46 protein-coding genes (1 of these 46 running past the window's edge) are annotated in these 57,671 nt (G+C 72.9%); 31 read left to right on the top strand and 15 right to left on the bottom strand.

All coding sequences use genetic code 11. The annotated features are described in order from the left end of the window. The 9 genes from ACWEVP_RS33750 to ACWEVP_RS33710 all read left to right on the top strand — a co-directional run. Positions 1-138, top strand: partial view of an FAD binding domain-containing protein gene (locus tag ACWEVP_RS33750; protein ID WP_452066621.1) — the 3' portion only. 732 nt of this gene lie to the left of the window's left edge; 138 of the gene's 870 nt are visible here — the last part of the coding sequence; the start codon falls outside the window, past its left edge; its stop codon occupies positions 136-138. Beyond that, entirely contained in the window at positions 129-599 is a 471-nt protein-coding gene (locus ACWEVP_RS33745; RefSeq protein ID WP_452066620.1) for a (2Fe-2S)-binding protein, read from the top strand. The genes ACWEVP_RS33750 and ACWEVP_RS33745 overlap by 10 nt, the downstream gene beginning before the upstream one ends. Further along, positions 596-2,887: a xanthine dehydrogenase subunit D gene (gene pucD, locus ACWEVP_RS33740; RefSeq protein ID WP_452066619.1), complete on the top strand. Its 2,292-nt coding sequence runs from the start codon at positions 596-598 to the stop codon at positions 2,885-2,887. The genes ACWEVP_RS33745 and pucD overlap by 4 nt, the downstream gene beginning before the upstream one ends. A 1-nt stretch (position 2,888) precedes the next feature. Further along, positions 2,889-3,371 carry a nucleoside deaminase gene (locus ACWEVP_RS33735; RefSeq protein ID WP_452066618.1) on the top strand — a complete coding sequence of 161 codons (483 nt, stop codon included), beginning with the start codon at positions 2,889-2,891 and terminating at the stop codon, positions 3,369-3,371. Positions 3,372-3,480: 109 nt separating this feature from the next. Beyond that, complete coding sequence (locus tag ACWEVP_RS33730) at positions 3,481-4,926, top strand: NCS2 family permease (RefSeq protein WP_452066617.1); 1,446 nt, start codon at positions 3,481-3,483, stop codon at positions 4,924-4,926. An 11-nt stretch (positions 4,927-4,937) separates the two neighbouring features. Continuing rightward, on the top strand, positions 4,938-5,315 hold the full coding sequence (locus ACWEVP_RS33725; protein WP_452066616.1) for an allophanate hydrolase-related protein: 378 nt from the start codon (positions 4,938-4,940) through the stop codon (positions 5,313-5,315). After that, positions 5,312-6,406, top strand: coding sequence for a glycerate kinase (locus ACWEVP_RS33720; protein WP_452066615.1), 1,095 nt, complete (start codon positions 5,312-5,314; stop codon positions 6,404-6,406). Before ACWEVP_RS33725 ends, ACWEVP_RS33720 begins: the two co-directional genes overlap by 4 nt. Before the next feature lie 27 nt (positions 6,407-6,433). Next, a complete protein-coding gene (locus tag ACWEVP_RS33715; protein ID WP_452066614.1) occupies positions 6,434-7,129 on the top strand; it encodes a TetR/AcrR family transcriptional regulator in 696 nt (231 codons plus the stop codon). Positions 7,130-7,479: 350 nt separating this feature from the next. Further along, a complete protein-coding gene (locus tag ACWEVP_RS33710) occupies positions 7,480-9,702 on the top strand; it encodes a glycoside hydrolase family 15 protein (protein WP_452066613.1) in 2,223 nt (740 codons plus the stop codon). A 46-nt stretch (positions 9,703-9,748) separates the two neighbouring features. Here the strand turns inward: ACWEVP_RS33710 and ACWEVP_RS33705 are convergent, their stop codons facing one another. Together ACWEVP_RS33705 and ACWEVP_RS33700 are read right to left on the bottom strand one after the other, a co-directional pair. Next, complete coding sequence (locus tag ACWEVP_RS33705; protein WP_452066612.1) at positions 9,749-10,618, bottom strand: hypothetical protein; 870 nt, start codon at positions 10,616-10,618, stop codon at positions 9,749-9,751. After that, entirely contained in the window at positions 10,615-11,616 is a 1,002-nt protein-coding gene (locus tag ACWEVP_RS33700; protein ID WP_452066611.1) for an SPFH domain-containing protein, read from the bottom strand. Before ACWEVP_RS33700 ends, ACWEVP_RS33705 begins: the two co-directional genes overlap by 4 nt. An 84-nt stretch (positions 11,617-11,700) precedes the next feature. On the opposite strand from ACWEVP_RS33700, the gene ACWEVP_RS33695 reads away from it, so the two are divergent. Genes ACWEVP_RS33695 through ACWEVP_RS33685 form a run of 3 tightly spaced genes read left to right on the top strand, consistent with a single transcriptional unit; the run spans position 11,701 to position 12,702 of the window. After that, positions 11,701-12,378 carry an NUDIX hydrolase gene (locus tag ACWEVP_RS33695; RefSeq protein WP_452066610.1) on the top strand — a complete coding sequence of 226 codons (678 nt, stop codon included), beginning with the start codon at positions 11,701-11,703 and terminating at the stop codon, positions 12,376-12,378. A 36-nt stretch (positions 12,379-12,414) separates the two neighbouring features. Then, on the top strand, positions 12,415-12,540 hold the full coding sequence (locus ACWEVP_RS33690; RefSeq protein WP_452066609.1) for a hypothetical protein: 126 nt from the start codon (positions 12,415-12,417) through the stop codon (positions 12,538-12,540). Between the two features lie 36 nt (positions 12,541-12,576). Further along, positions 12,577-12,702 carry a hypothetical protein gene (locus tag ACWEVP_RS33685; RefSeq protein WP_452066608.1) on the top strand — a complete coding sequence of 42 codons (126 nt, stop codon included), beginning with the start codon at positions 12,577-12,579 and terminating at the stop codon, positions 12,700-12,702. Positions 12,703-12,705: 3 nt separating this feature from the next. Here the strand turns inward: ACWEVP_RS33685 and ACWEVP_RS33680 are convergent, their stop codons facing one another. Genes ACWEVP_RS33680 through ACWEVP_RS33665 form a run of 4 tightly spaced genes read right to left on the bottom strand, consistent with a single transcriptional unit; the run spans position 12,706 to position 16,952 of the window. Next, positions 12,706-14,460 (bottom strand): FtsX-like permease family protein, encoded by a 1,755-nt coding sequence (locus tag ACWEVP_RS33680; protein ID WP_452066607.1) that lies wholly within the window; start codon positions 14,458-14,460, stop codon positions 12,706-12,708. Between the two features lie 3 nt (positions 14,461-14,463). Further along, a complete protein-coding gene (locus tag ACWEVP_RS33675) occupies positions 14,464-15,264 on the bottom strand; it encodes an ABC transporter ATP-binding protein (RefSeq protein ID WP_452066606.1) in 801 nt (266 codons plus the stop codon). Continuing rightward, positions 15,261-15,791, bottom strand: coding sequence for a PadR family transcriptional regulator (locus ACWEVP_RS33670; protein WP_452066605.1), 531 nt, complete (start codon positions 15,789-15,791; stop codon positions 15,261-15,263). The genes ACWEVP_RS33675 and ACWEVP_RS33670 overlap by 4 nt, the downstream gene beginning before the upstream one ends. A gap of 33 nt (positions 15,792-15,824) precedes the next feature. Next, positions 15,825-16,952, bottom strand: coding sequence for an FAD-dependent monooxygenase (locus ACWEVP_RS33665; RefSeq protein WP_452066604.1), 1,128 nt, complete (start codon positions 16,950-16,952; stop codon positions 15,825-15,827). Between the two features lie 88 nt (positions 16,953-17,040). Here ACWEVP_RS33665 and ACWEVP_RS33660 point away from each other — a divergent pair, with 88 nt between their 5' ends. Further along, positions 17,041-17,736, top strand: a complete 696-nt coding sequence (locus tag ACWEVP_RS33660) for a TetR family transcriptional regulator (RefSeq protein ID WP_452066603.1) — start codon at positions 17,041-17,043, stop codon at positions 17,734-17,736. Positions 17,737-17,755: 19 nt separating this feature from the next. On the opposite strand, the gene ACWEVP_RS33655 is transcribed toward ACWEVP_RS33660, so the two are convergent. The 4 genes from ACWEVP_RS33655 to ACWEVP_RS33640 all read right to left on the bottom strand — a co-directional run bounded on the left by ACWEVP_RS33655 (position 17,756) and on the right by ACWEVP_RS33640 (position 23,278). Further along, positions 17,756-18,349 (bottom strand): hypothetical protein, encoded by a 594-nt coding sequence (locus ACWEVP_RS33655; RefSeq protein ID WP_452066602.1) that lies wholly within the window; start codon positions 18,347-18,349, stop codon positions 17,756-17,758. A 62-nt stretch (positions 18,350-18,411) separates the two neighbouring features. Then, on the bottom strand, positions 18,412-21,258 hold the full coding sequence (locus ACWEVP_RS33650) for a glycoside hydrolase family 2 TIM barrel-domain containing protein (RefSeq protein ID WP_452066601.1): 2,847 nt from the start codon (positions 21,256-21,258) through the stop codon (positions 18,412-18,414). An 80-nt stretch (positions 21,259-21,338) separates the two neighbouring features. Continuing rightward, a complete protein-coding gene (locus ACWEVP_RS33645) occupies positions 21,339-22,343 on the bottom strand; it encodes a LacI family DNA-binding transcriptional regulator (protein WP_452066600.1) in 1,005 nt (334 codons plus the stop codon). 29 nt (positions 22,344-22,372) lie between these two features. Then, positions 22,373-23,278, bottom strand: a complete 906-nt coding sequence (locus ACWEVP_RS33640; protein ID WP_452066599.1) for a glutaminase — start codon at positions 23,276-23,278, stop codon at positions 22,373-22,375. Positions 23,279-23,437: 159 nt separating this feature from the next. Here ACWEVP_RS33640 and ACWEVP_RS33635 point away from each other — a divergent pair, with 159 nt between their 5' ends. Continuing rightward, positions 23,438-24,832: an amino acid permease gene (locus tag ACWEVP_RS33635; RefSeq protein WP_452066598.1), complete on the top strand. Its 1,395-nt coding sequence runs from the start codon at positions 23,438-23,440 to the stop codon at positions 24,830-24,832. Here the strand turns inward: ACWEVP_RS33635 and ACWEVP_RS33630 are convergent. Together ACWEVP_RS33630 and ACWEVP_RS33625 are read right to left on the bottom strand one after the other, a co-directional pair. Beyond that, positions 24,820-25,437 carry a helix-turn-helix transcriptional regulator gene (locus ACWEVP_RS33630; protein ID WP_452066597.1) on the bottom strand — a complete coding sequence of 206 codons (618 nt, stop codon included), beginning with the start codon at positions 25,435-25,437 and terminating at the stop codon, positions 24,820-24,822. The two genes, ACWEVP_RS33635 and ACWEVP_RS33630, sit on opposite strands and share 13 nt — an antisense overlap. Then, positions 25,434-26,543 (bottom strand): threonine synthase, encoded by a 1,110-nt coding sequence (locus ACWEVP_RS33625; RefSeq protein WP_452066596.1) that lies wholly within the window; start codon positions 26,541-26,543, stop codon positions 25,434-25,436. The genes ACWEVP_RS33630 and ACWEVP_RS33625 overlap by 4 nt, the downstream gene beginning before the upstream one ends. Positions 26,544-27,299: 756 nt before the next feature. Between ACWEVP_RS33625 and ACWEVP_RS33620 the strand changes: the two genes are divergently transcribed. The 8 genes from ACWEVP_RS33620 (at position 27,300) to ACWEVP_RS33585 (ending at position 44,114) form a co-directional block, all read left to right on the top strand. Then, complete coding sequence (locus ACWEVP_RS33620; RefSeq protein WP_452066595.1) at positions 27,300-34,073, top strand: SDR family NAD(P)-dependent oxidoreductase; 6,774 nt, start codon at positions 27,300-27,302, stop codon at positions 34,071-34,073. 26 nt (positions 34,074-34,099) lie between these two features. Continuing rightward, on the top strand, positions 34,100-38,353 hold the full coding sequence (locus ACWEVP_RS33615) for a beta-ketoacyl synthase N-terminal-like domain-containing protein (RefSeq protein ID WP_452066773.1): 4,254 nt from the start codon (positions 34,100-34,102) through the stop codon (positions 38,351-38,353). Further along, complete coding sequence (locus ACWEVP_RS33610; protein ID WP_452066594.1) at positions 38,350-38,655, top strand: acyl carrier protein; 306 nt, start codon at positions 38,350-38,352, stop codon at positions 38,653-38,655. Before ACWEVP_RS33615 ends, ACWEVP_RS33610 begins: the two co-directional genes overlap by 4 nt. Beyond that, positions 38,652-39,458 (top strand): alpha/beta fold hydrolase, encoded by an 807-nt coding sequence (locus tag ACWEVP_RS33605; RefSeq protein ID WP_452066593.1) that lies wholly within the window; start codon positions 38,652-38,654, stop codon positions 39,456-39,458. Before ACWEVP_RS33610 ends, ACWEVP_RS33605 begins: the two co-directional genes overlap by 4 nt. Next, positions 39,458-40,627, top strand: a complete 1,170-nt coding sequence (locus ACWEVP_RS33600) for a glycosyltransferase (RefSeq protein WP_452066592.1) — start codon at positions 39,458-39,460, stop codon at positions 40,625-40,627. Before ACWEVP_RS33605 ends, ACWEVP_RS33600 begins: the two co-directional genes overlap by 1 nt. A gap of 44 nt (positions 40,628-40,671) precedes the next feature. Further along, entirely contained in the window at positions 40,672-41,139 is a 468-nt protein-coding gene (locus ACWEVP_RS33595) for a GNAT family N-acetyltransferase (RefSeq protein WP_452066591.1), read from the top strand. Positions 41,140-41,167: 28 nt separating this feature from the next. After that, complete coding sequence (locus ACWEVP_RS33590) at positions 41,168-42,004, top strand: SDR family NAD(P)-dependent oxidoreductase (RefSeq protein WP_452066590.1); 837 nt, start codon at positions 41,168-41,170, stop codon at positions 42,002-42,004. An 82-nt stretch (positions 42,005-42,086) separates the two neighbouring features. Further along, positions 42,087-44,114, top strand: a complete 2,028-nt coding sequence (locus ACWEVP_RS33585) for a DHA2 family efflux MFS transporter permease subunit (protein WP_452066589.1) — start codon at positions 42,087-42,089, stop codon at positions 44,112-44,114. Positions 44,115-44,121: 7 nt separating this feature from the next. On the opposite strand, the gene ACWEVP_RS33580 is transcribed toward ACWEVP_RS33585, so the two are convergent. After that, positions 44,122-44,958 carry a PHP domain-containing protein gene (locus ACWEVP_RS33580; protein ID WP_452066588.1) on the bottom strand — a complete coding sequence of 279 codons (837 nt, stop codon included), beginning with the start codon at positions 44,956-44,958 and terminating at the stop codon, positions 44,122-44,124. Positions 44,959-44,998: 40 nt separating this feature from the next. Between ACWEVP_RS33580 and ligD the strand changes: the two genes are divergently transcribed. Both ligD and ACWEVP_RS33570 read left to right on the top strand, forming a co-directional pair. After that, on the top strand, positions 44,999-45,946 hold the full coding sequence (ligD, locus tag ACWEVP_RS33575) for a non-homologous end-joining DNA ligase (protein WP_452066587.1): 948 nt from the start codon (positions 44,999-45,001) through the stop codon (positions 45,944-45,946). A gap of 44 nt (positions 45,947-45,990) precedes the next feature. Further along, the gene (locus ACWEVP_RS33570) at positions 45,991-46,401 is read left to right on the top strand and encodes a hypothetical protein (RefSeq protein ID WP_452066586.1); all 411 of its coding nucleotides are present in this window, start codon (positions 45,991-45,993) and stop codon (positions 46,399-46,401) included. Here the strand turns inward: ACWEVP_RS33570 and ACWEVP_RS33565 are convergent. Further along, positions 46,332-47,528, bottom strand: a complete 1,197-nt coding sequence (locus ACWEVP_RS33565; protein WP_452066585.1) for a thiolase family protein — start codon at positions 47,526-47,528, stop codon at positions 46,332-46,334. The two genes, ACWEVP_RS33570 and ACWEVP_RS33565, sit on opposite strands and share 70 nt — an antisense overlap. Positions 47,529-47,658: 130 nt before the next feature. Here ACWEVP_RS33565 and ACWEVP_RS33560 point away from each other — a divergent pair, with 130 nt between their 5' ends. From ACWEVP_RS33560 to ACWEVP_RS33540, 5 genes are all read left to right on the top strand, one after another. Beyond that, entirely contained in the window at positions 47,659-48,099 is a 441-nt protein-coding gene (locus tag ACWEVP_RS33560; protein WP_452066584.1) for a winged helix-turn-helix transcriptional regulator, read from the top strand. Between the two features lie 316 nt (positions 48,100-48,415). Further along, on the top strand, positions 48,416-52,009 hold the full coding sequence (locus tag ACWEVP_RS33555) for a discoidin domain-containing protein (RefSeq protein ID WP_452066583.1): 3,594 nt from the start codon (positions 48,416-48,418) through the stop codon (positions 52,007-52,009). Between the two features lie 57 nt (positions 52,010-52,066). Then, positions 52,067-52,828: an SDR family oxidoreductase gene (locus ACWEVP_RS33550; RefSeq protein ID WP_452066582.1), complete on the top strand. Its 762-nt coding sequence runs from the start codon at positions 52,067-52,069 to the stop codon at positions 52,826-52,828. 203 nt (positions 52,829-53,031) lie between these two features. After that, positions 53,032-55,227: a glycosyl hydrolase family 95 catalytic domain-containing protein gene (locus tag ACWEVP_RS33545; RefSeq protein WP_452066581.1), complete on the top strand. Its 2,196-nt coding sequence runs from the start codon at positions 53,032-53,034 to the stop codon at positions 55,225-55,227. A gap of 59 nt (positions 55,228-55,286) precedes the next feature. After that, on the top strand, positions 55,287-55,655 hold the full coding sequence (locus tag ACWEVP_RS33540; RefSeq protein WP_452066580.1) for a DoxX family protein: 369 nt from the start codon (positions 55,287-55,289) through the stop codon (positions 55,653-55,655). Positions 55,656-55,719: 64 nt separating this feature from the next. Here the strand turns inward: ACWEVP_RS33540 and ACWEVP_RS33535 are convergent, their stop codons facing one another. Continuing rightward, positions 55,720-55,896, bottom strand: coding sequence for a hypothetical protein (locus ACWEVP_RS33535; protein WP_452066579.1), 177 nt, complete (start codon positions 55,894-55,896; stop codon positions 55,720-55,722). Between the two features lie 109 nt (positions 55,897-56,005). Between ACWEVP_RS33535 and ACWEVP_RS33530 the strand changes: the two genes are divergently transcribed. Together ACWEVP_RS33530 and ACWEVP_RS33525 are read left to right on the top strand one after the other, a co-directional pair. Beyond that, positions 56,006-56,761 carry an HpcH/HpaI aldolase/citrate lyase family protein gene (locus ACWEVP_RS33530; protein WP_452066578.1) on the top strand — a complete coding sequence of 252 codons (756 nt, stop codon included), beginning with the start codon at positions 56,006-56,008 and terminating at the stop codon, positions 56,759-56,761. 55 nt (positions 56,762-56,816) lie between these two features. Continuing rightward, positions 56,817-57,575 (top strand): DinB family protein, encoded by a 759-nt coding sequence (locus ACWEVP_RS33525; RefSeq protein ID WP_452066577.1) that lies wholly within the window; start codon positions 56,817-56,819, stop codon positions 57,573-57,575. Positions 57,576-57,671 lie beyond the last annotated feature (96 nt).

Here is a 57,671-nt window from a genome sequence, read left to right as displayed (position 1 = left end):
GTCGCCGCGGCGGCCGCGCCGATCGACGACGTCCGCGGCAGCGCCGCCTACCGGCGCCACGCCCTGGGGGTCATGGCGCGAAGGACGCTGACCTGGGCCTGGACCGAATACTGCGGAGGGAGCCCGAAATGCGCGTGAACGTCACCGTCAACGGCGAGCAGCGCCGCGCCGACAACGTCTGGGAAGGCGAGAGCCTGCTCTACGTGCTGCGCGAGCGCCTGGGCCTGCCGGGCTCGAAGAATGCCTGCGAGCAGGGCGAATGCGGTTCGTGCACGGTCTACCTCGACGGTGTCCCGGCGTGCGCGTGCCTGGTCGCGGCCGGGCAGGCCGAGGGCCGTGCCGTCGTCACCGTCGAAGGCCTGGCGGAGGGCGACGACCTCGACCCGGTCCAGGAGTCGTTCGTCGAGCGCGGCGCCGTCCAGTGCGGGTTCTGCACGCCGGGCCTGCTGGTCGCGGCGCACGACCTGATCGAGCGCGTCCCGGACCCCAGCGACGTCGAGATCCGCGAGGCCCTGGCGGGGAACCTCTGCCGGTGCACCGGTTACGAGAAGATCCTCGACGCCGTCCGCGACGCCGCGGCGAAGAAGGCCGTCCAATGAGCGCGCCGGCCCGCTCGCCACAGGAGCTGCAGGACACGATCGCCGGCGGTATCGGGGAGAGCCCGCTGCGCCCCGACGGCACGCTCAAGGTGCGGGGCGAGTTCGCCTACTCCTCGGACCTGTGGCACGAGGACATGCTGTGGGGGGCCACCCTGCGCAGCCCGCACCCGCACGCCCGGATCGTCCGCCTCGACGTCTCCCGCGCGCTGGCCCAGCCGGGTGTGCACGCGGTGCTCACGCACGAGGACGTGCCCGGCGAGAACGTCTACGGCCTGAAGTACCAGGACACCCCGGCGCTGGCCGACGGCCTGGTCCGCTACCAGGGCGAGCCGGTCGCGATCCTGGCCGCCGACCACCCGGAGATCGCCCGGCAGGCGCTCAAGGAGATCGTCGTCGAGTACGACGTCCTCGAGCCGGTCACCGACCCCGAGCGGGCCGCGCACGACGACACCCTGCCGAAGCTGCACCCCGGCGGGAACCTGGTCCGCCACCAGCGGATCGTCAAGGGCGACCCGGCCGCGACCGCGGACGTCGTCGTCTCCGGCGTGTACGAGATCGGCATGCAGGACCAGGCGTTCCTCGGCCCGGAGTCCGGGCTCGCCGTCCCGGCCGAGGACGGCGGCGTCGACCTCTACCTGGCCACCCAGTGGCTGCACGTCGACCAGCGCCAGACGGCGAAGGCCCTCGGCCTGCCGCTGGAGAAGGTCCGGCTGACGCTGTCCGGGGTCGGCGGCGCGTTCGGCGGACGTGAGGACCTGTCCATGCAGATCCACTCGTGCCTGCTCGCCCTGCGCACCGGCCGTCCGGTGAAGATGAGCTACAACCGCCTCGAATCGTTCTTCGGGCACGTCCACCGCCACCCCGCGAAGATGTACTACGAGCACGGCGCGACGAAGGACGGCAAGCTCGTCTACGTCCGGGCGAAGCTGTACTTCGACGGCGGCGCGTACGCCTCCAAGACCCCGGTCGTGGTCGGCAACGGCACCACGCTGAGCGTCGGTCCCTACGACGTCCCGAACGCCCACATCGAGGGCTGGGGCGTCTACACCAACAACCCGACCTGCGGCGCGATGCGCGGGCTCGGCGCGGTGCAGCCGACCTACGCCTACGAGTCCCAGATGGACAAGCTGGCGTCCGCTCTGGACATGGACCCGGCCGAACTGCGGATCCGCAACGCGCTGAGCGAAGGCTCCACTGTGGTCACCGGCCAGGTCGTCGACTTCCCGGCGCCGGTGGCCGAGCTGGTGCAGCGGGTGCGCGACCTGCCGCTGCCGCCCTCACGCGGCGAGCACGTCGACATCCGCGAGCTGCCCGGCGGCGCGTCCAACACCACCCACGGCGAAGGTGTCGTCCGCGGTGTCGGGTACGGCGTCACGATCAAGAACATCTCCTACGCCGAAGGTCTCGACGATTACTCGACCGCCCGCGTCCGCCTGGAAGTACTCGGCGGCGAGGCGGTGGCGATGGTGCACACCGCGGCGGCCGAAGTCGGCCAGGGCCTCGTCACGGTGCAGCAGCAGATCGCCCGCACCGAACTCGGCCTGACCCGGGTGAGCGTGCACCCGGCCGACACGAGCGTCGGCGACGCCGGCTCCAGCTCGGCGTCGCGCCAGACCTACGTCACCGGTGGCGCGGTCCGCAACGCCTGCCGCGCGGTCGCCGAGGCGGTCTACGCGCGGCTCGGCGTGTCCGCCGAAGGCATGTCCCTGACGGGCGGGAAGGTCGTCGCGGCCGACGGCGAAGTCGTCGCGGACCTGGTCGAGCTGCTGGGAGACACCGCGATCGAGGAGACCCGCGAGTTCCACCACCGCCCGACCCAGCCGCTCGACCCGCAGACCGGCCAGGGCGACGCCCACGTCCAGTACGGGTTCTCGGCCCACCGCGCGGTGGTCGACGTCGACCTGGACCTCGGCCTGGTCAAGGTCGTGCAGCTGGACTGCGCCCAGGACGTCGGCAAGGCGATGAACCCCGACGCCGTCGTCGCCCAGATCCAGGGCGGCTCGGCGCAGGGCCTCGGCCTCGCCGTGATGGAGGAGATCCTCGTCCAGGACGGCAAGGTGCGGAACCCGTCGTTCACCGACTACCTCATCCCGACCATCCTCGACATGCCGCCGATGCGCGTCGACGTCCTCGAACGGCCCGACCCGCACGCGCCCTACGGCGTCCGCGGCGTCGGTGAACCGCCCACGATCTCCGCCACGCCGGCGATCGCCAACGCCATCCGCGCGGCCACCGGCCTCGAGCTGCCGCGCGTCCCGATCCGCCCCGAGCACATCACCGGAGTTTGAGATGACCACCTCGATTTCCCTCGAGCAGGAGTGGCTCGGCGAAGCCATCCGCATCGCGGAGACCAACGTCGCGAACGGCGGCGGCCCGTTCGGCGCGCTGATCGTGCGCGATGGTGAAGTAGTCGCGACCGGCGTCAACCGGGTCACCGCGAACCTCGACCCGACCGCGCACGCCGAAGTGGTCGCGATCCGCGCGGCGTGCCAGGCGCTGGGCACGTTCAAGCTCGACGGGTGCGTGCTCGTCTCCAGCTGCGAGCCGTGCCCGATGTGCCTGTCCTCGGCGCTGTGGGCGCGCGTGGACAAGGTCATCTTCGCCGCCGACCGCGATGACGCGGCCAAGGCCGGCTTCGACGACCGTGCCTTCTACGAACTGTTCGACCGTCCGCGCGAAACGTGGACGGTGCCCGTGACGCGACTGTCCGCAAAGGACGGTTTCGCCCCCTTCGCGGCCTGGCTCGACAAGGCCGACCGCACCGACTACTGACCCACAAGGCCAGCTGACCGGAGCACAACCGAATCGAACGTCCCGCTCGGCCAGGCACGGCGTAGTGCCTGGCCCTGGCCGAGCACACCCACCGGCAAGGGCAGGACGCATGACCCAGACCGAAGTCCCCACCCCAGTAGTCGACGAAGCACCTCCGCAACGCCGTTCGCTCCTCGACAAGCTGTTCGAGCTGCGGGCCCGGCAGACCACGATCGGCCGTGAAGTCCGCGGCGGCGTCACGACGTTCGTCGCGATGGCCTACATCGTGTTGCTCAACCCGCTCATCCTCGGCGCCTCCGCCGACATCACCGGCGCCCGGCTCTCCGCGGCACAGGTCACCACCGCGACGGCGCTGGCCGCCGCCGTGATGACCGTCCTCATGGGACTCGTCGGCAACGCGCCCCTCGCGCTGGCCGCCGGGCTCGGCATCAACGGCATCGTCGCCTTCCAGATGGCCCCGTCGATGACGTGGGCGCAGGCGTTCGGCCTGGTCGTGCTCGAAGGCGTGTGCATCGTGCTGATGGCCGTCAGCGGTGTCCGCGAGCGCATCATGAACGCCATCCCGCGGCCGCTCAAGATGGCGATCACCGTCGGGATCGGGCTCTACATCGCCCTCGTCGGGCTGGTCAGCGCCGGGTTCGTGACCCGGATGCCGGACTCGGCGCAGACCACGGTCCCGGTGCGCCTCGGGGCGAGCGGGCACCTGCACGGCTGGCCGATCGTCGTGTTCTGCTTCGGTCTGCTGCTGATGATCGTGCTGATGGCCCGCAAGGTCCCGGGCGCGGTGCTGATCAGCATCGGCGTGGCGACGGTGTTCGCGGTCGTGCTGCACGAGGCGTTCGGCGTCGGCGGCTGGGGCCTGACCGCCCCGGCCCTGCCCGATCACGTGGTGGCCGCCCCGGACTTCGGGCTCTTCGGCCACATCGACCTGTTCGGCGGCTTCGCCTCGGCGGGCGCGCTCGCGGCCACGGTCTTCCTCTTCACGCTCGTGCTGTCCGGCTTCTTCGACGCCATGGGCACCATCACCAGCGTTTCGGACGAAGCCGGTCTGTCGAAGAACGGCAAGGTCCCGCGGATGGGCCGGATCCTGCTGGTCGACGGCGCGGGCGCGATCGCGGGCGGCGTCACGGGCTCGTCACCGAACACCGTGTTCCTCGAGTCCGCGGCGGGCGTCGGCGAAGGCGCCCGAACCGGTCTGGCCAGTGTCGTCACCGGGCTGCTCTTCGCGGGGACGCTGCTATTCACCCCGCTCGCCGGGGTCGTCCCGGCCCAGGCGGCGGCCCCCGCGCTGGTCGTCATCGGCGGCCTGATGGTCGCCCAGTGCCGCCACATCCCCTGGCACGACCCGGACTACACGATCCCGGTGTTCCTCACCGCCGCGCTGATCCCGTTCACCTACTCGATCACCAACGGCGTCGGCGCCGGCCTGATCGCGTTCGTGCTCATCAAGATCGGCCGCGGCAAGTGGCGCGAGGCCGGCTGGCTGCTGTCCCTGCTGGCGCTGGTGTTCGCGGTGTACTTCGCCGTCGACGGCGTCGAAGCCCTCTTCCGCTAAGGAGAATCCCCGTGGCCCTGATGTTCTTCAACGGCGGCGCCATGCGCGGCGAACCGCTGCACCACCTCCTCGACGGCTCGCCGTTCGTCGGCACCGCCGAAACGGCCGCGAAGTACCGGTTCTACGCGGTGGGCGACCAGTGCCCGGCGCTGTACCCGGTGTCGCACGGCGGCGCCCCGGTGACCGGTGAGGTCTACGACGTCTCGCTGGACGACCTGCGGGACAAGGTGCTGCCGTCCGAGCCGCACGAGCTGGAGCTGGGTGTCGTGGAACTGGCGGACGGGAGCTCGGCGTTCGCCATGCTGCTGCGGCGGCCCTACACCTCGCACGTCGCCCTGCGCGACATCACCGAGGTCGGCGACTGGCGGGCGTACCGGGCGAGCGCGTGAAGATCCTGGTCGCACCGGACAAGTTCAAGGGGTCGCTGACCGCGGCCGAGGTGGCGTCGGCGGTGGCGGCGGGCCTCGCCGACGTCCACCCCGGCCTCGCGGTGCGGGAACTCCCGGTGGCCGACGGCGGCGACGGCACGGTCGACGCCGCCGTCGCCGCCGGCTTCCGCCGCGTCCGGGTCCCGGCGCGCGGGCCGACCGGCGTCCCGCTGACGGCGTCGTACGCGGTCCGCGGGGACACCGCCGTCGTCGAGCTGGCCGAGGCGTCCGGGCTGCACCGGCTGCCCGGTGCCCCGGCCCCGCTCACCGCGACCAGCGCGGGCACCGGCGACGTGATCGCCGCGGCCGTGCGGGCGGGGTGCCGCCGTGTCGTGCTCGGACTGGGCGGCAGCGCCTGCACCGACGGCGGCGCGGGCCTGCTGACCGCGCTGGGCGCCCGGCTGCTGGACGACTGCGGCCGCGAGCTCCCGTTCGGTGGCGCGGCGCTTTCCCGGCTCGCGGCACTCGACGTGTCCGGCCTGTCCGAAGTGGACATCGAGCTGGCGAGCGATGTGGACAACCCGCTGTTCGGGCCACGCGGAGCCGCTTCCGTCTACGGCCCGCAAAAGGGAGCGTCCCCCGGCGACGTCGCGACGCTCGACGCGGCGTTGCGGCACTGGGCGTCGATCGCCGGCCCGGAGTTCGCCGAGCGACCGGGTGCCGGGGCCGCCGGGGGAGTGGGCTTCGCGGCGATGGCCGTGCTGGGCGCCCGGGTGCGGCCGGGCATCGAGCTGCTCCTGGACCTGCTCGGGTTCGACGCGGCCCTGGCCGGAGCCTCGCTGGTCGTCACCGGCGAGGGATCCCTCGACGAGCAGACGCTGGCGGGCAAGGCGCCCGCCGGGGTGGCCCGGGCCGCGGCGGCGAGGGGCATCCCGTGCGTCGCGGTGTCCGGCCGCTGCCGGCTGTCCTCAGTGGACCTGACGGCGGCGGGAATTTCGGCGGCCTACGCACTGACGGACCTGGAACCGGACCCGGCGCGCTGCATGGCGGAAGCGGCACCACTCCTGCGCCGCCTCGCGCACCGGGTGGCGACCGGCCATCTCGATATCTGATACCACAGTTTTGTTATCATCGGAACCATGGCAACGAAGACGGCGGTGGACACCCGCGCGCGCATCCTCGAGGCAGCGGCGGCGCTGCTGGTGGCGGAGGGACGCGACGGTCTGTCGACGCGCGCGGTGAGCGCGGCGGCGGGCGTCCAGCCCCCGGCGCTGTACCGCCTGTTCGGCGACAAGGACGGCCTGCTCGACGCGGTGGCGGCGTACGGGTTCGACGAGTACCTGACGAGCAAGCGCGCGCTGGGCTCGACGGGCGACGCGGTCGAAGACCTCCGCCGCGGCTGGGACCTGCACATCGAGTTCGGGTTGTCCCGCCCCGAGTTCTACGTGCTGATGTACGGAGACGCACGCCCGGGCCGGACGTCCCCGGCGGCGCGCGAGGCAGAGGCAATGCTGCGAAGCATCATCGAGAGGGTGGCGGCGGCGGGCCGCCTGCGGGTGAGCGTCGACCGGGCGGCAAGACTGGTCCACGCAACAGGAATGGGCGTAGTGCTGTCATTGATCGCGACACCGGAGGAGGAGCGCGACGCGGAGCTGTCCCAAACGGCCCGCGAGACGGTGCTGACCCGAATCCTGACCGGCACGCAGGAGCAGGCGGGATCGGACCTGCCGGAGCGAGCGACAGCGTTGCGGGCGGGTCTGGAGGGCGCGGCAGCGCTGACGGAGGCGGAGCGGGTCTTGATGGCCGAGTGGCTGGACCGCATCGCCAACGCATAACCAACCCACGCCACAACAGAACCGAAGGTCCCCTGCGAAACCCAACCCCCTCGAAACCCAGGGCCCCCCGCAACCCCGATCCGAAGCCGAAACACGGCCGGCAGCGCCGGGTCAAGGCACGCTTTCCCGCCTTGACGCGGTGTTGCCGGCCGTAGTCACAATCGCGCTTCGGGGTGGCGGAGCAGCCAGCGGCCAGTCCGCTCCCCGCGCACCCGAGTGATCGAACCGGCCGACGCCGCCCGCCGAGGGCTGGATCGATAAAGTCCGATCGGACATTGCCTCCCACTCACCGGTGCCCCAATATGTTGCGGCCCACAACATATCCGCGACAACGCCGTCGGAGGCTCGGAATGATCAGGTGGAAAGCGGTCCTGGCCTGCGCAGGAGCAGGAATCCTGCTGGCCGGAGCACTCCCGGGCACAGCACAGGCCAGCGGCACGGCGACCGACTGCTGCGGCGGCGGAGCGTCCTGGGCGACGGGCAACAAGTCCGCCCTCGGGACGTCGACGACCACCGCGAGCCCCGTGTGGTTCACCGTGGCCAACGGCGTGACGTCCGAGGTCTTCTACCCCCGCGCCGACGTCCCGAACACCCAGGACATGCAGTACGTCGTCACCGACGGCAGCACGTTCGTGGACCTGGAACGCGACGCCACGAACCACGTCGTGACGATGCCCGACGAGAAGGCGCTGCAGTACACCGTCACCAACACGGCCAAGAGCGGCAAGTACCGGATCACCACCGACTACGTCACCGACCCGGCCCGCGCGACCCTCGTCACGAACACCCGCTTCCAGTCCCTCGACGGCGGCAGCTACCGGCTCTACCTCCTGGCCAACCCGTCGATGGCCGGCGGCGGGTCGAACGACAACGCCTGGTGGGACGGCGCCGGTCTCCTGGCGAGCGGCACCGAGACGCTCTTCGGCGGCACGGCCACCACCGTCGTGCAAGCGCTGCGCGTCTCGACCGGTTTCACCGCGCACGACAACGGCTACAGCGGCGCGGGCAGCGACTGCCTGGTCGACGTCCGCGCCGACAAAACCCTGAACAACCAGTTCGACAACGTCTCCGGCACCGGCAACGTCGTCCAGTGTGGACAGATTCCGGTCGGCACCGACACGACGTTCACCGTCGCGCTCGGCTACGGCAGCACCGCGGCCGCGGCCACGTCGAACGCGAGCGGTTCGCTCGGCAGCGGCTTCCCGTCGATCGCGACGTCCTACCGCGGGGGCTGGAACTCCTACGTGGGCGGTCTGAAACCCGCACCGGCCAGCGTCTCCGGCGACACCCAGCGGCGGCGCGCCTACTACGTCGCGGCGATGGCGCTGAAGACCGCCGAGGACAAGCAGCACCCGGGCGCGAGCGTCGCGGGCCTCGCGACTCCCTGGGGCGACTACACCAACGGCGACCACCTCAACGACGGTTACCACCGCGTCTGGGGCCGTGACCTCTACCAGCAGGCGACCGGCCTCCTCGCCGCCGGCGACAGCGCGCAGGCCAAGCGGATGGCCCAGTTCCTCTGGAACTCCCAGTGGATCGGCAGCCCGACAGCGGGCGACGGCACGACGTACCCGGCGGGGTCGTTCCCGCGCTACAGCCCGGTTTCCGGCGTCGCCGGGGCGAGCGCCCAGCAGCTCGGCTGCTGCGAACAGCTCGACCAGGACGCCGACGCGATCCTGCTCGCCTGGCTGACCGGCCTCACCGACGCCTCGACCTACACCAAGGTCAAGACGACGGCCAACCACATCGTCTCGACCGGACCGGACACGACCGAGCGGTGGGAGGAGCAGTACGGCAAGTCGCCGTCGTCGGTGGCCGCCGAGATCGCCGGCCTGATCGCCGCGGGCGCGCTCGCGCGGGCCAACGGCGACACCGCGAGCGCGACGTCGTGGGAGTCCACAGCGGACTCCTGGCGCACCTCGCTGGCCGGCTGGACCGTCACGACGTCCGGCTACTGGAGCGGGCACACCTACTACGAACGCCTCGACCGCGCCGGCAACCCCAACGACGGCGCGACGATCTGCTTCGACGAAGGCTGCTTCTACGAGCACGACGTCACCGACTTCGGCTTCCTCGATCTCGTGCGGCTCGGCATCCGCCCGGCGGGCGACGCGACGATCGCGAACTCCGTCGCGCCCACCGCCGCCGCGTCCGACGGCAACTCCCCGGTGCAGGTCACGCTGCCCAACGGCGACGTCTACTTCCACCGCTACCCGCACGACAACTACGGCGAGAGCACGGCGAACTGCAGTGGCTGGCCCGCGAACGGCGGTCAGCGCTTCGGCCGGCTGTGGCCGGTGCTGTCGGGGGAGCGGGGGCAGTACGAACTCGCCAACGGCCGCTCGGCCGCGGTCTACCTGAAGTCCATGGCGGACTCGGCCAACGACGGCTACTTCGTGCCCGAGCAGGTCTGGGACCGCGCCGACGTCGGCTGCTTCGGCCTGGGCCGCCCGACGGGCAGCGCGGGACCGCTCATGTGGGCCGAGGGCCAGTACCTGCGGCTCGCGCAGAGCATGGACGCCGGCCACAACCTCGACACGCCGTCGATCGTGAAGTCCCGCTACGGCACCTGATGACCCCGCCGGTCCGGCACGCCCCCTCGGTGTGCCGGACCGGCGGTCACCGCACCAGGCGGACGGTCTTCGCCGCCGGGACGAAGGTCGCCGTCTGACCGCGGGTGAGGGCGACCGCGTCGGACTCGAGGCCGTCGCCGAACGCGACCAGGCGATCGGACTCGACCTCGACCGTCAGCGGCGCGCGCGTCAGTTCTCCTTCGGTGCAGGTGGTTCCGGTCGCCGGGGACGGCCAGGCCTCGCGCACGAACCAGACGAGCCGGGCCTCGCCGGGCGCGGGCAGGCGAAGCGCGCTGCCGCGTTCACGCCAGACCGACCCGCACCAGCCGGTGGCGCCGGTGCCCGTCCCGACGAGGATCCCCGAGGACGCTTGGCGTTCCGCCGGCCCGCCATCGACCCCCAGCCGGTAGCGGGCCGTCTGGTGCCCGGCGTGCCCCAGGTAGATCTCGTTGAGCGCGAGCAGCCGCTGGCCGTCGTCCGCGGTCAGCTCGGCCATCGTCCGGTGCTCGACGTCGCCGGTGGACCGCACCAGGTCCGCGACCGCCGCCGGCGGGTGCCGCACGAGCACCCCGGGAGCGCCCGGCGCGATCCCGATCACCGGCTGGCCGTCGAGGTACTTGGCCACGTTCGCGACGAGCCCGTCCTGGCCGACCACGACGACGACGTCCTCCGGGGTGAACAGGAACCGGTCGAGGTCCGCCCGTTCGACCTCGCCGCGGCGCCAGTCGAGCGGGATCGCCGCCGACGCCGCGGCGAGCGCCGCGCGCACGGCGGCGTCCGCCTCGGTCACCTCGGCCAGGTCGCGCCCGCGCGTGCGCAGGAAGAACTCGGCCTGACCGCGCGTGCCGTGCCGGGCGAGCAGCTCGGCCAGCTCGGTGCGCCGGTGCACCAGCACGACGCGCGGGGCGAGGCTCACGACCGCACACCCAGCTTCGTCAGCAGTGGCGCCAGCAGGTCGGGCGTGACCGTCAGGCTGTCGATCTGGGGCAGGTTGCCCGCGAGCTCTTTGAGCGCCAGTCCGGTGAGGACGCCCTCGGGCAGGTCGCGGTACGCGGCCAGCCGCGCGGCCTCCCCGGCCGCTTCCGCTTCGCCGAGCGCACGCTTGCCGTCGGCTTCCACGAGCGTCAGGCGCTCCTTGCGCGAGGCCTGCGCCTCGGTCTCGATCCGGCTCGCCGCCGCGGCTTCTTCGGCCTGGCGCCGGGCGTTCGCGCCGCGCTGGGTCAGCAGCTGCTCCTCGCGGCGGGCCAGCTCGATCTGGTTCTGCAGCTCGTTCTCGCTGATCGCGCGCTCGCGTTCGACGGCGAGTGCCCGGCGTTCGTAGGTCGCCCGGTCGGCCTCCTGCTGGACCTTCTCCCGCGCGGTCGTCTGCAACGCCTTCTCGACCTCCGGCTCGGCCCGGATCGCGACGACCCGGACGTCGACCACGGCCGAGCCGGTCTGCGCGAGCCGGGTGTCCTCTTCGGCGAGCCCGGCGCGGATCCGGTCGCGGACCGCTCGGACACCGTCGACGAGTGCGTTTTCGAGGGGCGTGCGGGTCAGGACTTCGACGGCGTACTGCTGGACGTTCTCGGTGAGCAGCCCGCTGATCTGGGCGAGGGGATCGCTTCTCCAGCGCCCGGTGTCCGGGTCGATGGAGAAGTCGATGCGCTGCGCGGCCAGTTCGGGGTTCTCGATCCGGAAGGTCAGCGCGAGCTGGACGGTCACGTCCTGGAAGTCGGCCGTGCGGGCGTGGAACAGCAGCGGCAGCTCGCGGTCGTCGACCGGGACTTCCGAGACGACCGCGGTCAGCGGCCGGTACCAGAAGGACAGCCCGACGCCGTCGTGCGCGAGCTTGCCGCGGCGGTAGTGGCGGATGTGGACGGTCGGTGCCCCGCGCAGGTGGCGGAACCCGAAGCGGCGGTCGATGTCGGCCATGGAGCCCTCCTCTTATCGTCGAGGTGACGATATGCGCACCGACGCCTAATCGTCAAGCTGACGATTACCGGGTAGGGTGGTGGCATGGGTCACCCGCCGTTCGCCGTCACCGTCGACCTCGTCGTGCTCACCCTGACCGGGGACGAGCTGTGCGCCCTCGTCGTGCGCCGGGGCATCGAGCCGTACCGGGGGGAGTGGGCGCTGCCCGGCGGGTTCGTCCGCGAGGACGAGGACCTCGCGGACGCGGCGCGCCGTGAGCTGGCCGAGGAGACCGGGCTCGCCCCCGGGACCGTCCACATCGAACAGCTCGCCGGCTACGGCGCGCCGGACCGGGACCCGCGGATGCGCGTGGTCACCGTCGCCCACCTGGCGCTGGCGCCGGATCTGCCGACGCCGAGCGCGGGCACGGACGCGGCGGAGGCGCGCTGGACACCGGTGCGCGCACTGGCCCGCGAGCACCTGGCGTTCGACCACGACCGGATCCTGGCCGACGGGGTGGAGAGGGCCCGCGCGAAACTGGAGTACTCGCCGCTGGCCACGGCGTTCTGCCCACCCGAGTTCACGGTCGCGGAGCTGCGCCGGGTGTACGAGCTGGTGTGGGACACCCGGCTGGACCCGCGCAATTTCCACCGGAAGGTGACCGGCGCGGAGGGGCTGCTGGAGCCGACCGGGCGCACGACCACCCGGGACGGCGGGCGGCCCGCGCAGCTGTACCGGCGGGGGAAGGCGGAGCTGCTGTACCCGCCGATGTTGCGCGCGTGACGCTCAGGCGAGGGCACGTCCGGCCGGGTGGCGGGTGTGGGCCCACGCGGGCAACGCGGTGAGCAGGCCGACCGCCACCAGCACGCCGAGGGCGGCGAGCGGCTGCCCCGGCGTCGGCGGGGGAAGGCGGAGCTGCTGTACCCGCCGATGCTGCGCGTGTGACGTTCAGCCGAGGGCACGTCCGGCCGGGTGGCGGGTGTGGGCCCACGCGGGCAACGCGGTGAGCACGCCGACCGCCACCAGCACGCCGAGGGCGGCGAGCGGCTGCCCCGGCGTCGGCGGGGGAAGGCGGAGCTGCTGTACCCGCCGATGCTGCGCGCGTGACGTTCAGCCGAGGGCACGTCCGGCCGGGTGGCGGGTGTGAGCCCACGCGGGCAACGCGGTCAGCACGCCGACCGCCAGGAGCACGCCGAGGGCGGCGAGCAGCTGCCACGACGCCGGTGGAGCGACGAACTTGGGGTTGAGAAAGCCATACAGCGCGGTCCCGCCCCAGATCCCGATGAGCACCGCGAGGAGCGCGGGCAGGAGCTGTGCGGTGCACAGCGCGGCGACGACCTGGCCGGGCGTGGCGCCGAGGGTGCGGCTGACGGCGAGCGCCCGGCGGGCCTGGACCGCGCTGCTCCAGCCGACGAACACGGCGTTGAGCGTGGAAAGCGCGGCCAGCGCGAAGGTGACGCCGAGGGCGACCTGGCCGATCCGGGCGTTGATCACCGCCATGGCGGGATCGGTCAGGCCGGTGCTCGTGCCGTGGGCGACGGTGGTGCGGAAGGCGAGCAGGGCGGAGACCGTCACGCTGACGGCGACCGTGCCGAGCGCGGTGAGGGCCGCGCGGCCGGGCCGGCGGGCGATCAGCCGGACCCCGAGCAGGAGCGACGTCGGCAGGTACGCCGTCACCGCGGTCAGCCGCGGGTGGCGCCCGACCGGCTCGGCCAGGGTCCGCGCCGTGCTCGTGCGGGCGGCCCGCAGGACGGGCCCGAGCGTCCCGGTCAGGACCACCAGCGCGCCGAGGACGAGCACGGCGACGACGGTGCCGGCGTCCGGCGGCCGGGTCGTCACGAGCAGGCCGGCGCTGGGGTTGGCCAGCGCGGGCGCGGCGAGCGTCCCGGCGGTCAGCCCGAGCGCGGTGGCGAGCGCGGTCGGCAGCAGGTACTGCGCCAGCAGCACGGCGGCCACGGTTCGCGGCCCGGCCCCGACGGCCTTGAGCAACCCGGCCCGCCGCCGGTCGCGGCCGGCGCGCACGGCGGCGAGCGCGGCGAGGGTGACGATCGCGGCCGCGGCCAGCAGCCAGCCACCGATGACGAGGGTGGGCTGGGTGTCCTTGATCATGTTCCGGTCGCCCTGCAGCACCGTCCGCCAGTCGTGGGTGTTGACCCAGGCGGCCCCGCGGTCGGTGAAGTCGGTTTCGCGCCACTCGACAGTGCGGTCCGGGTCGGTGAGCTTCACGTGGATGAGGTGGACGGCTTCCGCGTCGCCGGCCGCGGCGTGGGCGTCGACGTCGGTGAACCAGAGGCGGCCACCCCGGTCGGTCGGCCCGGCCCCCTGCGCCCAGTCGCTCCACGGGTAGACCGGTGTCGCGGCGCTGACCGCGATGCCGACCACCGGGTAGGCGTGGTCCCGGAAGGTGATGCTGTCACCGACGTGCACGCCGTAGACGTCCGCGAAACCGCGTTCGACCACCGCGCCGCCCGGGCGCACCCAGGAGCCGTCGGTCACGAGTGGACGGTCCACAGTGGAGGGCCGGACCGCCCGCCCCTCGATGGAGGTGTGCGCGTCGCGTCCGTGGATCCGGACCACGGCGTCGAAGGCGAACACCGGATCGGCCTGCTCGGCGACGCCGGGCGTGTCCGCGATCCGCCGGGCCACGACCGACGGGTCGGGCGCCGTCGTGATGGCCGTGATGTCGGGGCCGGCGGTGGCCGCGCGGGTGTTCTCGTACCCGGTCGTCACGGCGCTGCCGATCGCCAGGCCGAGGGTCAGGGCGGCGGTCGCGGCGGTGACGGCGACCAGGAACAGCGCGGCCTCGCCGGGACGGCGGCGCAGGTCGCGCGCGGCCAGGCGCCACACGAGCAGCAGACGCCCCACGGCTCAGCCGCCCCAGCTCAGCAGCGCGCCGAGCGGGGCCGTGGCGCCGTCGAGACGGGTGTCGTCGACGAGGGCGCCGTCGCGCAGCGAGACGACGCGGTCGGCGGTGGCGGCGACGCGGTCGTCGTGGGTGACCACGACGAGGGTCTGGCCGGCGGCGCGCAGCTCGTCGAAGAGACGGAGGACGTCGCGGGTAGCGGTGCTGTCGAGGTTCCCGGTCGGCTCGTCGGCGAGCACGACGAGGGGCTCGTTGACCAGCGCCCGGGCGACGGCGACCCGTTGCCGCTGGCCACCGGAGAGCTCGGCGGGCAGGTGGCGGGCGCGGTCGCCGAGCCCGACGCGGTCGAGCAGCGCGGTGGCGCGGGAGCGGGCTTCACGCGGTGAGGCGCCGGCGAGGAGGGCGGGCAGCTCGACGTTCTCCGCGGCGGTCAGCTCGTCCATGAGGTGGAAGTCCTGGAAGACGAACCCGGTGGCCCGCCGGCGCAGGCGGGCGAGGGCGCGTTCCCCGAGGTGGTCGATCCGGCGGCCGCCGAGCCGGACCTGGCCGCGGGTGGGGCGGTCGAGCCCGCCGAGCAGCTGGAGCAGGGTGGACTTCCCGCAGCCGCTCGGTCCGGTGACGGCGAGCGTCTGCCCGGCGGGGACGTCGAGGTCGATGCCGTCCACGGCGCGGACGAGGGTCTCGGCGCGGCCGTAGGTGCGGGTGAGGCCGATCGCCTGGAGGACAGGTGCTTCCCCGCCGGGCCGCGGTGGCGCGGTCGTTCGTCGTTGCCGCGTTTCCCCGAGCCGCCGGCCGTCTCCCGTCATGACTTTCCGCCTTTCCCGCGGGCGGACCACGTCCGCTCGCACGCCTCCAGCCAGCGCAGCTCGGCCTGCCACCGCAGCGTGATGCCCTCCAGGAGCAGACCGGCTTCCGAGTCCGTTTCCTGGGCGAGCGCCGCGTGCTGGGCGTCGGCGAGGCTGCGGAGCAGCTCTCGCCGGCGCGCGTCCACCAGCGCCACCGGGTCGGCCAGGCCCGACTCGGCCGCGGCGACCAGTTTCAGGTGGAACTCCGCGACGTCCGCCTTGGGCCCGGCGCCCTCGGCCAGCCACGCGACCACCCGCTCCTGGCCGGCCGCGGTCAGCGCGTACACCTTGCGCCGCGGACCGCGGACCGGCGCTTCCTCCCGCTCTTGGACGACCAGCCCCGCCTTCTCCACCCGGGTGAGCGTCACGTAGATCTGTCCCACGTTCAGCGATTCCCCCACCGGTCCGAGCGCCGACACCAGCCGCCGCCGCAGGTCGTAGCCGTGCGACGGTTCCTTCGCCAGCAGAGCCAGCACCACGTCCTGCACGGCCCAATAGATAGCGGTTAGTCAAAGGGTGTGTCAAGCGGGCACGAGCCGCCGCGCGGCCGTGACCAGGGGCAGCAGGCGCGTGCCGAGGTTGCGGGCCGCCAAGCCGCCGCGGGTGGCCGGGATGAGCAGGGCCGCCGCCGTGGAAACGTTGCGCTGCTTGGGTTCCACCAGCTTCCGGTGCACTGCCTCGTACCGGCGGAACGCCGCCGCCGCGTCGCGCGGGGTCCGGGCCAGCTCCTCCGCCAGGGTGTGCGCGCCGGCCATCGCCAGCGTCGAGCCGTCGCCGAACAGCGACACGCACGACGCCGCGTCCCCGGCCAGCGTGATCCGCCCGGCCGACCAGCCGGCCATCCGCACCCGGCTCACCGAGTCCAGGTACAGGTCGCCGGCCTCGCGCACGCGGTCCAGCAGCTCCGGCACGCGCCAGCCGGCGCCTTCGTAGGCCACGGCGAGCATCCGCTTGTGCAGCCCCGTGTCCCGGTGGTCGAACCCCGGGACGGTGGCGCCGCGGAACATAAACGCGGCGATCCCGCGGCCGCGCGACGGGTGCACCGCGACCGCCCGTCCCGGCGAGTTGTACATCACCAGCTCGGTGCGGTCGGCGGGCGGCTCGGCCAGCGGCAGCGTCGCGATGTAGACGCCCATGTGCTCGACGAACGCGTGCTCCGGCCCGAACACCAGCCGCCGCACGGCCGAGTGCAGGCCGTCGGCGCCGACCACCAGGTCGAAGCGGCGGGGAGCGCCCCGCTCGAACGCGACGTCGACGCCGCCGGCGTCCTGGCGCAGCTCGGTGATCGAGTCGTGGAAGACGAACTCCGCGTCCTCGCGCGCGGCTTCGTGCAGGATCGCCGCGAGGTCGGTGCGCGGCAGCTCGATCCCGCCGTCGCCACCCATCGCGACGCGGCCGGTCCGGCGCCCGGCGTCGTCGACGAACTTCAGCGACCGCACGGTGGTGCTCGCCTCGCGCAGCCGCGCGGTGATGCCCATCCGGTCGGCGACCCGCGCGGCCGGCCCGCGCACGTCGACCGGGCTGCCGCTCGAACGCGGCCCGGCGGCGCGTTCGACGACGGTCGGCCGGAAGCCGGCGCGGGCCAGCCAGTACGCCAAGGTCGGCCCGGCGACGCCCGCGCCGGAGATCAGTACGGTCTGCTCGGTCATGGTGAAACCCCCATCGAAGTCCTGACCATCGGTCAGTCACGACCGTACGCTCCTGTCCAACGGTCAGGCAAGCGGCTAGGCTCGCACGATGACCGACGACACCCGCGCCCGGATCCTGCGCGCCGCGCTCGAGGAGTTCTCCGAGCGCGGCTTCCACGCGGTGTCGGTCCGGGAGCTGGCCGAACGCGTCGGCGTGACCAAGACCGCCGTGCTATACCACTTCCCCGGCAAGGCGGACATCGTGACGGCGCTGGCCGAGCCGCTGCTGGCCGACCTCGAAACGGCCGTGGCGAAGGCCGCGGACGCCGCCGACCCGCGCGCCGCCGCGATCGAGGGACTCCTCGACGTGTGGCTGAGCCACCGCTACCTGCTCCGGATGAACCTGCGCGACCTCGGGCTCACCGCGTCGAAGACGGTGTTCGACCGGTTCCGCGACGGCATGCTCAAGGCGAACCACCTGGTGGCGGGCCCCGCCGCGGACCTGACGGGCCGGGTCCGCGCGGCACAGGCGATCGCGATGCTCAGCGACCCGGTGGTGCTGTTCGCCGACGCGCCGGCGGACGAACTGCGCGCGGCGGTCCTCGACGGCGTCGACCGGCTGTACGCAGCCGCGGAGCCCGAAGCGAGGCGACGCGGCCGCCGCGGCCGTCCGCCGGTGATGAGCCCGGAGACGATCGAGGCGGCCCGCCGGCTCTACGACGCCGGCCACGCGCCTGCCGACATCGCGACCGCGCTCGGCGTCTCCCGCGCCACGATCTACCGGCACCTGCCGGGAGTGGATTAATGAGACGAATTAATGAGACTTATTGAGACGTGACCTCGATCGCCGGCAACGCCGAGAGCTGGGCGGGCGTCAGCTTCGCCGCGGCCGCGAACACCGTCTGCTGGTGGTCCTTGATGCGCTCGTCCACCAGCCGGCTCAGCTCGAACGCCAGCCGCCCGGTCTGCTTCACCGTGACCTCGTCCACCAGCGGCCGCGCGGCCGAAGTGATGACCACTCCCGAAGCCTCGCCGGCCGAGGATTGGGAGACGCCGACCGCGTAGGCCTCGCGCGGGTTGACCGGCCCGTCGATCGCAAAGTCGCGGATCCGGCCCAGCAGCGCGTGCCATTCGGCGACCTCGCCCGGCACGCCGGTGGCTTCGACGTCGCCGACCGTCAGGTGCAGGCCGCGGTCGCCGGTGCGGAAGCAGCGGGCGTAGGAGTTCAGCGCGGACACCCACAGCGCCTCGACGACCACGGCGTCGACGCGCGGGCGGGCCAGCTCGGCCACCAGCCGTTCGCAGCACTCCAGGGTGAACTGCAGGTCGTCGAAGAGCGCGACGAGATCGGCCAGGCCCAACGCGCCGGGGGTCGCGAGCTGCCGGGCGCTCGTGGGGGTCGTCGTGGAAGGGGTCATCCGGGACGCTCCTGCCGTCGGTCGGACCTCCACGACACCGCATCCGGGCCCGCCCCGGGGTCTCAATTTGCGACAGTGCCCGCCACGGGCCGGAACGACAGCGTGAACGACGTCTCCCGCGGCACCAGCCGGTACCGCGGCAGCACGCCGGGCCCGCAGGCCGCCGTCCCGAGGCCGTGGTGGGCCACGTCCAGCGTCAGGTGGACGAGCGAGCCGGACTCCAGCTCGTCGGTGTGCCGCGCCGCCTCCAGGGCCGCCGCCGTCCAGCGGCGGGCGGTGAAGTCGAACGCCGGGTCGCCGTCGATGCGCAGGCCGGTGCCGTCCGGGCCGGTGAGGCGAGCCCAGCGCACGTCCGTCCGGTTGCCGTTCTCCTGTGGGAAGACGTACGGCGTCTGCAGGCCGTCGACGCTGCTGGAGAACCGCCCGATCCGCACCGCCCGGCGGCTGTCCGGGTACGCCTCGCCGGGGCCGCCGCCGAACCACTCGGCCGAGCCGAACGTGCCCGGGACCGCCATCGTCAGGCCGAGCCGGGGGAGCGTGCCCGGGAACTCGCCGTCGGGAGTGACGTCGACCCGCAACCGCAGGCCGCCGTCGAACGCCGTCCACGTGTAGTCCGCGAACAGGCCGAACGGCTGGGCCGGCGGGGCGACGCGGGTGCGCACCACCAGTTCGCCGCCGTCGGCGTCCACCGCGCTCACCCGGTGCTGCATCCGGTGCAGGCCCGCCGCCCGCCACCGCGACGCTTCGGACGGCCCGGGCGACGAGCCGCGGTCGTTGTCCGTCGTGGCGCGCCAGACGTCCAGCCGCGGGCCCTGCACCGGGAGGCCGCCGAGCGTGGTCAGCGTGCCGGTCGCCGGGTCGAACTCGCCGTCGCCGAGGAGGAGCCGTCCGGACGTGCGGAACACCGGACCCCGCGGCGAAGGCGATGCACGGGACGGCGGGGGCGAAACCGGCAGCTGGCCCCAGCCGACGACGTGCCCGGCAGGCGCCCACGCGGTCCCGGACGTCAGCGACGCCGAGACGGTCAGCCACGACTCGCCGCCCGTGCCGGGCAGCGAAGGCAACGACACCACCACACTCTGTCCTGAAGGGACGTTCGGCACGTCGAGAACGCCTTGAGCGACGCCGATTCCCTCGTCTTCCAGGACCCAGGTGAACGTCAAGTGCCCGGTGCCGGCGAAGTCGTAGTGGTTCGACACCCGGAGGCCGGCGGGATCCGCCTCGATCCGGACCGGCTCGATGATCTTCGCGAACTCCGTCAGCCCCGGCGACGGCGTGCGGTCCGGGAAGAGCAGCCCGTCGATGACGAAGTTGCCGTCGTGGATCGTCTCGCCGAAGTCGCCGCCGTAGGCGAAGTGACCGGGCGCGGCCAGGCCGTGGTCGATCCACTCCCAGACGAACCCGCCCTGGCAGTTCGGGTACCGCTCGAACAGCTCGCGGTATTCGAGCAGCCCGCCCGGCCCGTTGCCCATCGCGTGCGCGTACTCGCACAGGATGAACGGCAGCTCCCGGCGACGCTGGTTGTCGTCCTCGCGGCGCCCGATCCGCTCCACTTCGGACGGTGTCGCATACATGCGGCTGTGGACGTCCACATAGGAGCAGTCGTGGTCGCCTTCGTAGTGCACCGGCCGGCTCGGGTCGCGCTCACGCACCCACTCCGCCATCCGCGCCAGGTTGTCGCCGGTGTGGCTCTCGTTGCCCAGGGACCAGAGGATCACGCTGGGCCGGTTCTTGTCCCGCTCGACCGTGCGCCGCATCCGGTCGAGGTAGGCGTCCGTCCACATCGGCTCGGAGCTGGGGTTGCGATCCCAGCCGAGCGGCCCGAACCCGTGCGTTTCGAGGTCGCACTCGTCGACGACCCACAGACCGTACTCGTCGCACAGCTCGAGGAACGCGGGATCCGGCGGGTAGTGGCTGGTCCGGACGGCGTTGACGTGGTGGCGCTTCATCGCCAGGACGTCGGCCAGCGCGGTCTCCCGCGACACGACCCGTCCGGTCCGCGGGTCGTGCTCGTGCCGGTTCACCCCGCGCAGCAGCAGGCGCCGCCCGTTGACCTTGAGCTGTCCGTCCTCGATCGTCACGGTCCGGAAGCCGATCCGCACCGGCACCCGTTCGGCCACAGTGGACAGCGTGCCGTCGTACAACGTCGGTGTCTCGGCGCTCCACGGTTCGACGGGCAGTTCGAGGGGCTCCCCGGCCGGGTGGCCGGCGACGCCCAGCGACGGGATGTCCAGCACGACGTCCGGGGCGGTGTCGACCCGGACCGTGCCCAGCCCGGTCGTGTGGTCGTAGTCCGCGTGGAGCCAGTAGTCGGCGATGCCGCCGGCCGGCCGGGCGAGCAGCGTCACGGCCCGGAAGATGCCGGACAGCCACCACATGTCCTGGTCTTCGAGGTAGCTGCCGGCCGACCACTGGTGCACGCGCACGACGAGGACGTTGCCGCGCGGCTCCAGGAGTGACCCGACCTCGAACTCCGCCGGCAGCCGGCTGCCCTTCGTGACACCGAGCTCGGTGCCGTTGAGCCAGATCCGGCCGCAGGAGTCGATCCCGTCGAAGCGCAGCAGCGCCGGCCCGGACGGCCAGCCGGGCGGCAGGTCGAACCGCAGCCGGTGGTCACCGGTCGGGTTCTCCGACGGCACGTGCGGCGGATCGACCGGGAAGGGGTAGTGCACGTTCGTGTACGCGGGCGCGCCGTGCCCGTGCAGCTGCCACAGCGACGGCACCGGCAGCTCGTCCCACGCGGAGTCGTCGAACCCGGGGTCGGCGACGTCCGGGGGAGCGGCGGCGACGCTTGGCGACAGGCGGAACCGCCATGCGCCGGTCAGCGACAGCGCCGGCGCGTCGGAGCCGAAGGCCGAGCGCGGAGCCACTGAGCCGTAGCCCGGTCCCGGGTCTTCGACGTACGCCATGACACCTCCCGTGAGCGTTCCCGTGAACGTTCACGGGCGCCGCCGCAGTGTGCTGACCGCCGGGTCGGCGTGTCAAGGGATCAGGCGGATTCCCGCAGGTGGAGCCCGGCGCGGACGACCAGTTCACCGCGCTGCAGGGGCGCGGCACCGGTCACGAGCCGCGCCGCCTGCTCGACGGCCAGCGCGCCGAGGCCACGGGTGTCGATGGCGACGCTGGAGAGCTCCGGGTCGACGAGGGTGCCGAGAGCCAGCCCGTCGAAACCGATCACGGCGAGGTCGTCCGGGACGCGCAGGCCGAACCGGCGGGCTTCGCGCAGGGCGCCGATGGCGATCACGTCGTTGAAGGCGAACACGGCGGTGACGTCGGGGTGGGCGGCGAGCAGGCTCGCGAGGGCCGCGCCGCCGCCGTCGACGGTCTGGGCGGCGCGCCCGATCCACCCGGGAGCGACGGCGATGCCGTGCTCGGCGGCGGCCCGGCGGAACCAGACCTGCCGGACGCTGGGCTCGGGCCGGTCGTCGTCGAGCATCCCGATCCGCCGGTGCCCGCGCGCGACGAAGTGGGCGACGGCCTCGCGGACGCCGTCCTCGCCGTCGATCGAGATGCCGCTGAAGCGCGGCAGGCGCGGCTCGCGGCCGACCAGCACCACCGGGACGCCGGGGGTGAACCGGTCGAGGTCGTCCTCGGACCGGCTGAAGTAGCCGACGACGGCGTCGACCTGGGTGCCGATGACCCGGAGCGTGGCGAGCTCCTGCTCGTCGTCGCCGGCGGTGTCGTAGACGACGACGTGCCAGCCGCGGGCCCGGGCGGCCGCCAGCGCCCCGGCGGCGACCTCGGTGAAGAAGGGGTTGAGCAGGTCCGGCACGACCAGGCCGATGGTGGTGGTGTCCGGCCGGACCAGGCCGCGGGCGAACCGGCTCGGCCGGTACCCCAGTTCCCGGGCGGCGTCGAGGACTCGCTGCTTGGTCGTGCCGTCGATTTCGGCCTTGTCGTTCAGCGCGCGCGAGACGGTCTGCCGGGACACCCCGGCCGAGCGGGCGACGTCGTGGATCGTCACCCGCCGGGGTTCCGTGCTGCTCGTGGCCATCCGCCGAGTATGCCCGCCCCGGCGGGGCGCTAGAAGATCGACCAGCCGGTCAGCGTGGTGAAGCGGTCCAGCGCGGCTACGCCCGCGACGGAGTTGCCGCGCGCGTCGAGGCCGGGGCTCCACACGCAGACCGCGCAGCGGCCCGGGACGATCGCCAGGACGCCCCCGCCGACCCCGCTCTTGCCCGGCAGCCCGACCCGGTAGGCGAATTCGCCCGCGGCGTCGTAGGTGCCGCACGTCAGCATGACCGCGTTGATCCGCTTCGCGGCGCTCGGGGCCAGCAGCCGCGTGCCGTCGTTGCGGATGCCGTGCCGGGCCAGGAACAACGCCGAGCGCGCGACGTCCGCGCAGCTCATCGCGATCGAGCACTGGCGGACGTACTGGTCGAGCACCGACGGCACCGGGTGGCGCATGTTGCCGTAGGACGCCATGAAGTAGGCGAGGGCGCGGTTGCGGTCGGCGTTCCCGGCCTCCGACGCGGCCACTTCGGGGTCGACGCCGATGTCCGGCCGCTCGCTCTCCTCGCGCAGGAAGGCGAGCAGCGCGTCGGCCGCGTCACCGTGGCGGGCCAGCTCGTCGGTCACCACCAGCGCGCCCGCGTTGATGAACGGGTTGCGCGGGATGCCGTCCTCGTGTTCCAGCTGCACGAGTGAGTTGAACGGGTCGCCGGACGGCTCGCGCCCGACCCGCGTCCACACCCCGTCCCCGCAGGACAGGACCAGCGCCAGGGTGAACACTTTGGACATGCTCTGCACCGAGAACGGCCGCCGCCAGTCGCCGACGCCGTGCAGTGCACCGTCCACTTCGGCCACCGCCATGCCGAACGCGCGCGGCTCGATCCGCGCCAGGGCGGGGATGTAGTCCGCGACGGCGCCGCGGCCGACCTCGGGCGCGACGTCGACGGCGATCCGGTCCAGCAGCGCCGCGAGATCCACGGCCGCAGCTTAGAAGCCGGGCCCACCGCGCCGCGCGGCACCCCCTGTCAAATCGAAACCCGCCGGCACCAACGAAAGCGGGTGGTGATCTCCGGCACACCTTAAGTCTTCCTTAGTGTGCTTGGTGACTTGCCGCACAACCTCTAGCGTCTGGCAACCATGGATTCCTCGCTCCTCACCGAAAAAGGTGAAAGCTACTCGAAAGCACTGGGCAACCGCCAAGTGCAGATGATCGCCATCGGCGGCGCGATCGGCGTCGGGCTGTTCCTCGGCGCCGGTGGCAAGCTGCACCAGGTCGGCCCGTCGCTGATCCTGTCCTACGCGGTCTGCGGGGTGGCCGCCTACTTCGTGATGCGCGCGCTCGGCGAGCTCGTCCTGCACGAGCCCAGTTCCGGCAGCTTCGTCACCTACGCGCGGAAGTTTATCGGCCCGTGGGCCGGGTTCGTGTCGGGCTGGATGTACTGGGTGAACTGGGCGATGACCGGGATCGCGGAGATCACCGCGGTCGCGATCTACGTCCACAAGTGGCTGCCGGACGTCCCGCAGTGGATCACCGCGCTGGTCGCCCTCGGCGTGCTGATCGCGGTGAATCTGCTGAGCGTCAAGCTGTTCGGCGAGCTGGAGTTCTGGTTCTCGGTGGTCAAGGTGCTGGCCATCGTCGTCTTCCTGGTCACCGCGCTCGGCCTGGTGTTCACCAGCGCGGACATCGGCGGCACCCCGGCCGGGGTGCACAACCTGACCGGCCACAGTGGATTCTTCCCGGCCGGCATCGGCATCGCGCTGATGACGCTGCAGGCGGTCATCTTCGCCTACTCGGCCATCGAGGTCGTCGGCATCGCGGCCGGGGAGACCAAGGACGCCCGCAAGGTGCTGCCGAAGGCGATCAACGGCGTCGTGTGGCGGATCGGCGTCTTCTACGTGGGGTCGGTGCTGATGCTCGCGATGCTGCTGCCCTGGCCGTTCTACAACGGCGACGAAAGCCCGTTCGTGACGGTGTTCAGCCGGCTGGGCATCCCGGGCATCGGCGACGTCATGAACGCGGTCGTGCTGACCGCGGCCCTGTCGAGCGTCAACTCCGGGCTCTACTCGACCGGCCGGATCCTGCGCTCGCTGGCCGAAAAGGGCGAGGCGCCGTCGTTTGTCAGCCGGATGAGCGGCCGCCACGTGCCCTACGGCGGCATCCTGTTCACCTCCGTCGCCTACCTGCTCGGCGTGGTGCTGAACTACCTGGTGCCCAAGGACGCGTTCGACATCGCGATCGCGGTCGCCTCGCTCGGCGTGATCACGACGTGGGCGACGCTCGTGTTCTGCCAGCTGCGCCTGCGTCAGGCCGCGCTGCGCGGCGAGCTGGAACGCCCGTCGTACCGGATGCCGTGGGCGCCGTACTCGGGCTGGGCGACGCTGGGGTTCCTGGTGCTGGTGGTCGTCCTGATGGGCTTCTCCGACGGCGCGGAGAAGGTCGCGTTCTACTCCATCCCGGTGCTGGCCGTGGTGCTCGCGGTGGGCTGGCGGTTCGTGGCGAAGCGGCGTGCCCCCGCCGCTCAGCGCAGGTAGTTGTAGACGCTGGCCCGGGAGATCCCGAGCAGGTCGGTCAGCGCCGGCACCGCGTTCTTCAGCTCGAGGAACCCGCGTTCCTTCAGCGTCCGGACGAGGTCCTTCTTCGCGGCCGGCGGCAGGCTGCGCGGGGTGTGGCCGCGCTCGGTCGCGTAGTCCTCGACCAGCGCGCGCAGCTCGTCGCCGGTGCGGGCCCGCAGCGACTCGGTCAGCGGCGCCGGTTCGTCGGCGCGGGCCAGCCGCGTCAGGGCGCGGGCCGCGGAGCCGAGCAGGGAGACGTCGAGGTTGAGGCACAACGCCGCGACGTACTCCCCGCTCGCGTTGCGGATGCCGATCGACGTGCTCTTCGCGGGGCGTCCGTCGGGGAAGCGGTTCGGGTAGTTCTGCAGCACGTCCGGGAAACCGGGGTCGGCGATCCGGGCCAGGCCGAGTTCGGTCGCCGGATCGCCGACCGCCCGCCCCGACAGGCTGCCTTCGATCGCGCGCACGGCGTGGGCCGGGTCGCGCAGGTCGTGCAGCACGACCTCGCACAGCCCCGGGAACATCCGGCCCACGGCGTGGGCGATCTTCTCGGCCTCGCGCAGCAGGAGCTCGTCCTCGGTCATCCGATCAGCTCCCGCAGCTTGTCCGGCGTCTTCAGCCCGGACCCGGTGAGGACGACGACGGTCGTCTCGCCGGGCCGGATGGCGCCACGTTCGCGGAAGACGTCGATGGCCGCGGCGGCGGTCGCGCTCGTCGGTTCCGCGTAGAGACCCAGCGACGCCAGCCGGCGGGCCGCGGCGGCGATGGCGTCCTCTTCGATCGCGACGGTGTCGCCGCCGGACCGGCGGATCGCCGCGACGACCTCCGGGAGCCGGACCGGCTCCCGGATGGCGGTCCCCTCGGCGACGGTCGGGGCGAACGGCGGTGGCTGCCGGTCGTGGAAAGCGGCGTCGAGCGGGGAGCAGTTGAGCGGCTGGGCGACCAGCAGGCGCGGCCGCCGGGTGATCGACCCGGCGGCGAGCAGCTCGCCGAAGCCGAGGTCGCAGCCCAGCACGATGCTGCCGGCCCCGGCCACCGTGACGACGGCGTCCGGCGCGCGGAAACCGAGGTCCTCCCACAGCTCGTACGCCAGCGTCTTGGTGCCCTGCAGGAAGAAGGGGTGCCAGTTGTGGCTGGCGTAGGTGGTGCGGGCCGAGCGGCGGACGGCTTCGGCGGCGGTGTCGTCGCGGGTGCCGGGGACCAGTTCGACGTCGGCGCCGTAGGCCCGGACCTGCACGACCTTCGCCGGTGAGGTTCCTTCGGGAGCGAGGACGGTGGCCGCGATCCCGGCCGCGGCGCTGTAGGCCGCGACCGACGAACCGCCGTTGCCGGAGCTGTCCTCCAGCAGCTCCGTGACCCCGGCGCCGGCCAGCGCGGAGACCAGCACGCTGGACCCGCGGTCCTTGAAGCTGCCGGTCGGGCTGAACCACTCGAGCTTGAACCGCACGTCACCTTCGCCCCACGGCCGCGGGACCAGCGGCGTGCAGCCTTCGCCGAGCGAGACCGGACGCAGGGCGCCGGGCAGCGCGGCCCGGTACCGCCAGAGCGACCGGACGCCGAGGTCGACGTCGCCGGGGGCGAGGCCGGCGAGCGGGGCGACGGTCAGGGGTGCCCCGTCGTCGCCCCGCCACCGCAGCGGGTCTCCGGGGTAGCGCGTCCCCGACCGCTCGTCGGTGTACCAGTACTCCACGACCACCTCCACGCTTGGACAACTGGTCCAAGTGTAGACGAAGAGTCCAGAGCTACCGACGAGTATGCGAATCCCTTTCAGCTTTTTCTAAGGAAAATCTGTCACCGGAGAGTGGAAAATTCTTGTCGAAGAGCCCAGGGTGAGGGACTGGAGGTACCGAAGGTGTCCGGCCGAATACCCGGAGTCGTGCTGGTCGGGGGCCGGTGTGGCGCACCCGTGGCCCGTCCGGGGCCGGAATGGGCGAGGTCGCGTGAGCACGGTGAACCCGGGACATCCGGGAATCCACAGTGGACAGCCGGGCACCGGCGACGCGAATCGGGCCGGGCCGGATACTACTTTCGACTGTGGGTAAAAATGCCGGGAGAATAGCGGACGCGCAATCCGGAATTCCCCGGGATTCCCGATTGCCGGAGGGGTTCGTTCGTCGTGGCGGTTTTCACCGGCACGGCGCTTCGGTGTGCGCGCCGGAAACGCCGGGACCACCGGACGTCGTGGTCCGGTGCGGTCAGTCACACTGCGTCCGCCGGGTGAGAAGGCTTGCCCCATCCGGTGGTGTGTGCCAAGTGGACCGCAGCTGGGGCCGTCCCGTCCGGCGGAACGTGACGGCGGCGTTAAATTCTTGCGTCATCCGGCTGGTCCATCCCGAATTTTCTGAACCGGCACGACGAAATCGTGGTGGGTTGTTGACGGCGGCGGTCCGAACCCGCTTAAGTACTCCCCGTTGCCATCACCCTTTCGTGTGTAGCGGGGGTTCCCATGCGTGTCCCGAAAGCCGACCGCGGATCGGCCGGCCTGATCGTCGCCGTGTCTCCGGTGCGGTGGCCGTCGGCGCGCGCGGTCGCCGCCGCCGCGCGCGGAGGCGGGCTCGGCGTCCTCGACCTGACCGGCGGCCCGGCCGCCGCGGACGAGCTCGCGCTGCTCACCGAGTGGGGTGTCCCGGACTACGGCGTCCGGGTGGCCGGCCCGGTGGCCGAACTGCCCGAAGCCGCGACGACCGTCCTGCTGACCGAAGATTCCCCGTGCACCGCGCGGGACTTCCCGGGCCGCCGGGTGCTCGCCGAGGTGACCAGCCGGGCGTCGGCCGCGCGAGCCGTCGACGGCGGCGCCGTCGGCCTGATCGCGCGCGGGTACGAATGCGGTGGCCGGACCGGGGAGCTGAGCACGTTCGTGCTGCTCCAGGCCCTGCTCGAGGACTTCGCCGTGCCGGTGTGGGCGGCGGGCGGGATCGGCCCGCACACCGCGGCCGCGGCGGTCGCCGGTGGCGCCGCGGGCGTCGTCGTCGACACCCAGCTCGCCCTGCTGCCGGAAGCCGAGCTGCCGTCGGCGCTCACCCGCGCCCTCACCGGGCTGGACGGTTCGGAGACGACGGTCGTCGACGGCGTCCGCCGGCTCGTTCGGCACGGCCGCGAACCGGTCGAAGCCGGCCAGGACGTCTTCCTCGCCACCCGCTTCCGCGACCGGTGGGGCACCGTGACCGCGGCGGTGCGCGGGCTGGCCGACGCCATCGGCGACGCCTTGCGCGCCGAGACCCCGGTGCTGGGGCCCGGCAGCGCGGGCAGCCGCGCGCTCGGCACGGCGTTGCCGATCGCGCAGGGCCCGATGACCCGCGTCAGCGACCAGCCGGCGTTCGCCGCCGCGGTGGCCGGGGGTGGCGCCCTGCCGTTCATCGCGCTGGCCCTGTCCGGTCCGGAGCAGACCCGCGACGTCCTGGAACGAACCCGGGAAGCCGTCGGTGCCGCGCCGTGGGGCGTCGGCGTCCTCGGCTTCGCCGCGGAAGACGTCAAAGCCGCGCAGCTCGACGTCATCCGCGAGCTGCGGCCCACGCACGCCATCATCGCCGGCGGCCGCCCCGCGCAGGCCGCGGCGCTGGAAGAGGCCGGGATCTCGACGTTCCTGCACGTGCCGTCGCCGGGACTGCTGAAGCAGTTCCTCGAAGCGGGGGCCCGCAAGTTCGTCTTCGAGGGCTCGGAATGCGGGGGCCACGTCGGGCCGCGCACGAGCTTCCCGTTGTGGGAAGCGCAGCTCGGTGTCCTCGCCGACTTCGCCGCGGCGACCCCCGGCGCGGCCGCGGACCTGCAGCTGCTGTTCGCGGGCGGGATCCACGACGAGCGGTCGGCCGCGATGGTGGCCGCCCTCGCCGCGCCGGTGGCCGCGCGCGGCGCCGCGGCCGGCGTGCTGATGGGCACCGCCTACCTCTTCACCCGCGAGGCCGTCGACGCCGGCGCCGTGCTCCCGCTGTTCCAGCGCAGCCTGCTCGACGCCGAGCACACCGACCTCCTGGAGACCGCGCCGGGCCACGCGACCCGCTGCGTCCGCAGTCCCTTCACCGAGGAGTACGCGGCCATCAAGGCCGACCTGGCCGACCAGGGCGTGCCCAGCCGGGACGCCTGGGAACGGCTGGAGCAGCTGAACGTCGGCCGGCTTCGCCTGGCCAGCAAGGGCATCGAGCGCGTCGGCGCCGAGCTGCGTGCCGTCGGCGAAGACCGCCAGCTCGCCGAAGGCATGTTCATGGCGGGCGAGGTCGCCGTGCTGCGCTCGGCCGTCACCACGATCGCCGACCTGCACACCGCCGTCGGCGAAGGCGCGAACGCGGTCCTGCGCGAGCGGGCGGCCGCCTTCGGCGTGGTGGCACCCGAACCCCCGGCGCCCGCGCCGCTCGACGTCGCGATCGTCGGGATGGCCTGCATGTTCCCGCAGGCCCCGGACCTGGCGTCGTTCTGGGCCAACGTCCTGGCGGGCGCGGACGCGGTCACCGAGGTGCCGCCGCAGCGCTGGGACACTTCCCTCTACTACGACCCCGAGGGTCAAGGTGAGAAGACGCCGTCGCGCTGGGGCGGGTTCCTGCCCGAAATCGGTTTCGACCCGCTGAAGTACGGCATCCCGCCGTCGTCGCTCGCCAGCATCGAACCCGTGCAGCTGCTGGCCTTGGAGGCCGCGCACCGCGCGCTCGCGGACGCCGGGTACGCGGACCGCCCGTTCGACCGGGCCCGGACGTCGGTCGTGTTCGGGGCCGAGGCGGGCAGCGACCTGTCGAACGCGATGTCCCTGCGGACGGTCCTGCCGTCCTATGTGGGCGAACTGCCGTCCGCGGTGGACGACCAGCTCCCGCGGATCACCGAGGACTCCTTCCCGGGCGTGCTGGCCAACGTCATCGCCGGCCGGATCGCCAACCGGCTCGACCTGGGCGGTGCGAACTACACCGTGGACGCCGCGTGCGCGTCGTCGCTGACGGCCGTCGACGTCGCCTGCAAGGAGCTGACGGCGGGCACCAGCGACCTCGTGCTGTGCGGCGGCGCCGACCTGCACAACGGCATCAACGACTACCTGCTCTTCGCCTCGGCGCACGCCCTCTCGCCGACCGGCCGCTCGGCGACCTTCGACAGCGCCGCCGACGGCATCGCGCTCGGCGAAGGCGTCGCCTGCGTAGCGCTGAAGCGGCTCGCCGACGCCGAACGCGACGGCGACCGCGTCTACGCCGTGATCAAGGGCGTCGGGGCGGCGTCGGACGGCCGCGCGCTGGGGCTCACGGCGCCGCGGCCGGAAGGCCAGCACACCGCGCTGACCCGGGCGTACCGCAACGCCGGCGTCTCGCCCGCGCGCGTCGGGCTGGTCGAGGCGCACGGCACCGGGACCGTCGTCGGCGACCGGACCGAGCTCGCGACGCTGACCAAGGTGTTCACCGAAGCCGGCGCCGCGCCCGGCGCGTGCACGATCGGATCGGTGAAGTCGCAGATCGGGCACACCAAGTGCGCGGCCGGGCTGGCCGGGCTGATCAAGACCGCGCTCGCCCTGCACACCGGCGTCAAGCCGCCGACCCTGCACCTGTCTTCGCCGAACCCCGCGTGGGACGCCTCGACGAGCCCGTTCGTGTTCCAGACGGCCCCGCGACCGTGGGCCGCGCCGCCGGCCGAGCGGATCGCCGGGGTGAGCGCGTTCGGCTTCGGCGGCACCAACTTCCACGTCGTGCTCACGGCGCACGACAGCGTCCCGCCCGCACTGGCGGCGGACGAGTGGCCGGCCGAGCTGCTCCTCTTCGGGACGGACGCGGCGGTCCGCGACCTGCTGGCGCTGGCCACGGAGGTCCCGGCGGGACAGCAGCCGTGGCGGCTGCGGGACCTCGCGCTTTCGGCGTCGCTGCGCGCTCAGGGCCGTCCGGTCCGGCTCGCGGTGGTGGCGTCCACTGTGGACGAGCTGACCGGCCTGCTGCGGCAGGCGCTCGCGGGCCGCGACGCTCCGGGGCTGTACCGCGCCGGCGGCGGCGAACCCGGTGAGGTGGCGGTGCTGTTCCCCGGCCAGGGCAGCCAGCGGCCGGGCATGTTCGCCGAGCTGTTCGTCGCCTTCCCCGAGCTGCAGCGGTACCTGCGGCTGGACCCGCCGACCGCCGACGTCGTGTTCGGCCCGGCGGTGTTCGGCGAGCCCGCGCGGCAGGCCTTCGCCGACCGCGTCACCGACACCCGCGTCGCCCAGCCCGCGCTCGGCCTCGCCGGACTGGCCGCGTTCCGGCTGCTCACCCGCGCCGGCGTCCGGCCCGCGATGCTCGGCGGGCACAGCTACGGCGAGCTGACGGCGCTGGCCGCGGCGGGCGCGTTGACCCCGGAAGCGCTGCTGACCGCCAGCCACGCGCGGGCGGCGGCGATCCTCGGCGCCATCCCGGCGGGCGACCCGGGTGCGATGGCGGCCGTGTCGGCGTCGGCGTCCTCGGTGGACTCGGTGCTCTCCGGGGCCGCTGTGGTGCTGGCCAACCACAACTCGCCCGCGCAGACGGTGATCTCCGGTCCGACCGCGGAGGTGGAGGCGGCGGTGGCGCAGCTGCGCGCGGCGGGGTTCGGCGTCAAGCGGCTCCCGGTCGCGTGCGCGTTCCACAGCCCGCTCGTCGCGGCGGCGGGGGAGACGTTCGGCCGCGACCTCGACGCGCTCGGCGTCGTGCGGCCCGCCGTCCCGGTCTACGCGAACCGGACCGCGGCACCGTACCCGGAGTCCCCGGACGAGATCCGCGGCGAGCTGGCCGCGCAGGTGGGCTCGCCGGTCCGGTTCGTCGAGCAGATCGAGGCGATGTACGCGGCGGGCGCACGGGTGTTCGTCGAAGCGGGGCCGGGCGGGGTGCTGGCCGGGCAGGTCGGCGCGATCCTCGGTGACCGGCCACACCGGACGGTCGGGTTCGAGCAGCCGGGCCGCCGCGGGCTGCCGGGCTTCCTGGCCGCGCTCGCGCAGCTGGCGGTGGCCGGGGTCGACGTCGAGACGGGCTGGCTGTTCCGCGGCCGCGACGCGGTCGACGCCGCGACGGCCCCGCGGCCGAAGCGTCCCGGGTGGACGGTCGACGGCCACCTCCTCCGCACGGCCGACGGCGCCATCCCGGCGGGGGCGCTGCGGCCGGCGTCGCGCGTCACGCTCGGGTCCTCGGCCGCGGTGCCGGAATCGACCGCCGAGGCCATGGTCACCGACTTCCTGCGGACGAGCCGGGAGATGATCGCCGCCCAGCGGGACGTGCTGCTGGGGTTCCTCGGCAGTGAGGCGCCGGCCGCGGTGTCGGCGCCCGTGCCGGTGCCGGTCATCGAGGCGCTGCCGGTGACGCCGGTGCCGGTGCCGGCCGAACGGCCGGTGCTGGCGACGATCGTCGAGGTGATCGGGGAGCGGACCGGGTATCCGGTGGAGATGATCGAGCCGGACCTCGACCTGGAAGCCGACCTGAGCGTGGACTCGATCAAGCGGGCCGAGATCGCGGGCGAGCTGGCCACCCGGCTGGGCTTGGCGGGCGGCGACGTCGAGGAGTTCGCGAAAGCCCGCACGGCGGCGGCGATCGCGGACCTGGTCAGCGCACAGCGTCCCGAGGCGGCCTCCGTCGAGGGCGGTGGTGGGGGCATCGGCGGCGCACCCGAGGCCACATCGGGGCGCTCGGTCTTGGCGACCGTGGTCGAGGTGATCGGGTCGCGCACGGGGTATCCCGTCGAGATGATCGAGCCGGACCTCGACCTGGAAGCCGATCTGAGCATCGACTCGATCAAGCGGGCCGAGATCGCCGGTGAGCTGACGGTTCGGCTCGGCGCCGGTGACGTGGAGGAACTCGCGAAGGCTCGCACGGCCGCGGGGATCGCCGAGATGTTCGGCGCGGCGGAATCGGCGGACGAGCCTCCGGTGAGCCACTCCGGACCACAGCCGGTGATCGTCGCGCCGAAGCGGTACGTCATGTCCGAAGTGGACCTCGCGCCGGCCGGCACTCCCGACATCGCCGGGAGCCGGTTCCTCGTGCTCGGCGCCGGTCCCTCGGCCGAAGCCGTCCGCGCCGAACTCGCCGCCCACGGTGCCGGAGCCGAAATCGGTGACGACGTCCGGCCCGGGTTCGACGGCTACCTCCACCTGCCGGACGGCGATCCCGTCCTGCCCGCCGCCTTCCCCCGGTACCAGGCCATCCTCGAACAGCAGCCCCGGTGGTTGCTCACGGCCGGCCCCGCCGAGGGCCTCCGCGGCTTCTACCGCAGCGTCTCCCGCGAGTACCCCGGCACCCTCGCCCGGGTCGTCGAACGCGCCGGACCCGCCGAGCTGGTGGCCGAGCTGTCCACCGTGGACCGGGAGCCCGTCGTCATCAGGGACGGCGCGGACCGGCGCGGGCTCACGCCCGCCGAACAGCCACTCGGCCTCCTCGGCAGCAGCGGCGCGGGACCGGCCGGCGACGGCGCGGCCGAAGCGGCCGCCATCGGCCTCGACCGGGATTCGGTCGTCCTGCTCGTCGGCGGCGCCAAGGGCATCACCGCCCGCTTCGCCACCACCCTCGCCGCGGCGGCCCGCTGCCGCGTCGAGCTGCTCGGCCGGACCCCCGTCCCGGCCGGCGAGGACGAGTACCCGCACGCCCACGACGCCAAGGCACTCCGAGCCGCCCTCATCGAAAAGGGACTGAAGAGTCCCGCCGAGATCGAGAAGACCGTGCGGCGCCTCCAAAGCGAACGCGAGGTCCGCGCGACGCTCGACCAGCTCGAAGAGCTCGGCAGCCCGGTCCGCTACCAGTCCGTCGACATGCTCGACGCCGAAGCCGTGCACCGCGCGGTCAAGGAGATCCACGCCGAGTACGGCCGGCTCGACGGCATCGTCTACGCCGCCGGCGTCATCGAGGACAAGCTCGTCGCCGACAAGACGAGCGAGTCGTTCGCCCGCGTCTACGGCACCAAAGTGGACGGTGCCAGGACGCTCCTCGAAGCCACCGCCGACCTGCCCGACGAACCGAAGTTCGTCGTGCTCTTCGGCAGCATCGCCGCGACGCTCGGCAACCGCGGCCAGTCGGACTACGCCGCCGCCAACGACGCCCTCGAAACCCTCGGACGGCGGTGGCCCGCCGGCCGGGCGGTGACCGTCCACTGGGGACCGTGGGCGCCGACCGGCGACCACGACGGCATGGTCACGCCCGAGCTGATGCGCGACTACGCCCGCCGCGGCATCGAGCTGATCGACCCCGACGAAGGCACCCTCGGCCTGCTGCGCGAGCTCGCCTGGGGCCGGCCCGACGTCTCCGCCGTCGTCCACACGGCCTCCGGGTGGTGACGGACGTGCGCGTCGCCATCGTCGGGATGTCGGTGCTGCTGCCCGGCGCCCCGGACCTCGCGGCGTACTGGCGCAACCTCGTCGGCGGCGTGGACGCCATCACCGAAGTCCCGCCCGAGAAGTGGGATGACGTCCACTATTCGCCCGGCGAGCGGCGCGCCGACCGCGTCTACTGCCGCCGCGGCGGGTTCGTCGACGAACTGGCCGAAGTGGACGTCACCGGCTTCGGGATCATGCCGAACTCGGTGCCCGCCACCGAACCCGACCAGCTGATCGCGTTGCGGGTCGCGGCGCAGGCCGTCGCCGACGCCGGCGGCCCGGACCGGCTGCCGGCGGATCGGGCGAAGGTGGGTGTCGTCCTCGGCCGCGGCGGCTACCTGACGCCCGGGCTGGTGCGGCTCGACCAGCGCGTCCGGACGGCGAGCCAGCTCGTCCGCACGCTCGGCGAGCTCCTGCCGGAACTCGGCGAAGACCGGCTCGACGCCGTCCGGCGCGCCTTCACCGACCAGCTCGGGCCGGAGGCGCCGGAGTCCGCTATCGGGCTCGTGCCCAACCTCGCCGCGTCCCGGCTGGCCAACCGCCTCGACCTGCGCGGCCCGGCGTACACAGTGGACGCCGCCTGCGCGTCCTCGCTGATCGCCGTCGACCACGCCGTGCGCGAACTCGCCTCCGGCCGCTGCGACGTCGTGCTCGCCGGCGGTGTCCACCACTGCCACGACATCACCTTCTGGAGTGTGTTCACCCAGCTCGGCGCCCTGTCGCCGTCCGAGCGGATCCGGCCGTTCCACCGCGACGCCGACGGCGTGCTCATCGGCGAGGGCACCGGCGTCGTGGTGCTCAAGCGCCTGGCCGACGCCGAGCGCGACGGCGACCGCGTGTACGCCGTGATCACCGGCACCGGCGTCGCCTCCGACGGCCGGACCGCGAGCCTGGCCAACCCGGATTCCGGCGGCCAGGTCCGCGCGGTGCGCCAGGCGTGGGCGGCCGCGGGCCTGGACCCGGCCGCACCGGACTCACTCGGGCTCCTGGAAGCGCACGGGACGGCGACCCCGGCCGGCGACGCGGCCGAACTCGCCACCCTGGAAGAGGTCTTCGGTCCCGCGGGCGCCGCGGTCCTCGGCTCGGTGAAGTCGATGATCGGGCACACCATGCCCGCCGCCGGGATCGCCGGGCTGGTCAAGGCCGCGCTGGCCGTGCACCACGGCGTCCTGCTGCCCACCCTGCACTGCGACGACCCGCACCCCGCGCTCGCCCGGACCCGCTTCTCCACTTTGGACACGGCGAAGGAGTGGGACGCGCCGGTGCGGCGAGCGGGGGTCAACGCGTTCGGGTTCGGCGGGATCAACGCGCACGTCGTCCTCGAACAGGCACCCGGGCGCGCCACACCGGTCGTCGTCCGGGAGCCCGAACGCGTGCTGCGGCTCGCGGCCCGCAGCGTCGACGAGCTGCGCGACCTGCTCGACCGGCCCGGCGCGCGGGTGACCGGCGACGGGCCCGTCCGGCTGGGCGTCGTCGACCCGACCGAGAAGCGCCTGGCGCTGGCCCGGAAGGCGGTCGGCCGCGGGAAGCCGTGGCGCGGCCGCAACGATGTCTGGTTCGCCGACCGCCCGTTGCTCGGGCCGGGCGGGGGCAAGCTGGCCTTCGTGTTCCCCGGCCTGGAATCGGAGCTGGCGCTCAACTGCGCCGACGTCGCCCGCCACTTCGGCCTGCCGTGGGACCACGACGACGTCGAGGTCGGCGACGTTGGCCGCCAGGGCACCGCGGTGTTCGAATTGGGCCGGCTGCTCCACGCCGCGCTGGACCGGCTGGGCGTCGTGCCGGACGCCGTCGCCGGGCACAGCCTGGGGGAGTGGACGGCGATGGCCGTTGCCGGGGTGCACGCCGAAGAGGAGGTCGACGCGTTCCTCGCCGGGTTCGACCCGGACGCGCTCGTCGTCCCCGGCCTCGCGTTCGCCGCGATCGGCGCGCCCGCGCCCCGCGTCCTCGACGAGCTGGCCGGCCGCGCGGACGTCGTGCTCTCGCACGACAACTCGCCCAACCAGGCCATGATCTGCGGCCCCGCGGCGGCGGTCGACGAGCTGGTCACGCGCTTCCGGGACGCGGGAATCGTGGCCCAGGTGCTGCCCTTCCGGTCCGGGTTCCACACGCCGATGCTGCGCCCCTACCTCGGCCCGATCCGCGACGCGGCCGCGTCCTTCACCCTGCACCCGCCGCGGGTACCGCTCTGGTCGGCGACCACGGTGTCGGAGTACCCGGCCACCGACGCGGGGATCCGTGCACTGTTCGTGCGGCACCTGCTGGAGCCGGTCCGGTTCCGGCCGCTCGTCCGCGCGCTGCACGCGGCGGGCGTCCGGGCGTTCGTGCAGGTCGGCGCGGGCCAGCTCGGCTCGCTGGTCGGCGACACCCTGCACGGCGAAGAGCACCTGGTCGTGGCCGCGCACTCCGCGCACCGGCCCGGGCTCGCGCAGCTGCGCCGCGTCGCGACCGCGCTGTGGGCCGACGGCCTCGAGATCGACTTCACGCGGCTGCCCGGCGATCGCCCGGCGCCGCACAAGGCCGTCAAGCTGGATCTGGGCGGCCGGCTGATCTCCCTGGACGACGAGGTCCGCGCGCGCATCGCGTTGCCCGCCGCCCGCAGGTCCACTGTGGACGAGCTGGCCGCGAAAGGCCCGCTCGCCGCGGAGTTCGCCGCCCTGCTGGCCGACACCGCCGACCTGGCGTCCACTGTGCTCGCCCGGCCGAGCCGCCGCCTGCCGGCGCCGAAACCGCTCGACACCACGCTCGCCGTGTCGGTCGAGGCGATGCCGTACCTGCTCGACCACTGCTTCTTCAAGCAGCCGCCGCAGGCCGAGGCCGGGGACCGCTGGCCGGTCGTGCCGGCGACCACCGTGATCGACCACCTGATGGGCTTCGCCGAGCAGGCCGCGCCCGGCCGGCGCGCGGTCGCGGTGCACGACGTCCGGCTGACCCAGTGGATCACGGCCGTGCCGGCGGTCACCGTCGGCGTCCGGGTCCGGCCCCAGGGGCCCGGCCGGGTGCTCGCGGCCCTCGACGGCTATTCCCAGGCGACCGTCGAACTCGCGCCGGCGTACCCGGCGGACGCGCCCGCACCCTGGACGTTCCCGGCGTCGGCCGAACAGGTGCCCGAGACCACGGCGGCGCAGCTGTACGACGAACGCTGGATGTTCCACGGCCCGCGCTTCCAGGGCGTCACCGAGCTGACGGCGGTCGGCGAGCGGCACGTCCGGGCCGTCCTGACCACGCCCGCCGCGCCCGGCGCGCTGCTCGACAACGTCGGCCAGGTGCTCGGCTACTGGATCATGTCCCGGCTGACCGAGCGCACCACCGTGTTCCCCGTCGGCATGCGCGAGATCCGGTTCCACGGCCCCCACCCGGCGCCGGGGGAGCGCCTGGACTGCCTGGTCAAGATCACCGGGCTGACCGGCGAGTTCCTCGACGCCGACATGCAGCTGGTCCACGACGGGCAGGTCTGGGCCGAGTTCACCGGCTGGCGCGACCGCCGCTTCGACAGCACCCCGCACATCCGCCAGGCCGACCGGACCCCGGAACGCTCGACGCTGTCGGTCGAGCAGCCGGGCGGCTGGGCGCTGGTGCACGAGCAGTGGCCGGACCTGGCGACCCGCGAGCTGATCATGCGCAACTACCTCGCGGGCGCCGAACGCGACGACTACGACCAGCGACCGCCGCGCGGCCGGCGCCAGTGGCTGCTCGGCCGGATCGCGGCGAAGGACGCCGTCCGCCAGTTCCTGTGGGCGCGTGGTGAAGCGGAGATGTTCCCGGCCGAGCTGCGCATCGGCAACGACGCCACCGGCCGCCCGCACGCGACCGGGGCGTACGGCCGAACGCTGCCGCCGTTGACGGTTTCGGTGGCGCACCGCGGCGAAGTCGGTGTGGCGATCGCCCGGCACGCCCGGTGCGGCATCGACGTCGAAGAGGTCGCCGCCCGCACCGGGTCCACTGTGGACGCCGCGCTCGGTGCCGGCGAGCAGGCGCTGTTCGCCGGGCTCACCGGCGACCCGGAGCGCTGGTTCGCCCGGTTCTGGACGGCGAAGGAAGCCGTGGCGAAGCTGCTCGGCACCGGGCTGCGCGGCGAGCCCCGGCACTTCGAGGTCGTCGCGGCGGCGCCGGACGAGCTGACCGTCCGCGCCGCCGGCGAGGACTTCCTCGTGCACTGCACCGACGTCGAAAGCCTGCCCGGCGCACCGCCGCGCCGCTACGTCGTCGCCTGGACCGAAGAGACGAAGGAGACCGCGGAATGAGCATCGAGACCACGGCCACGGACGAAACGACCGTGCTCGCGCAGCTCAGCGGCATGCTGCGGGAGCTGCTGGAGGAGTACGGCCTCGACGACGCCGAAATCACGATGGACACGACCTTCCACGACGACCTCGAGCTGGAGAGCGTCGACCTGGTGGCGCTGTCCGGGCAGCTGCGCGAGCACTACGGCGAGCGCGTCAACTTCGCGACCTTCATCGCCGAGCGCGACCTCGAGGAGATCATCGCGCTGACCGTCGGCGAGCTCGTCCGCTACATCGTCGCTTCGCTGCGGGCGACGGCGTGAGCAAGGTCCGCGCCGGCGAGCTGGACGTGCACGTCCAGCGGCTGAACGCCGAGGTGCCGCTCGACGGCGACGCCCCGCTCGTCGTCTGCGTGCACGGCCTGCTCACCGACAGCCTCGCCAGCTACTACTTCACGCTCGGCCCGGCGTTCGCCGAGCGGGGGCTCGACGTGCTGATGTACGACCTGCGCGGACACGGCCGCACGACCCGCCCGGCGGCCGGGTACCACCTGGAGGAGTTCGTCGCCGACCTGGTCGCGGTCCTCGACGCGTGCGACGTGACGCGGCCGGTGCACGTCGTCGGCAACTCCTTCGGCGCGTCGGTGGCGTTCGGGCTCGCCGCGGCCCGGCCGGACCGGGTGGCGAGCGTCGTGGTCATCGAGGGCGAACCGCCGACGGAAGAGTGGACCCGGCACATGGCCGACGGGCTCGCCGACGCCAAGACCCGGCTGGCGATCGACGAGGTCATCGGCTGGATCGCCGACAACCACGGCGCGCACACCGCGCGGCTGTCGAAGGCGGCGAACAAGATCCTCCAGACCACCACGATCGCCGAGGACGTCCCGCGCAGCGCGACGATCGCCGCCGACCTCTCGGCCGTGCGCTGCCCGGTGTTCGCCATCTTCGGCGGCGACTCCGGCCTCGCCGAGCAGGTCTCGCACTTCGAGGCGCACCTGGACCCCTGCCGCTGCGTCGTGCTGCCCGACCAAGGCCACTCGGTACTGGTCGAACGGACCGCCGAGGTGATCGAGCTGATCTTCGGCTGGGTCCGCGACACCTCGCGCGTCCCGGCGCGGACGCGGTAGTGGCCCGGTTCCTGTTCGTCGTCCCGCCGCTGGTCGGGCACGTCAACCCGGCCGTCGGCGTCGCCGCCGAACTCGCCGCGCGCGGCCACGAGGTCGCCTGGGCCGGGCACGAGGACCTGCTCTGGCAGCTGGCAGGCCCGGACGCGCTCGTCTTCTCCTGCGGCCTGCCGGCCCGGGCTCCCGCGCGCCCGGCGGCGCTCAAGGGGCCCGCCGCGCTGCGGTTCCTTTGGGAGGACTTCCTCGTCCCGCTGGCCGACGCGATGGCCCCCGGCGTCGCGGCGGCGATCGACGCCTTCGCCCCGCACGTCGTGGTCGCCGACCAGCAGGCACTGGCCGGCGGGCTGCTGGCCGAGGCCCGCGGGCTGCCGTGGGTGACGTCGGCGACGACGTCGGCCGAGCTGGTCGATCCGCTCGCGAGCATGCCGAAGGTCGCGGACTGGGTCGGCTCGCTGATGCACGACCTGCGGGCGCGGATCGCCGGCGGCCGCGGCTCGGCCGACCCGCGGTTCTCCCCGCACGGCGTCCTGGCGTTCACCACGCGTGAACTGCTCGGCGCGGCCACGCTCCCGCCGCGCGTGCGGCTCGTCGGGCCCGCGCTCGGCCCACGTCCGTCCACAACGGACTTCCCGTGGGAGTGGCTCGACCCGCCCCGCCCGACCGTGCTGGTTTCCCTCGGCACGGCGAACACCGACGCGGGCGGCCGGTTCCTGGCGACCGCGTCGGAGGCGTTCGCCGGGCTGGACGCGCGCGCGGTGCTCGTCGACCCCGGCGAGGCGCTGGGCCGGGTGCCACCGAACGTCCTGGCGCTGCCGCGGGTCCCGCAGCTGGCGCTGCTGCCGCGGGTGGACGCGGTGCTGTGCCACGCGGGCCACAACACCGTGTGCGAAGCGCTGTGGCACGGCCTGCCGCTGGTGGTCGCCCCGATCCGCGACGACCAGCCCATCGTGGCCGCCCAGGTCGTGGCCGCGGGAGCGGGCATCCGGCTGCGGTTCGGCCGCGCCGACGCCGATCGAATCGCGGCGGCGGTCGGGGAGGTGCTCACCGAGCCGTCGTACCGGCGGGCGGCGGAATCCGTGGCTGCGTCCTTCCACGCCGCGGGCGGAAGTGCCGCCGCGGCAGGCCATCTGGAGCAGCTCGCCTTGGAAGGCCTGGCTCGGCTACGGCCCTGAAGATCGAGGTTTACTCCGAAAAACACGCGGTTACCGTGCTGGGTATGACTGTTTTCGTCGGTGTCACCGAAGACGTTCCCGAACTCGTCGCCTCGGCCGCCGCGCTGTTCGCCGAGGACGCCGGAAGCCGCGACCCGCGGATGGACCTCGGCTGGCCCGATCGCGAAGGCGCGGCGTACTACCAGGGCCTCGTCCGGGACGAGAAGGCGTTGTGCCTGCTGGCCCGCGCGGAAGACGGTGCGGCCGCCGGCCACTTGATCGGGCGGCTGCTGCCGGTCAGTTCACTGCGTCCGACAGCCGTGCGGGCGGCACTGGAAAGCATGCGGGTCGCCGCGGAGCACCGGCGTGAAGGAGTGGGGGAGGCGCTGGTGTCGGCGTTCGTGGACTGGGCCCGGGAACGCGGCGCGAACGAATTGATCGTGCAGGCGTACGCGGCGAACGACGGTGCGGTGGCGTTCTACCGGGCGCAGGGCTTCCGTCCGTTCGAGGTGACGCTGACCAGGGAAGCGTGAGCTCCCCGGCTGGGTCACACTGGAGCACATGGGAATCCTGGACGGACGGGCGGTCGTGATCACCGGGGCGGGGCGCGGGCTCGGGCGGGCGTTCGCCCGGCACGCGGCCGGGTCGGGCGCCGCGGTCGTGGTCAACGACATCGACGCCGCACCGGCCCACGAGACGGTGGCCGCGATCGAGGCGGCCGGCGGCACGGCGGTGGTGAGCGTCGGCTCGGTGGCCGACGCGGGCTACGCCCGGGAACTGATCACCTTGTGCCGCAACCGGTTCGGCAAGGTCGACGGGCTCGTGAACAACGCGGCCGTCGGCTACCACGCCCCGCCGTGGGAGGACGACGACGCCGAGCGGACCCGGGCGCTGATCGAAACCAACGTCCTCGGCCCGCTCCACTGCGGCACAGCGGCCGCGAAGGTGATGGTTGCCCAGGGCAACGGTGTTCTCGTCAACGTGACTTCGGGGTCGATGATCGGGCAGCGCGGGGCCGCCGCCTACTCGGCGTCCAAGGGCGCGGTGGCGTCGATGACGTACTCGTGGGCGGCCGACCTGGCCGAGCGCGGCGTGCGGGTCAACGCCGTCAGCCCGATCGCCTGGACCCGCCTGATGGCCGCCGATCCGCGCGGAAACCCCGGCGCGCAGCCGCCGGAGTGCGTCGCGCCGCTCGTCACCTACCTGCTCAGCGACCTGTCCGCCGGCGTCACCGGTCAGGTGTTCCGGCTGGCGGACGGCCACCTGCACACCGTCCGTCAGCCGGCGATCATCCGCCCGGTGCTGCACCGGGACGCCTGGACGCCGGAGGAGATCGCCGCGGCCGTCGACGGCGAGCTCGTCCTCGAAACGCCGCCGCGGGCGCGCTGGACCCTCTGACCGGCGCGGACCACCGGAACGGGTGGCTATCCACAGTGGACGGCGCGCACTAGCCTCGGAGGCCGAGCGAGGAGGGCAGGACATGACGGCCACCGCGGAGGTCGCCCACGAGCCGGGGCCCGCACCGCTGAGCAAGGCCCGCGTCAACGCGGTGTTCGGCGCCGTGCTGCTCGGGATGCTCCTGGCCGCGCTGGACCAGACCATCGTCGGCACCGCGCTGCCCACCATCGTCGGCGACCTCGGCGGCGCCGGGCACCTGTCCTGGGTCGTCACGTCCTACCTGCTGGCCGAGACGATCATGACCGTCGTCGTCGGCAAGCTCGGCGACCTGTTCGGCCGCAAGCTGATGTTCCAGCTGTCGGTGATCGTGTTCGGCGTCGGCTCGTTCTGCGCCGGGTTCGCCGACAGCATGGTCTGGCTGATCGTCTGGCGCGCGGTGCAGGGCCTGGGCGGCGGCGGGCTGATGGTCACCTCGACCGCGTTGATCGCCGACGTCGTCCCGCTGCGCGAGCGCGGCAAGTACCAGGGCGTCCTCGGCTCGGTGTTCGGCGTGGTGACCGTGGCCGGCCCGATGCTCGGCGGGTTCTTCGTCGACCACCTGTCCTGGCGGTGGGCGTTCTACGTGAACATCCCGCTGGTCGTCGTCGTGCTCGTCGTCGCGTCGTCGGCGATGCCGAACGCGCGCGCCGCCGTCAAGCCGGTGATCGACTACCTCGGCATCCTGCTGATCGGCCTCGCCGCCACCGGGCTCACGCTCGTGACGAGCTGGGGCGGCACGCAGTACGCGTGGGGCTCACCGGTGATCATCGGGATGGCGATCGGGTCGGTGGTGCTGCTCGCCGCGTTCGTCTTCGTGGAGCTGCGGGCGAAGGAACCGATGCTGCCGATGCGGCTGTTCCGCAACCCGGTGTTCACCGTCGGCGGGATCATGAGCTTCGTCGTCGGGTTCGCGATGCTGGGTGCTTTGTCGTACCTGCCCACCTACATGCAGTACGTGCAGGGCACGTCGGCGACGACGTCCGGGGTGCGGCTGCTGCCGATGGTGCTGGCGCTGCTCGTGGCCTCGATCGCGGCGGGCAACGCGGTCAGCAGGACCGGGCGCTACAAGATCTTCCCGCTGGCCGGGGCGGCGGGCATGACGATCGGCCTCTACCTGCTGTCCCGGCTCGACACCGATACGGGCTTCTGGGAGGCATCGGCGTACATGGCCGTGCTCGGCCTGGGTATTGGGCTGGGCATGCAGGTGCTGACCATCGCCGTGCAGAACACCGTCGACTACGCCGACCTGGGTGTCGCGACCTCCGGCGTGACGTTCCTGCGCTCGATCGGCAGCTCGTTCGGCGCGGCGATCTTCGGGACGGTGTACGCCAACCAGCTGACGCCCAAGCTGGCCGCGCTGCCGGTGCCGCCGGGGGTCGACCCGCGGGCGCTGCAGGTGCCGACGGCCTTGCACGCGCTGCCGGAGGCGGTGTCGGCGCCGGTGATCAAGGCCTACAGCGACTCCCTGCACGTCGTGTTCCTCGCGGCGGCGCCGGTCGGCCTGGTGGCGCTGGTCCTGGCCTTCTTCCTCAAGGAGGTCCCGCTGCGCGACACCGCCCGGGCGGCGGCACCGGACCTCGGCGACGGCTTCGCGATGCCGGAGGCCCGCACGGACGACCGCGAACTGGAACGCGCGGTCGCGACGCTGTTCTTCCGCGAGCGCCGCGAGGTCGCCCCGGCGATCGTGTCGCGGGCCGGGACCGACCTCGACGAGGGCGGGATCTGGTGCCTGCTGCAGGTCCACCTGCGTGACCGCCGCGGCGAGCCGGCGACGCTGCGGGCGATCGGCGAGTACTTCGGCGTCCCGGCACCGGTGCTGGAACCGGCGTTCAACCGGCTCGAGCTGACCGGCCACCTGCGCTACGCCCGCGACGGCTGGGAACTGACCCCGGCGGGACGGTCCGAATTCGACAAGGTGGTCCGCGGCTGGCACGACTGGCTGGCCGACCGCCTCGGCGACTGGGGAACGGGCAACCGCGCGGACCTGGACGCGGCGATCGGCCGGGTGGCGGCGAGGCTGCTCGACCAGAGCGCGGAGTCCCGCGCCTACGGCCGCCACGCCCTGACCTGACGCCGGGTCAGCGGCGCCAGAAGTCGTGCGGGGTGCGGCCCGGGCGGAAGCCGCACGACTCCACCAGGGCCGCCGCCTCGGCGAAACCGTGGCCGACCAGCCCCGGCTCGTGCGCGTCGCTGCCGAACGCGACCGCCTCCCCGCCGGCCGCGAACCACCAGCGCACGACGTCGCCGGGCAGCGGCACCTTCGTGTTGACCTCCAGCGCGCGCCCGCTCGACGCCAGCGCGCGCAGCACCGTGCGGAACTCCTCCTCGAACTCCGCCGCGGCGAACGGCGGCCCCTCGGCCGGCCACGACCGCAGCGCGTAGTCGATGTGGGCCAGCACCGCGAAGTCCGCCGTCGACTCGACCAGCCCGAGCACTTCCGCCAGGTACGCCCGGAGGAGGTCGCCGGGCGGCCGGTCGGCCAGGACGGTGACCTCGTGGTGGTGACCGCCACCGGGCAGGGAGTGCACCGAACCCAGCACCCGGTCGAACTCGTGCGCGGCGAGCAGCGCGTCGGCACGCGGGCGGTGCCAGTGCGGCTCGCTCAACTCGACCCCCGAGAGGATCCGCAGCGACGGGAACCGCTCCCGGCACTCCTCGACGCACGCCAGGTAGCCCGGCACGTCGAGGTCCGGCGGCTCGAGCACGCCGTCGGAGCGCAGCCGCACCCGGAAGTGGTCCGGCAGCAGCGGCCGGACGGGCTCGGGGATCAACCACGGCGTCAGGTCCGCGTGCTCGGTGAACGCCACCGACGGCAGCCCCAGCTCCAGCGCCCGTTCGCAGGACCCGATCATCGATCCGGTGACCGTGTCCCAGGACCATTCGGTGTGGACGTGCCCGTCCGGCGGGAGGCTCACCAGGCCACCGTAACGCCGGTTTTGCACTAGCGTCTGACGCATGGCGCAGAAGTCTCCGTCGGTGGAGCTGGAGGTCGGCCCGCACCCGGTCCGGATCTCGAACCCGGACCGGGTCTACTTCCCGGCCCGCGGCGAGACGAAGCTCGACCTGGTCAACTACTACCTCTCGGTGGGTGACGGCATCGTCAACGCCCTGCGCGAGCGGCCGTGCATGCTGCACCGCTTCCCGTCCGGCGTTGCGGGGGAGAAGGTCCACCAGAAGCGCGTCCCGAACGGCGCGCCGCCGTGGCTGGAGACGGTCCGGGTGACCTTCCCGCGCTACAACCGGCACGCCGACGAGCTGTGCGTCACCGAGCTGGCCCACGTCGCGTGGGCGGTGCAGATGTCCACAGTGGAGTTCCACCCGTGGAACTCGCGGCGCGCCGACACCGAAAAGCCCGACGAGTGGCGGATCGACCTCGACCCGATGCCCGACTGCGGCTACGACCGCGTCCGGCGGGTCGCGCACGTCGCCCACGAGATCCTCGACGAGCTCGGCGCGGTCGGCTGGCCCAAGACCTCGGGCGGGCGCGGTCTGCACGTCTACGTCCGGATCGAGCCGAACTGGGGGTTCACGGACGTGCGCCGGGCGGCGCTGGCCTTCGCCCGCGAGGTCGAACGCCGGGCGCCCGACGACGTCACGACGACCTGGTGGCGCAAGGACCGCGACCCGAGGCTGCTCTTCGTCGACTACAACCAGAACGCGCGCGACCACACGATCGCGAGCGCGTATTCCGTGCGCGGCAACCCGGAAGGCACGGTCTCGACGCCGATCCGCTGGGAGGAGATCGACGACGCCGAGCCGGGTGACTTCACCATCGCGACGGTCCCCGCCCGGTTCGCCGAGCTGGGCGACCTGCACGCCGGCATCGACCAGGCCGTCTTCTCGATCGAACCGCTGCTGGAGTGGGCGGAGCGCGACGGCCTCGAGGAGCCACCCGAAGACTGACGTATTTTCCCGGCGGGCTCGCGGCTCTCCCCGGGGTGAAGGTCGTGCTGTCGGGATTGGACGCCGGGGCGTGGAGCCTCGTCGCGTTGCAGGTGGTCCTCGAACGCGAGGGGCACACGGTGTGCGTGGCGGCCGAGGCGCTCGAGACCTGCCGCCGTGAGCGCCCGGGCTGCCTGGTGCTGTCCACTGTGCTCGGCGCGTCGGGGACGGACGTGCTCCGCCGCGTGCGCGCGGAACCCGCGCTGGCCGCGCTGCCGGTGGTGCTCGGCGGCCGGCTGGAGAAGACGCGCGCGGAACTGCTGGCGCAGGGCTTCGACGAGGTGTTCCCGGTCGCCGCCGCGGATCCCGGGGGAGCCGTGGCGGCGCTGCGGGCGTACCTGACCCGTCAGTCCAGGCGCTCGATGACGGTCGCGTTGGCGAGGCCGCCGGCCTCGCACATCGTCTGCAGGCCGTAGCGGCCGCCGGTCTGCTCCAGCACCGACAGCAGCGTCGTCATCAGCCGGGCGCCGCTGCCGCCGAGCGGGTGCCCGATGGCGATCGCGCCGCCGTTGACGTTGACCTTGGCCAGGTCCGCGCCGATCTCGGCCTGCCAGGCGAGCACGACGCTGGCGAACGCCTCGTTGACCTCGAACGCGTCGATGTCGGCCACCGACAGCCCGGCCCGGGCGAGGACCTTGCGCGTGGCCGGGATGACGCCGGTCAGCATGTACAGCGGGTCGTCGCCCGCGACGGCGAAGCTGTGGATCCGCGCCCGCGGCCGCAACCCGAGCGCCTTCGCCGTCTCGGAGCTGGTGAGCAGCAGGCCCGCGGCGCCGTCGTTGATCGGCGACGAGTTGCCGGCCGTCACGTGCCAGCCGAGGTCCGGGAACCGCTGCTCCCAGACGTCGGCGCGGAACGCGGGCTTCAGCCCGGCGAGGATCTCCGGGGTGGTCGACGGCCGCACGGTTTCGTCGGTCGTGACGTCGACGAGCACGCCGTCCGGCCCGGGCGCCTTGAGCGGCGCGACCTCCCCGGCGAACTTCCCGTCCGCCCAGGCGCGAGCGGCCCGCTGGTGGCTTTCGGCGGAGAACTCGTCGAGCTGCGCCCGGCTGAAGCCCCACTTCGCGGCGATCAGCTCGGCGCTGATGCCCTGCGGCACCAGGCCGTCGGGGTAGCGGGCGGCGACGTGGCTCCCGAACGGGTCGCGCCCGGCCACCTGGCTGCCCATCGGCACCCGGCTCATCGACTCGACGCCGGAGGCGATCACGACGTCGTACGCGCCGGCGATGACGCCCTGCGCGGCGAAGTGGACGGCCTGCTGGCTGCTGCCGCACTGCCGGTCGACGGTCACCGCCGGCACCGACTCCGGCAGCCCCGCGGCGAGCGCGGCCCAGCGGGCGGTGTTCATGCTCTGCTCGCCGATCTGGCCGACGGCGCCGCTGATCACGTCGTCGATCCGGGCCGGGTCGACGCCGGTGCGCTCGACGAGCGAGCGGAGCGCGTGGGCGTGCAGGTCGACCGGGTGCACCCCGGCCAGTGTGCCGTTCGGCTTGCCCTTGCCGATCGGGGTCCGTACCGCGTCGACGATCACCGCGTCCGTCATGGCGTCTGCCTCCTCGCAGATCGGGGATCTCTCCGGTATACGCCCGGTAAGTTGGATTACACAACTCACTTGTCCGCCAGGTCACAGACCTTGACGTGCTAGGTTGGATTTTCAACCCCAGGGAGGTGGCATGGTCCGGCGTGGTCGTGAATGCTCGGTCGCCGAAGCCCTCGAGGTCGTCGGCGAGCGGTGGAGCCTGCTCGCGCTGCGCGAGATCATGCTGGGGGAGCGGCGGTTTAACCAGATCGCCGAGAACACCGGCGCCAGCCGGGACATCCTGGCCACGCGGCTGCGCAAGCTCGTCGACGCGGGCGTCCTCGAGAAGCGCCGGTACGAAGACCACCCGCCGCGCTTCGAGTACCACCCGACCGAAGCCGGCCGCGCGCTGCAGCCGATCCTGCTCGGCCTGATGGCCTGGGGCGACAAGTACGTCCACCAGGGCGAACCGCCCACCCTGTGGCGCCACGCCTGCGGCGAGGTGCTGGAACCGGCGACCGTCTGCGCGCACTGCGGCGAGCCGGTCAACGCGCCGGGCACGCACGCGATCCGGCTGGGCGCCGTCCACTCCTGACCGAAGCCGCCAAGGCCTCCTCGCATCCCCCGCGAGGAGGCCTTTTTCGCGCCCGGGCGTTGACTTGAGACCCCCGTCACGGTAACTCTTGAACGAATCAGTGCAAGAACCTGACAACAGTGCGAGAAATCGCAGCAGACGTCAGGAAGATCCCGCCCAGCCCTCAACGAAGAGGTGCCCATGACGGCTGTTCCGTGCTGCCCGCGCGCACCCCCGGACCCGGTCCGCGCCTGTCCCGTTCCCCGGTTCCGCACGTCCCCGCGCCGGGGCGTGCGTGCTCGACGCGTCTCCCCTCCTCCCCGGATCAGAGGACCCCATGAGAACGAAGCGACTCCTGTCGCGCGCGGCGACCTACGCCGCCCTGTCCCTCCTTCTGGCCGCGCCCGCCGTCGTGGCGAGCGCCGCCCCGGCCACGCCGGTGGGCGCCGCCGTGCAGCCCGCCGCCCAAGCCGCCTCCGCGACCTACACCGCCAGCAGCCAGCTCGCCGGCTACCCCGTCGCGAACGTGGGCGACGGCAACCAGGACACCTACTGGGAGAGCACGGGCAACGCCTTCCCGCAATGGGTGCAGGCCGACCTCGGCGCCCCCACCGACGTCGCGCGGCTCGTGCTGAAGCTCCCCGCCGCGAACTGGGGCGCCCGCACCGAGACCTTCAGCGTGCAGGGCAGCACCGACGGGACGAGCTTCACCGACTTGAAGGCCTCGGCCGGCTACGTCTTCGACCCCGCCAAGGCCAACACGGTCACCGTGGACGTCACCGGCAAGCCCCGGTACGTGCGGCTGAACGTCTCCGCCAACACCGGCTGGCCCGCCGCGCAGCTGTCGGAGTTCGAGGTGCACGGCCCGGCCGGCGGGGACACGCAGCCGCCGTCCGCGCCCGGCAACCTCGCCTACACCCAGCCGGCGAGCGGCCAGATCCGGCTCACCTGGTCGGCTTCGACCGACAACACCGGCGTCACCGGCTACGACGTCTACGCCAACGGCCAGCTCCGCGGCAGCGTCGCGGGCACCGTGCTGACCTACACGGACAGCCAGCCCGACGGCACGACTGTCGCGTACTACGTGCGGGCGAAGGACGCGGCCGGCAACGAGTCCGGGAACAGCAACACCGTGACCCGCAACGGCACCCAGGCCGGCACGAACCTCGCGCCGGGCAAGCCGATCACGGCGTCCTCGACCGAGTGGACGTACGTCGCGGCGAACGCCAACGACGACTCCCTGACCACCTACTGGGAGGGCGGCGGCGGGACCTACCCGAACCTGCTGACCGTCGCCCTCGGCTCGAACGCCGACCTCACCCAGGTCGTCGTCAAGCTCAACCCCGACTCCGCGTGGGGCCCGCGGACGCAGACGATCGCCGTGGAAGGCCGTGACCAGGCTTCGAGCACGTTCGCCACGTTGTCCGCCGCGCAGACCTACAGCTTCAGCCCGGCCAGCGGCAACACCGTGACGATCCCGCTGAGCGGCCGGGCCGCCGACGTCCGCCTGCGCGTCACCGCGAATTCGGGTGCCGGCGGCGGGCAGGCGGCGGAGTTCCAGGTCTTCGGCGTCCCCGCGCCGAACCCGGATCTGACCGTCTCGGGGGTGTCGTGGTCGCCGCAGAACCCCGTCGAGACCGACTCGATCACCGCGTCGGCGACCGTCCGCAACGCCGGGACGGCGGCTTCGGGCGCGACGAACGTCAACCTCTACCTGGGGACGACGAAAGTCGGCACCGCGAACGTCGGCGCCCTCGCGGCCGGCGCCTCGGCGACCGTGTCGGCGAACATCGGTACCCGTGACGCGGGCAGCTACCAGCTGACGGCCAAGGTCGACGAGGCCAACGCCGTCATCGAGCAGAACGAGGCCAACAACTCCTACACCGGCTCGGCCGCCCTGGTCGTCAGCCCGGTGCAGAGCTCCGACCTCGTCGCGGCCACGGCGTGGTCGCCGACCAACCCGTCCGCGGGAAACTCGGTCACGTTCACCACGACCCTGCGCAACCAGGGCACCGTGGCGAGCGCGAGCGGCGCCCACGGCGTCACGGTGACGATCACCGACCAGAGCGGCGCCGTCGTGAAGACGCTGACCGGCAGCTACACCGGGGCCATCGCGGCGGGCGCCACCGCTACGCCGGTCACCGTCGGCACCTGGACGGCCGCCAACGGCCGGTACACCGTCAAGACGGTCGTCGCGAACGACGCCAACGAGCTGCCGGTGAAGCAGGCCAACAACACCAGCACGCAGGCGCTGTTCGTCGGCCGGGGCGCGAACATGCCCTACGACATGTACGAGGCCGAGGACGGCGTCGTAGCCGGCGGGGCGTCGGTGATCGGGCCGAACCGCGTCATCGGCGACCTCGCGGGCGAGGCGTCGGGCCGCAAGGCCGTGACGCTGAACTCGACCGGCTCGTCAGTGGAGTTCACCACCCGCGCGTCCACGAACACGCTCGTCACGCGGTTCTCCATCCCGGACTCCGCGGGCGGCGGCGGGATCACCTCGACGCTGAACGTCTACGTCGACGGCACGTTCCTCAAGGCCATCGACCTGACCTCGCACTACGCGTGGCTCTACGGCGCCGAAACCGGCCCGGGCAACTCGCCGGGCACCGGCCCGCGCCACATCTACGACGAGGCGTCCGCGATGCTCGGCACGACCGTGCCCGCCGGGCACAAGATCAAGCTGCAGAAGGACGCGGCCAACAGCACGAACTACGCGATCGACTTCGTGAACTTCGAGCAGGCCACCGCGGTCGCGAACCCCGACCCGGCGCACTTCGCGACGCCGGCCGGGTTCACCCAGCAGGACGTGCAGAACGCCCTCGACAAGGTCCGGCAGGACAGCACCCTCACCGGCGTCTACCTGCCGGCCGGGAGCTACTCGCTGTCGAGCAAGCTGAACGTCTACGGCAAGGCCGTCACGGTCACCGGCGCCGGGCCGTGGTTCACGAAGTTCTCCGCGCCTTCGGGTCAGGAGAACACCGACATCGGCATCGACGTGCAGTCGAGCGCGAACGGCTCGACGTTCAGCGGGTTCGCCGTGTTCGGGAACTACACCTCCCGCATCGACGGGCCCGGCAAGGTGTTCAACCTGACCAACGTGGCGAACCTGACGATCGACAACATCTGGGTCGAGCACCAGGTGGTCATGGTCTGGGGCACCAACGTGGACAACACCACGATCAAGAACTCCCGGATCCGCGACACCTTCGCCGACGGCGTCAACCTCACGAACGGGAGCACCGGCAACCACGTCACCAACATCGAAGCCCGGTCCACCGGTGACGACAGCTTCGCGCTGTTCGCCGCCACGGACATCAACGCGGGCAACCAGTACGACAACGTGTTCGAGAACCTGACCGCGCTCACCCCGTGGCGCGCGGCCGGGCTGGCGGTCTACGGCGGGTACAACAACACCTTCCGCAACCTCTACATCGCGGACACGCTGACGTACTCGGCGGTCACGATCAGCTCGCTCGACTTCGGCTACCCGTTCCTCGGGTTCGGTCCGCAGCCGACGATGGTCCAGAACGCCTCGCTCGTCCGGGACGGCGGCCACTTCTGGGGCCAGCAGACCTTCCCGGCGATCTGGCTGTTCTCCGCGTCCAAGGAGTTCCGCGGCATCCGGGTGTCCGATGTGGACATCCAGGGCCCGACCTACAGCGGCATCATGTTCCAGACCAAGTACGACGGCACCACGCCGGAGCACCCGGTCGAGGACACGGTGCTGACGAACGTGTCGATCACCGGGGCGCACCGCAGCGGTGACGCCTTCGACGCGAAGTCGGGGATCGGGATCTGGGCCAACGAGCTGCCGGAACCGGGTCAGGGCCCGGCCGTCGGGTCGGCGACCTTCACCGGGCTGACGCTGAGCGACAACGACCAGGACATCCGCAACACGACGTCCACCTTCACCATCGTCCGCAACTGAGCACACCGTGTGGTGCCCGCCGGGAAACCGTTTCCCGGCGGGCACCGCCGTGCCAGGATGACGCCGGAGGTGGTCGACGTGCGGATCCTGGTCACCGGCGGCACCGGGCGGCTCGGTTCGGCGGTCGTGGCGCGGCTGCGGGCGGCGGGCGAAGAGGTCCGGGTGCTGAGCAGGCGGGCAGGTCCGGACGTAGTGCGCGGCGACTTGCGGAGCGGGCGCGGCATCGACAGCGCCGTGGCCGGCGTCGACGTCGTCGTCCACTGCGCCACCGACTACTTCGGGCGCGAAGCGGACCTGGCCGCGAGGCTGGTCGAAGCGGCCCGCTGGGCCGGTGTCACGCACCTGGTCTACGTCTCGATCGTCGGCGTCGACCGCGTCCCGCTCGGCTACTACCGGACCAAGCACGAGACCGAAGAACTCATCGCCTCCTCCGGTCTGCCCCACACGATCCAGCGGGCGACGCAGTTCCACGGCCTGGTCCGGACGCTCCTCGCGGGCGCGACCCGGCTCCCGGTGGTGCCGGTGCCGCGGGTCTCCTTCCAGCCGGTGGACGTCCGGGACGTCGCCCGCCGGCTGACGTCGCTGGCGCGGGACGACCCGGCGGGCCGGGTGCCCGACTTCGGCGGCCCGGAGATCCTGACGGCGACCGAGCTGGCCCAGGCGGTCGGCGAGGCGAACGGGCGGTTCCGGCGGATCGTGCCGCTGAAGGTGCCGGGGGAGACGTTCCGGGCCTACGCCGACGGCGGTCACCTGACGCCCGAGCACCGCGAAGGCGAGATCACCTTCCAGGAGTACTTGATCGAGCGCGCTCGTAAGTAATCGGATTAATTACGAAGAATCTTGACCTCGGATCCGGATAGGTCATATGTTTGGCGGGCTGCACGCCGGTCCCGCCTTCAACGCCGAACGGATCCGACATGTCGAACCCTCCCTCTCGCCGTACCTTCTTCAAGCTCGGTGGCGCGGTCGGCGCCGGTCTCGCCTTCAGTGGCGTTCCTGCTTTCACCGCAAGCGCTGAGGTCTTGCGTCCGACCGAGGCGGACCTCGTCCCGGACGCCCGGGCGACGACGCTGTGGTACCCAGCCCCGGCGGCGGAGGACAAGATCATCGAACAAGGCCTGCCGATCGGCAATGGTCGGATCGGTGCCCTGGTCGGCGGTGATCCTGCCGCCGACTTCCTCTATCTCGCCGACGCGTCGCTGTGGACCGGCGGCGCCAACGACGTCCTCGAAGACGACGGCCAGTTCCCCTACGAACGCGAGAAGTTCGGCACCCTCGGGCTGCTGGCGAAGCTGCGGATCTCGGTGCCCGCGCACACCAGTGTCACGGACTACCGCCGCACGCTCGACCTGAGCAACGGCGTCGTCGTGATCACCTACCGGCACCGGGGCGTGCGGTACCGCCGCGAGTACTTCGCGAGCCACCCCGACGACGTCGTGGTGATCCGGCTCAGTGGCGGGCCCGTCACCGGCTCGGTCTCGCTGGAGCCGACCCGCGGCGAGACCGCGACCGGCCCGGCGGCGTTCGCCGGCAAGTTCGCCAACGGCCTGAAGTACGCGTGCACCGTCGCCGGCGACACCACGTTCGGCGGCAGCCGGGAGGTGGTCATCGTCGTGAGTGGCGGCACGAACTACGTGCCGGACGCAGCGCGGAAGTTCCTCGATGCGTCCCTCGACCCCGCGGCGCTCGCGAAGCGGAAGGCGTCGAACGCCCTGCGGGCCGGGGGAGGCGCGCTGCTGGCCACCCACGTCGCCGACTACCGGCGGCTCTACGACCGGATGACCGTCGACCTCGGGCAGTCGCCCCCGGCGAAGCGCGCGCTGGACACGTGGTCGCGGCTGCTGGCCCGCCACGACGACCCGGCCACCCCCGACCCCGAGCTGGAGGCGAGCTACCTGCAGTTCGGGCGGTACCTGACGATCACGGGTTCGCGCGACGGGCTGCCGATGGGCTTGCAGGGACTGTGGCAGAACACCAACACGCCCGACTGGATGAGCGACTACCACACCGACATCAACGTCCAGATGAACTACTGGCTGGCCGACCGGGCGGCGCTGCCGGAGAGCTTCACTGCCCTGGCCGACTACTGCCTCGCGCAGCTTCCCGTGTGGACGGACAGCACGAGCCGGCTGTTCAACGACCCGAGGAACCGCTTCCGCAACACCAGCGGCAAGGTCGCGGGCTGGGCCGTCGCGTTCTCGACGAACATCTACGGCGGCTCCGGCTGGTGGTGGCACCCCGCCGGCAACGCCTGGCTGTGCAACTCGCTGTGGGACCACTACGCGTTCACTCAGGACAAGGCGTACCTCGCGAGGATCTACCCGCTGCTCGAGGGGGCGGTCGAGTTCTGGGAGGCCCGGCTGGTCCCGATGACGGTCGACGGCCGCGAGGTGCTCGTCGACGACCATGACTGGTCGCCCGAGCACGGCCCGCAGGACACCCGCGGCAACACCTACTCGCAGGAGATCGTCTGGGACCTGTTCGAGCACTACCGCGAAGCCGTCGCGGTCCTGGGCCGCGACCGGGCGTACGGCGACCGGATCGCGGGGCTGCAGCGGAAGCTGTACCTGCCGAAGGTGAGCCCGGCGACCGGCTGGCTCGAGGAGTGGATGTCACCGGACAACCTCGGCGAAACGACGCACCGGCACCTGTCCCCGCTGATCGGGTTCTTCCCCGGCGACCGGATCGCCGCCGACACCGCGCCGCGGGAGCTGCTCGACGGGGTGCGCGCACTGCTGATCGCGCGCGGGATGGACAGCTACGGCTGGGCGACCGCGTGGCGCTCGGCGTGCTGGGCGCGGCTGAAGGACGCCGACCGCGCGTACCAGCTGCTGCTGACGGTCCTGCGGCCGTCGGTCGGCAACGGCAACGGCACCGCGCCGAACTTCTTCGACATGTACAGCCAGGGCAGCTACACGATCTTCCAGATCGACGCGAACCTCGGCGCGCCGGCGGCGATGGCCGAGATGCTCGTCTACTCGCGGCCCGGCGTGCTGGAGCTGCTGCCGGCGCTGCCCTCGGCGTGGGCGCGGTCGGGCCGGGTGACCGGCATCGGCGCACGTGGCGGCTTCGACGTCGACCTGGCGTGGCGCGACGGGAAGGTGACGCGTGCGGTGATCCGCAGCGTCGGCGGGACCCGGACGGAGGTGCGGGCCGGGGTGTGGCGCCGGGTGATCACCCTGCGGCCGGGGCAGTCGGTCACGGTCCAGCCAAGTTGAGGAGTAACCTCCGGAAAGTGATGTAGTGTTCAATCACTTTCTTCGGACCGGAGGTCATCGTGAACGTCGTCCTGTGGATCGTGTCGGGTGTGCTCGCCGCGCTGTACCTCGGCGCCGGCGGCATGAAGCTCGTGACGCCGCGGGAGAAGCTGCTGGAAAACCCGAACATGGGCTGGACAGCGGACTTCTCCGCGGCGGCGATCAAGGGTATCGGGGCCGTCGAGATCCTCGGCGCGCTCGGGCTGATCCTGCCCTGGGCGCTCGACATCGCGCCGGTGCTGACGCCGCTCGCGGCCACCGGGCTGGCGGTGGTCCAGATCGGTGCGATCATCGTGCACGCACGGCGCAAGGAGACCAAGGCGCTGCCGATGAACGTCGTGCTGCTGGTGCTGGCGGCGTTCGTGGCGGTGGGCCGGTTCGCCGGCTGAGGTTTCCCGGTGGACGGCGGCGGGTGGTCAACCCGCGACCGAAGCGGTTGCCCGACGCGCACGCTCAGCAGTTCGCCGGGGAACCGCCGTGGCGCACCTCGACGTGCCGGGCCGGGAACAGCCCTGCCCACAGCGCCGCCCGATGACGGGGTTCTTCCCGTCGCCTCGGAGCCGGCCGGGGCGGCCCGGCCCGGTATTCCATCTCCACCAGCACCCAGTCGTGGATCCAGTCGCCGCGCATGGTCTCTTCCTCTCGTCCGACGACCTCCACGGTCGTCCTGAGGGCGCCGTCACCGCATGGGGTGAACGCGCACTCTCCGGCGGCGCGATCCCTTACTAGGCTCGGCGGCGTGCCCCCGACCACTTACCTGTTCGTGCCCGGCGACCGGCCCGACCGCTTCGGCAAGGCCGTGGCCAGTGGCGCCGACGTCGTGATCGTGGACCTCGAAGACGCCGTCGCCCCGGCGGACAAGGACGCCGCCCGCGCGGCGGTCGCGTCCTGGCTCGAGACCGGCCGGGCCGCGGTCCGGATCAACGCCCCCGGCACGCCGTGGTTCGAGGCCGACGCCGCGCTGGTCGCCGCGCGTGGCGTCCCGGTCGTCGTGCCGAAGGCCGAAACGCCCGGCGTTCTCGCCGGGTTCGGCGAGGTCGTGGCCCTCGTCGAGACCGCGCGCGGCGTCGAACGCGCCGGTGAGCTGGCCGCCGTCCCGTCGGTGACGCGGCTGGCGTTCGGCAGCGTCGACCTGGCCGCGGAACTCGGCGTCGCACCCGAGGACCCGGAACCGTTCGCCTACGCGCGTTCCCGGCTGGTGATCGCCTCGGCGGCGGCCGGGCTGGCCCCGCCGGTCGACGGCGTCACCACCGACCTGCGCGACGACGACCGGCTCGCCGCCGACGTCCGGTACGCCCGCCGGCTGGGGTTCGGCGGCAAGCTCTGCGTCCACCCGAGGCAGCTCGAGCCGGTCCGCGCGGGCTTCGCGCCGAGCGAAGCCGAGCGGGAGTGGGCCCGCCGGGTCGTCACGGCGGGGGAGTCGGCGTCCACTGTGGACGGGGCCATGGTGGACAAGCCGGTGCTCGCCCGGGCGCGGCGGATCCTGGGCACGTAGGGCAGTTCCGGGGAAACGCCTGCGGAGCGGCCGGTCGCGGTGCGAGACTGCTGCGATGGCTTCCGAATACGTCCAGAGCGACCGGTTCCGCGGTGCCCGCATCCACCTGTGCGACCTCGCGGGTCTCGAGATCCGCGACTGCGAGGTGACCGGCCTGAAGATCGTCGACTGCTACGGCGGCGACATCTCCCTCGGCGGCGCCTTCGAGCGCGTCGTGGTCAACGACGTCGACGTGACCGCCTATGTCGAGGCCGAGCTGGACCGCCGGTACCCCGAGCGGGTGCTGGCGCGGGACGCGGCGTCTCCCGAGGATTACCGGACCGCTTGGGACGCCATCGAAAACTCGTGGAACGCGACCCTCGCCCGGGCGCGGCAGTTGCCCGAGGCCCAGCTGCACGAGCGGGTCGATGGCGAGTGGTCGTTCGTCGAGACGCACCGGCACCTGCTGTTCGCCTGCGATGCCTGGCTCGGCAACGCCGTGCTCGAGGAGGAAGCGCCCTACCATCCGCTGGGCTTTCCCGCCGGGGGGACGCCGCCGGAGGAGGCGGCGAAGCTGGGCTTGAACCTCGACGCGACCCCGACGCTCGACGAGGTGCTCGCGCCGCGGCTCGCCCGCATGGCCGTGATGCGGCGCGTCGTCGACGGGCTGACCGCGGCCGAGCTCGACCGGGTGTGCGGCCGCAAGCCGGCCGACCCGTACCCCGAACAGGACTACGTCGTGCGCCGCTGCCTCAAGGTGGTGCTGAAGGAAGAAGCCGAGCACCACCGGTACGCGGTGCGCGATCTCGCGGTGCTCGAGGCGGGTGCGTCCTAGGTGTATTGCCCTGTGAGGTTGGGGACGCGGCTGGCGGGTGGGTGGCCTGCGAGTGCGGTGTGTCCGCGGTGGTGATTGTAGGTGTGTAGCCATCGC

The organism is Amycolatopsis sp. NPDC003865, assembly GCF_053605345.1.
This window is presented reverse-complemented; position numbering and strand designations above follow the sequence as displayed.

Excerpts from the sequence above, each read along its gene's own strand:
- ACWEVP_RS33590 (WP_452066590.1), top strand. The coding sequence starts at position 41,168 with ATGGGAATCCTGGACGGACGGGCGGTCGTGATCACCGGGGCGGGGCGC.
- ACWEVP_RS33585 (WP_452066589.1), top strand. The coding sequence starts at position 42,087 with ATGACGGCCACCGCGGAGGTCGCCCACGAGCCGGGGCCCGCACCGCTG.
- ACWEVP_RS33595 (WP_452066591.1), top strand. The coding sequence starts at position 40,672 with ATGACTGTTTTCGTCGGTGTCACCGAAGACGTTCCCGAACTCGTCGCC.
- ACWEVP_RS33610 (WP_452066594.1), top strand. The coding sequence starts at position 38,350 with ATGAGCATCGAGACCACGGCCACGGACGAAACGACCGTGCTCGCGCAG.
- ACWEVP_RS33560 (WP_452066584.1), top strand. The coding sequence starts at position 47,659 with ATGGTCCGGCGTGGTCGTGAATGCTCGGTCGCCGAAGCCCTCGAGGTC.
- ACWEVP_RS33535 (WP_452066579.1), bottom strand. The coding sequence starts at position 55,896 with ATGCGCGGCGACTGGATCCACGACTGGGTGCTGGTGGAGATGGAATAC.
- ligD (WP_452066587.1), top strand. The coding sequence starts at position 44,999 with ATGGCGCAGAAGTCTCCGTCGGTGGAGCTGGAGGTCGGCCCGCACCCG.
- ACWEVP_RS33745 (WP_452066620.1), top strand. The coding sequence starts at position 129 with ATGCGCGTGAACGTCACCGTCAACGGCGAGCAGCGCCGCGCCGACAAC.
- ACWEVP_RS33525 (WP_452066577.1), top strand. The coding sequence starts at position 56,817 with ATGGCTTCCGAATACGTCCAGAGCGACCGGTTCCGCGGTGCCCGCATC.
- ACWEVP_RS33730 (WP_452066617.1), top strand. The coding sequence starts at position 3,481 with ATGACCCAGACCGAAGTCCCCACCCCAGTAGTCGACGAAGCACCTCCG.
- ACWEVP_RS33630 (WP_452066597.1), bottom strand. The coding sequence starts at position 25,437 with ATGACCGAGGACGAGCTCCTGCTGCGCGAGGCCGAGAAGATCGCCCAC.
- ACWEVP_RS33555 (WP_452066583.1), top strand. The coding sequence starts at position 48,416 with ATGAGAACGAAGCGACTCCTGTCGCGCGCGGCGACCTACGCCGCCCTG.
- ACWEVP_RS33565 (WP_452066585.1), bottom strand. The coding sequence starts at position 47,528 with ATGACGGACGCGGTGATCGTCGACGCGGTACGGACCCCGATCGGCAAG.
- ACWEVP_RS33655 (WP_452066602.1), bottom strand. The coding sequence starts at position 18,349 with ATGACCCCTTCCACGACGACCCCCACGAGCGCCCGGCAGCTCGCGACC.
- ACWEVP_RS33635 (WP_452066598.1), top strand. The coding sequence starts at position 23,438 with ATGGATTCCTCGCTCCTCACCGAAAAAGGTGAAAGCTACTCGAAAGCA.
- ACWEVP_RS33735 (WP_452066618.1), top strand. The coding sequence starts at position 2,889 with ATGACCACCTCGATTTCCCTCGAGCAGGAGTGGCTCGGCGAAGCCATC.
- ACWEVP_RS33695 (WP_452066610.1), top strand. The coding sequence starts at position 11,701 with ATGGGTCACCCGCCGTTCGCCGTCACCGTCGACCTCGTCGTGCTCACC.
- ACWEVP_RS33715 (WP_452066614.1), top strand. The coding sequence starts at position 6,434 with ATGGCAACGAAGACGGCGGTGGACACCCGCGCGCGCATCCTCGAGGCA.
- ACWEVP_RS33700 (WP_452066611.1), bottom strand. The coding sequence starts at position 11,616 with ATGGCCGACATCGACCGCCGCTTCGGGTTCCGCCACCTGCGCGGGGCA.
- ACWEVP_RS33550 (WP_452066582.1), top strand. The coding sequence starts at position 52,067 with ATGACGCCGGAGGTGGTCGACGTGCGGATCCTGGTCACCGGCGGCACC.
- ACWEVP_RS33650 (WP_452066601.1), bottom strand. The coding sequence starts at position 21,258 with ATGGCGTACGTCGAAGACCCGGGACCGGGCTACGGCTCAGTGGCTCCG.
- ACWEVP_RS33675 (WP_452066606.1), bottom strand. The coding sequence starts at position 15,264 with ATGACGGGAGACGGCCGGCGGCTCGGGGAAACGCGGCAACGACGAACG.
- ACWEVP_RS33665 (WP_452066604.1), bottom strand. The coding sequence starts at position 16,952 with ATGACCGAGCAGACCGTACTGATCTCCGGCGCGGGCGTCGCCGGGCCG.
- ACWEVP_RS33620 (WP_452066595.1), top strand. The coding sequence starts at position 27,300 with ATGCGTGTCCCGAAAGCCGACCGCGGATCGGCCGGCCTGATCGTCGCC.
- pucD (WP_452066619.1), top strand. The coding sequence starts at position 596 with ATGAGCGCGCCGGCCCGCTCGCCACAGGAGCTGCAGGACACGATCGCC.
- ACWEVP_RS33645 (WP_452066600.1), bottom strand. The coding sequence starts at position 22,343 with ATGGCCACGAGCAGCACGGAACCCCGGCGGGTGACGATCCACGACGTC.
- ACWEVP_RS33660 (WP_452066603.1), top strand. The coding sequence starts at position 17,041 with ATGACCGACGACACCCGCGCCCGGATCCTGCGCGCCGCGCTCGAGGAG.
- ACWEVP_RS33710 (WP_452066613.1), top strand. The coding sequence starts at position 7,480 with ATGATCAGGTGGAAAGCGGTCCTGGCCTGCGCAGGAGCAGGAATCCTG.
- ACWEVP_RS33615 (WP_452066773.1), top strand. The coding sequence starts at position 34,100 with ATGTCGGTGCTGCTGCCCGGCGCCCCGGACCTCGCGGCGTACTGGCGC.